At 38.5% G+C, this 41649-nt stretch carries 36 protein-coding genes and 1 pseudogene; 9 read left to right on the top strand and 28 right to left on the bottom strand.

Translation table 11 applies throughout. The annotated features are described in order from the left end of the window. Positions 1–29 precede the first annotated feature (29 nt). Positions 30–893, bottom strand: a complete 864-nt coding sequence (locus tag N0M92_RS26635; RefSeq protein ID WP_096340737.1) for a LysR family transcriptional regulator — start codon at positions 891–893, stop codon at positions 30–32. Positions 894–1040: 147 nt separating this feature from the next. Here N0M92_RS26635 and N0M92_RS26630 point away from each other — a divergent pair, with 147 nt between their 5' ends. Both N0M92_RS26630 and N0M92_RS26625 read left to right on the top strand, forming a co-directional pair. After that, positions 1041–2168, top strand: coding sequence for a 2-methylaconitate cis-trans isomerase PrpF family protein (locus N0M92_RS26630; protein WP_260288643.1), 1128 nt, complete (start codon positions 1041–1043; stop codon positions 2166–2168). 57 nt (positions 2169–2225) lie between these two features. Beyond that, entirely contained in the window at positions 2226–2372 is a 147-nt protein-coding gene (locus N0M92_RS26625) for a hypothetical protein (protein WP_260288642.1), read from the top strand. Positions 2373–3034: 662 nt separating this feature from the next. On the opposite strand, the gene tcuA is transcribed toward N0M92_RS26625, so the two are convergent. After that, positions 3035–4546 carry an FAD-dependent tricarballylate dehydrogenase TcuA gene (gene tcuA / locus N0M92_RS26620; protein WP_260288641.1) on the bottom strand — a complete coding sequence of 504 codons (1512 nt, stop codon included), beginning with the start codon at positions 4544–4546 and terminating at the stop codon, positions 3035–3037. Between the two features lie 267 nt (positions 4547–4813). On the opposite strand from tcuA, the gene N0M92_RS26615 reads away from it, so the two are divergent. From N0M92_RS26615 to N0M92_RS26605, 3 genes are all read left to right on the top strand, one after another. Beyond that, entirely contained in the window at positions 4814–5674 is an 861-nt protein-coding gene (locus N0M92_RS26615) for a LysR family transcriptional regulator (protein WP_260288640.1), read from the top strand. A 42-nt stretch (positions 5675–5716) separates the two neighbouring features. After that, positions 5717–6841: an AbrB family transcriptional regulator gene (locus tag N0M92_RS26610; protein ID WP_260288639.1), complete on the top strand. Its 1125-nt coding sequence runs from the start codon at positions 5717–5719 to the stop codon at positions 6839–6841. Positions 6842–7241: 400 nt separating this feature from the next. Beyond that, positions 7242–8564: a CitMHS family transporter gene (locus N0M92_RS26605; RefSeq protein WP_260288638.1), complete on the top strand. Its 1323-nt coding sequence runs from the start codon at positions 7242–7244 to the stop codon at positions 8562–8564. A gap of 195 nt (positions 8565–8759) precedes the next feature. On the opposite strand, the gene N0M92_RS26600 is transcribed toward N0M92_RS26605, so the two are convergent. The 17 genes from N0M92_RS26600 to N0M92_RS26520 form a co-directional block, all read right to left on the bottom strand. Continuing rightward, positions 8760–9107 carry a hypothetical protein gene (locus tag N0M92_RS26600; protein ID WP_260288637.1) on the bottom strand — a complete coding sequence of 116 codons (348 nt, stop codon included), beginning with the start codon at positions 9105–9107 and terminating at the stop codon, positions 8760–8762. A 314-nt stretch (positions 9108–9421) separates the two neighbouring features. After that, positions 9422–9934: an acyl-CoA thioesterase gene (locus N0M92_RS26595; RefSeq protein WP_260288636.1), complete on the bottom strand. Its 513-nt coding sequence runs from the start codon at positions 9932–9934 to the stop codon at positions 9422–9424. A gap of 158 nt (positions 9935–10092) precedes the next feature. Continuing rightward, positions 10093–12213 carry a (Fe-S)-binding protein gene (locus N0M92_RS26590; RefSeq protein ID WP_260288635.1) on the bottom strand — a complete coding sequence of 707 codons (2121 nt, stop codon included), beginning with the start codon at positions 12211–12213 and terminating at the stop codon, positions 10093–10095. Positions 12214–12271: 58 nt separating this feature from the next. Beyond that, entirely contained in the window at positions 12272–13258 is a 987-nt protein-coding gene (locus tag N0M92_RS26585) for an electron transfer flavoprotein subunit alpha/FixB family protein (protein ID WP_260288634.1), read from the bottom strand. A 13-nt stretch (positions 13259–13271) separates the two neighbouring features. Continuing rightward, positions 13272–14042, bottom strand: coding sequence for an electron transfer flavoprotein subunit beta/FixA family protein (locus tag N0M92_RS26580; protein WP_260288633.1), 771 nt, complete (start codon positions 14040–14042; stop codon positions 13272–13274). Positions 14043–14270: 228 nt separating this feature from the next. Continuing rightward, positions 14271–15026 carry an SDR family NAD(P)-dependent oxidoreductase gene (locus N0M92_RS26575; protein WP_260288632.1) on the bottom strand — a complete coding sequence of 252 codons (756 nt, stop codon included), beginning with the start codon at positions 15024–15026 and terminating at the stop codon, positions 14271–14273. 51 nt (positions 15027–15077) lie between these two features. Next, entirely contained in the window at positions 15078–15857 is a 780-nt protein-coding gene (locus N0M92_RS26570) for an enoyl-CoA hydratase/isomerase family protein (RefSeq protein ID WP_260288631.1), read from the bottom strand. 14 nt (positions 15858–15871) lie between these two features. Beyond that, positions 15872–17020 carry an acyl-CoA dehydrogenase family protein gene (locus N0M92_RS26565; RefSeq protein WP_260288630.1) on the bottom strand — a complete coding sequence of 383 codons (1149 nt, stop codon included), beginning with the start codon at positions 17018–17020 and terminating at the stop codon, positions 15872–15874. Between the two features lie 16 nt (positions 17021–17036). Then, the gene (locus tag N0M92_RS26560; protein ID WP_260288629.1) at positions 17037–17885 is read right to left on the bottom strand and encodes a 3-hydroxyacyl-CoA dehydrogenase; all 849 of its coding nucleotides are present in this window, start codon (positions 17883–17885) and stop codon (positions 17037–17039) included. A gap of 16 nt (positions 17886–17901) precedes the next feature. Beyond that, a complete protein-coding gene (locus N0M92_RS26555; RefSeq protein ID WP_260288628.1) occupies positions 17902–19095 on the bottom strand; it encodes a thiolase family protein in 1194 nt (397 codons plus the stop codon). 60 nt (positions 19096–19155) lie between these two features. After that, positions 19156–19902 carry an SDR family NAD(P)-dependent oxidoreductase gene (locus N0M92_RS26550; protein ID WP_260288627.1) on the bottom strand — a complete coding sequence of 249 codons (747 nt, stop codon included), beginning with the start codon at positions 19900–19902 and terminating at the stop codon, positions 19156–19158. A 34-nt stretch (positions 19903–19936) separates the two neighbouring features. Beyond that, positions 19937–21628, bottom strand: a complete 1692-nt coding sequence (locus tag N0M92_RS26545; protein WP_260288626.1) for an AMP-binding protein — start codon at positions 21626–21628, stop codon at positions 19937–19939. 21 nt (positions 21629–21649) lie between these two features. Beyond that, positions 21650–22447 (bottom strand): 1,4-dihydroxy-2-naphthoyl-CoA synthase, encoded by a 798-nt coding sequence (menB, locus tag N0M92_RS26540; protein WP_260288625.1) that lies wholly within the window; start codon positions 22445–22447, stop codon positions 21650–21652. A 21-nt stretch (positions 22448–22468) separates the two neighbouring features. Continuing rightward, positions 22469–22936 carry a hotdog family protein gene (locus tag N0M92_RS26535; RefSeq protein WP_260288624.1) on the bottom strand — a complete coding sequence of 156 codons (468 nt, stop codon included), beginning with the start codon at positions 22934–22936 and terminating at the stop codon, positions 22469–22471. A 16-nt stretch (positions 22937–22952) separates the two neighbouring features. Continuing rightward, positions 22953–24107 (bottom strand): acyl-CoA dehydrogenase family protein, encoded by a 1155-nt coding sequence (locus N0M92_RS26530; protein ID WP_260288623.1) that lies wholly within the window; start codon positions 24105–24107, stop codon positions 22953–22955. A 434-nt stretch (positions 24108–24541) separates the two neighbouring features. Continuing rightward, positions 24542–25852 carry a sigma-54 interaction domain-containing protein gene (locus N0M92_RS26525; RefSeq protein ID WP_260288622.1) on the bottom strand — a complete coding sequence of 437 codons (1311 nt, stop codon included), beginning with the start codon at positions 25850–25852 and terminating at the stop codon, positions 24542–24544. A gap of 5 nt (positions 25853–25857) precedes the next feature. Next, on the bottom strand, positions 25858–26289 hold the full coding sequence (locus N0M92_RS26520) for a MaoC/PaaZ C-terminal domain-containing protein (RefSeq protein WP_260288621.1): 432 nt from the start codon (positions 26287–26289) through the stop codon (positions 25858–25860). A 730-nt stretch (positions 26290–27019) separates the two neighbouring features. Between N0M92_RS26520 and N0M92_RS26515 the strand changes: the two genes are divergently transcribed. Continuing rightward, positions 27020–27571: a helix-turn-helix domain-containing protein gene (locus tag N0M92_RS26515; RefSeq protein WP_260288620.1), complete on the top strand. Its 552-nt coding sequence runs from the start codon at positions 27020–27022 to the stop codon at positions 27569–27571. Between the two features lie 930 nt (positions 27572–28501). After that, positions 28502–28679 (top strand): annotated as a pseudogene (locus N0M92_RS26510) (aldehyde dehydrogenase family protein); the annotation flags it as partial. 684 nt (positions 28680–29363) lie between these two features. Here the strand turns inward: N0M92_RS26510 and N0M92_RS26505 are convergent. Then, entirely contained in the window at positions 29364–29594 is a 231-nt protein-coding gene (locus N0M92_RS26505; protein ID WP_260288619.1) for a hypothetical protein, read from the bottom strand. Positions 29595–30030: 436 nt separating this feature from the next. Between N0M92_RS26505 and N0M92_RS26500 the strand changes: the two genes are divergently transcribed. Then, positions 30031–30858, top strand: a complete 828-nt coding sequence (locus tag N0M92_RS26500; protein WP_260288618.1) for a hypothetical protein — start codon at positions 30031–30033, stop codon at positions 30856–30858. Between the two features lie 380 nt (positions 30859–31238). Here the strand turns inward: N0M92_RS26500 and N0M92_RS26495 are convergent, their stop codons facing one another. The 8 genes from N0M92_RS26495 to N0M92_RS26460 form a co-directional block, all read right to left on the bottom strand. Then, on the bottom strand, positions 31239–32036 hold the full coding sequence (locus N0M92_RS26495) for a Cof-type HAD-IIB family hydrolase (protein WP_260288617.1): 798 nt from the start codon (positions 32034–32036) through the stop codon (positions 31239–31241). A 31-nt stretch (positions 32037–32067) separates the two neighbouring features. Beyond that, complete coding sequence (locus tag N0M92_RS26490) at positions 32068–32772, bottom strand: L-ribulose-5-phosphate 4-epimerase (protein WP_260288616.1); 705 nt, start codon at positions 32770–32772, stop codon at positions 32068–32070. A 148-nt stretch (positions 32773–32920) separates the two neighbouring features. After that, positions 32921–34462 (bottom strand): FGGY-family carbohydrate kinase, encoded by a 1542-nt coding sequence (locus N0M92_RS26485; protein ID WP_260288615.1) that lies wholly within the window; start codon positions 34460–34462, stop codon positions 32921–32923. A 60-nt stretch (positions 34463–34522) separates the two neighbouring features. After that, complete coding sequence (locus N0M92_RS26480) at positions 34523–35599, bottom strand: alcohol dehydrogenase catalytic domain-containing protein (protein ID WP_260288614.1); 1077 nt, start codon at positions 35597–35599, stop codon at positions 34523–34525. Positions 35600–35680: 81 nt separating this feature from the next. Next, complete coding sequence (locus N0M92_RS26475; RefSeq protein WP_260288613.1) at positions 35681–36667, bottom strand: ABC transporter permease; 987 nt, start codon at positions 36665–36667, stop codon at positions 35681–35683. Further along, positions 36664–38160, bottom strand: coding sequence for a sugar ABC transporter ATP-binding protein (locus N0M92_RS26470; protein WP_260288612.1), 1497 nt, complete (start codon positions 38158–38160; stop codon positions 36664–36666). The genes N0M92_RS26475 and N0M92_RS26470 overlap by 4 nt, the downstream gene beginning before the upstream one ends. Positions 38161–38235: 75 nt before the next feature. Beyond that, the gene (locus N0M92_RS26465) at positions 38236–39180 is read right to left on the bottom strand and encodes an ABC transporter substrate-binding protein (protein ID WP_260288611.1); all 945 of its coding nucleotides are present in this window, start codon (positions 39178–39180) and stop codon (positions 38236–38238) included. 394 nt (positions 39181–39574) lie between these two features. After that, on the bottom strand, positions 39575–40165 hold the full coding sequence (locus N0M92_RS26460) for an ANTAR domain-containing response regulator (protein ID WP_063576736.1): 591 nt from the start codon (positions 40163–40165) through the stop codon (positions 39575–39577). 349 nt (positions 40166–40514) lie between these two features. On the opposite strand from N0M92_RS26460, the gene N0M92_RS26455 reads away from it, so the two are divergent. Beyond that, on the top strand, positions 40515–41649 hold a 1135-nt coding region (locus N0M92_RS26455), incomplete at its 3' end, for an ATP-binding cassette domain-containing protein (protein WP_260288610.1).

The following is a 41649-nucleotide window of genomic DNA, read 5'->3' as shown; positions in this document are numbered from 1 at the left end:
TTGTCAATTAGTTTCATTGTGCTTTTTCGTTAAAGATTGGAATTTTTATTCAAGAAATCAATAAAGTTTTTCACAGTAGATAGTTTTAAAGAATCCTGGTTATACATTAACCATGTATTTCTTAAGACTGGCTTCCCATTTTTGTAAGATAACCCGTATGTATGCAAGTTATCTGAAGGCTGCAGGCATATTTCCGGCAAAATAGAAACACCAAGATCATTTTTGACCATTTCTTTGCACGTCTCCTGCCGATCTGTTTCCATAGTTACAAATGGTGGCTCCGGGAATCTATCATGCCACCAGCCATTTATTAAGTTTTTTAAAGAACTGTCTGTTTTATAATTTATGAATGGAAGTTGTGGCAAATCATCCAAGTCTACCTCTTTTTTAGAGATTAAACAAAGTCTTTCTTTATGCAGTAACGATTTGATTCCATACCATTCATAGTTTCCACGCAGAATACCTAATTGAACACTAGAGGAATCCAGAAGATGCATGATTTCTGTACTCCAGCCTGTATTCACATTAAATTGTACATGAGGATATTGTGTTGAAAACTTTTTCAATATTTCTGGTAGTTTATATTGGGCAAAGTTGCTGGAAACGCCAAGCCTTAACGTTCCTCTTACCTCATTTTTCATATTCAGCATATAATCTTTCGTTTTTTGCAGTTTTTTTACCATTTCTTCCGCATAGCCCGCTAAATGTATCCCTTCGGAAGTAAACTCAATGCCTCCTTTTATTTTGAAAAATAAGTTCGTGCTAAATTCTTTTTCTAAATTTTTAAGCCGGTACGTTAACGCCGGCTGCGATATATATAAACGCTCTGCGGCACGGCTAATGTTTTTTTCTTCATATAGTACCCTTATCGCAATCCAATCTTTTTCGTCCACTTAACCATCTCCTACTTTTTGATTATAAGTTTTTTTATCATTTTTATTAAAAAAATATGTATTTTACTTATGAATGAACTTATCATACTATATTTTCAAAGGAACAGGTAGTGCTGTAAATATTGGTTGAGAAAAGGTGGTTATACAATGAAAGTACCAGTAGTTGTAATGCGTGGCGGAACAAGTAAAGGTGTGTTCCTTAACTTTGAACATATGCCTTCGAATCGCTCACACTGGGAAGGTTTCTTACTTGACGTGATGGGCAGTCCGGATCGGAGACAGATTGATGGTCTTGGAGGAGCGAATTCATTGACAAGTAAAGCAGCAATTATCAAAAAATCGCATTCACCAGAATTCGATGTGGAATATACATTTGCGCAGATCAGCATCGATAATCTAATGGTTGATTTTAAAGGAAATTGTGGCAATATTTCATCTGCTGTAGGACCTTACGCAATTGAGCACGGATTAGTTCCGGCAAAAGAACCTGTTACAACGGTGAGAATTTTTAACACGAATACACAGAAATTGATAATTGCAGAAGTAGAGGTTGAAAATGGACAAGTGAAAAAAGAAGGCAGCTGCTCAATTCCAGGCGTGCCTGGTAAAGGATCACCTATCTATCTCTCTTTTACTCGTGCTGAAGGAGCAGTTACAGGAAAACTTTTCCCTACCGGAAATCCAATTGACATGATTAAAACGAAGGATCGACTGATTCAAGTTTCAATCATTGATGTTGCTAATCCACTTGTTTTTGTAAGAGCACAGGATATTGGTCTAAACGGAAGCGAATTGCCCACTGATTATTCACAGGAAAAATTAAATGAACTTGAAGAAATCCGGTCGATTGCAGCTGAAATGTGTCAATTTTCCGATAAGAAATCAGCAACCGTCCAATCTCCTGCTGTGCCTAAAATGACTCTAATTGCTCCTCCTATGGATTACGTCGATTTAAACGGATTGGAAAGAAAAGCGTCAGAGATGGATTTGATGATCAGAATGATGTCAATGCAAAAGCCCCATCAAGCTCTTGCTATTACAGGAGCCATCTGTACAACTGCAGGAGCTTACTTACAGGAAACGATTTTATCGGATATGGTGGACATCAAACAGGAAATTTTTCGATTAGCCCACCCGGCGGGGATAATGGAAACAAAAGTTGATTTTTTGGCAGGACACATTCGCGCTATTAAAGTGGTACGCACAGCAAGAATCATTTTAGAGGGATACGTGTACACGAAAAATAATTACGAGCTTACCTATCAATTAGCTTGATTTGAATTGATTTGTAAATTACGCAAAAAAAATCATCTATCACTTGGAGGCTTTTCAATGTGGGTCATCACTGTCTTTTTAAAAGGAAATATTAAATTTTTTGAATTTAACACAGAAAAAGAAGCGAAAGAACTATTCAAAAATATGAAAGGCACTAAAATTCTTTCCGAAATAGTTTACTTCAATGACCCTTGTATTGTATAAGTGAGTTTTCAATAGAGCCCAGACTCTAATGTATCTCCAACTAACCGATGCCTACAAAATTCAATTATAAAATAGGATTGAAAGTAGAGGAAAAATTTCCGGTGGGGAGCTCTCACACTTATACAAGTTAGGATATAGATACTGAATTCAGATTTTCATGGTCACTAGGGTAATTAAGCAAAAAGAAAACTAATTATTATCTATCATCCTTGTTATAGGGAAAAATATCCACAAACCAACCCATTATTTATTGACTGGTACCCTTTTTCTCAGGCTCAATTTTAGCATCAATCGGAGTATAGGAAGAACAGCTATATAAATATAATCATACAAAATAGTTGATAACTGGTAACTGTTGATAAGTCAGCACTGACTTCATGCGCGATAGTGCCCAGCTGATCCATTCAGCTGGTGCTAAAATTGAATAGCCTTAATTGAGGAAAAAATCATATTGTCTGGCCATCAGGACGCTTAAAGCTATACTCTAAAACTCATATCCCTATATGATATGAGTTTTAGTCAATGCATAAAGACTCTTAATATTTGAAGTACCAAACAGCCAAGAGCTATTTTAAGCCTTGGCTGTTTTTCATTCTTCTATTTAATGAATCCCTAGGCTTTTTGGACAAATTCTTATCTAATTAACTATGCACGGAAAAGACTCAATGATTATTGACCGCTTCAACCTTTTCTTGAATATAGTGGGCTGCGGATGAACCAGCTAATTTTCCAAAGACTGCGCCAGACATTAACCCGGATCCACCAGGATAGTTTTCATAAAAAATCCCCCCAATCATTTCACCAGCCGCAAAGAGACCTTTTATCGGTTGTTCTTCTTTGTTTAACACATGACCCGTAACATCTACATGCAAACCACCGAACGAGAAGGTGATTCCGCACGTAACAGGGAAAGCATAGAATGGCCCTTGCTCAATTCGAAGTGCCCAGTTGGATTTAGGAGGGGTAATTCCTTTCGTTCCTTTGCCATCTTTCTCTGCGGGTCTATACTCGCCATCTTGTACGGCACTGTTATATTCTTCAATCGTTTTAAGGAATTGTGTTTGATTGACCGGCAGTAAACTAGCCAACTCTCCAAGTGTATCTGCTTTATAAATAGTCGCTTCTTCAAGGTCATATTCTTTACGCAGCATCGGGCGTACCTGTGCATCATAAATTTGATATGCCACATGTCCAGGCTGTTTTAATACCTCACGTCCGTATTTGGCGTAGGTGTAATTTCGCAAATCTGCTCCTTCATCAACAAAACGTTTCCCTTCATTATTAAGCATGACACTGTACGGATAGGAATGCTTTTTAAAAATATCTCCCGGCTTTGTGAAGTCTCCTACTTTTGGCGCGTTATAATCTGTCCCAATCGAATGACATCCAGACCACTGTCCAAATTTTTGAGCCCCGACTGCCATAGCCATGGAAATGCCGTCTCCTGTGTTGAATTCGGTTCCACGAACAATTGCCGCTTCCCATTCTTCACCAATATTTTCACATCTCATTTGCTTATTGGCTTCAAATCCGCCACAAGCCAAAATCACACCGGATGTCTGAACTGTTACCCTTGTATGATCCTTCTCAACAACGACACCGGATATTGTGTTATTCTCTGATACAAGCTCCACAGCACGTGAATCGTACCAAACGTCAATGCCAATTTCTTCTGTCCGCGCAAAGAGCTGTCTCATTAAGCCAACGCCTTTATCTTCCGTTTTGATAGGCAGTCCTCCCCAGAAATTGCGCTTGCCATCTTGTACGAAAGATTGATTTTCATAATTCAATTCAAATTTTATTCCCTGATCACGCATCCACGCAATTGTTTCATAAGATTTAGTAACCAGCTGTTCTGCTAATTCAGGATTACTTTGTCCACCTGTTACTCGCATTAAATCATCTAAATAATCAGATTCAGTGTATTCAGGCATAAATATTAACTCGGCTTCTGCGTCTGTTAATTCTGGTATTACTTTTCTGATTGCGTCTAAATTATTGTAGGCAACACGTATGGCTCCATCTGTGAAGAAAGAGTTTCCTCCACGCTTTTCCATTGGTCCTCGTTCTAATACAAGAACTCTAGCACCGCCCTCTTTTGCTGAGATTGCGGCACATAAAGCTGCGTTTCCTGCCCCTACTACAACTACATCATAATTTTGTGTATTTGCCATTTTTACCCCTCCTGTTAAGTGGTGATAACTCTTCATGTAAATAATAAGTGAAAATAATGAATAAAAATAATATTGTTTTTTTATTCATTGCCATAGAAAAATTTTATGAAAAATGCAGTAAACGCGAACTAGAGTGAGTCTATTGCTTTACATAAAAAGATAGATTTCTTTTATTCATTAGTTGTATTATACTTTTAGAAATTAAATAAATTATAATTATTTATAATTACCCATAAATATTTTTTATGGTTAAAGGAGAAAAATTTTATGGATGAAAAAGATTGGCTTATTTTAATTACTCTTTACGAAGAAAGAAATATAACAAAGGCGGCACAACGACTATTTATTTCTCAGCCAGCTTTATCCTATCGTATAAAACAGCTGGAAAAAGAGTTCAAAACAAATTTAATCTCTAGAGGCAAAAGAGGTGTCGAGTTTACAGTCGAAGGGGAATACCTCGTTCAATATTCGAAAAATATGCGTAAGCAATTAGGAGCTGCAAAAGAACATATTTCAAATTTGGATAAAAAAGTGAAAGGAACTTTGCGATTGGGTGTATCTGGCTTGTTTGCCCGTTATAAACTACCAGTATTGTTAAAAGAATTTCTAACCCTATATCCAGAGGTTGAAATTAGTTTGAAAACTGGATGGAGTTCTCAAATTCATCAAATGCTTCAAAAAGAAGAAGCACACATCGGGATAGTTAGAGGTCCTTACAAATGGCAGGAAAATAAAGTGTTATTTCAAGAAGAAAAGATTTGTATTGCCTCCAGTAAAAAAATTGTATTAAAAGAACTTCCTTTTCTTCCTAGAGTTAATTATCAGACAGACCAATCGTTAAGGAATACTATTGAGAACTGGTGGCAGGAAACATTTGCGGTACCACCAAAGATTTCCATGGAGGTAGATCGGATTGAAACATGTAAAGAACTGGTTCTTAATGGTTTAGGATATGCCATTTTACCAGAAATCTGTACTAAAAATGATGAACCACTGTATACTTTCCCCATTGTATTACGTGATAATAGCTATTTGCTTAGAGAAACTTGGGTTTTTTATCGGGATGTGACTATGGATTTAGCACAAGTAAAAGCATTTATTGATTTTCTTAATGATTCTAAACAATAGAAATAAATCGAAATAAAACTAGTACAAAGGAAGAGAATTCATATGAAAAAGTGGGATTTAAATAATGGAAGCAAGACAATCCAATTTTCAGCTGCACTTCTAACTGCTTTTATTGGAGGCGGCCTTTTCTCTCTTATCAGGTTGCCAATCCCCTGGCTTCTAGGTCCAATGGCAGCCCTATTAATTGCATCACGTTTCAAAAACGTTAAATTAATTTGGCCCGTTTCGATGAGAAATACTGGATTAATTATTGTAGGTTATTCAATTGGCATCTCTTTTACCAAGAGCTCACTGTCTGACATGATTAGTCACCTTCCCTCAATGTTGATCCTTACAACCTTAATTGTCCTTGTGTGTGTATGTTCAGCTTTTGTTATGTCAAAATATTCCGGCATTGACTATCCTACCTCCTTAACGAGTAGTATTCCTGGAGGCTTGTCACAAATTGTTGTGTTTGCAGAAGAAATGAAAGGTATTGATATTACTACAGTAACCTTTTTCCATGTTACAAGAGTGATAATGGTTGTTTTCTTAGTTCCCCTTTTAATTTTCAGTCCTATTTTTGCAGCGAAAAGTACCAATTACTCATCTAAAATGATGGATAACGTTATTCCAGAGTGGAGTGATTTATATCCTCTTATCTTTCTGTTCGCGCTTATTTGTTTCCTCGCAGCAAGAATAGGTAAAATATTCAAATTACCAGCTCCTTACTTTTTAGGACCAGTAATCGCTGTTGCTGCAATAGGCCTTTTTGGTTTGCAGGGACCACCACTTCCTCCTTCACTTCTTGATATATCTCAATTTATGGTTGGCGGTTATATCGGTTTACTATTAAAACCGGAACAACTTGACAACAAAAGAAAAACCTTATTATTGGCTTTGATGAACGGACTTATTTTGATCTGCGCAACAATGTTTTTTAGTTTTCTATTGACCCAGTATTATGATTTATCGACTATTACGGGTTTTTTAAGTTTAGCCCCTGGTGGAATGGATCAAATGGGTATCATTGCACAAGAAGTAAATGCTGATGTATCTACTGTTACCAGCTATCAACTATTTCGGATGGCTTTTATTTATGCCGCAGTGCCTCCATTACTAAGATTGGTATTAAAATTAAGTTTAAGAAAAAAAGACAAGAACAGTAACGTTAAAACTAAATGTTAAATAAAAAAGGAGAGAGCTTTGCTCAAGAACACTGAAAATGTCTAATTTATAAAGAAATGAAGGTTATCATCCACAATATTTAGATGATGACCTTCTTTTTAAATACTAAAAATAGCATTAAATTTTAAAAAATTTCTTTATTGTATCACTTATCCATTGGCTTTCTTTGCTCTCCTCCCTCCAATCCTTTTTAAGGATAAATTATTTTGATACCTATACAAAAAAAATATGTATTTAACTTATTGTTCTCCCTGTATTACCTTTAATAAAGAAAAGCGCATAAGCATAGTGTAAAACTTATTAATCTACCAGTTATTTTTTCTGAAGAGTCACAAAATTAATTCTTAGTCATCCAGAGATCAATTGAAAGCGCATTCAAAATTTAGGAGGGGATTTTATAATGTTTCTTACAATTTTAGGCATCTCCATGGTTACCGTTTTTACCTATTTAATTATGTCCAAACGTTTATCACCCATTGTTGCTTTAACTTTAGTACCGATCGTTTTTGCAGGAGTTGGTGGTTTTGGAAGTAAAATTGGCACTATGATGATGGAAGGCATTAAGCTAGTCGCTCCTTCTGCAGCCCTATTATTATTCGCCATATTGTTTTTTGGTATTATGATAGACACGGGCTTATTTGACCCACTTATCAAAAAGTTATTAGAAGTTGTCAAGGGAGATCCTGTCAAAATTTCGATGGGTACCACAATTCTTGCATTACTCGTGGCCCTAGATGGAGACGGTACAACAACGTATATCATTACTGTTTCAGCTATGTATCCACTTTATAAACGAATCGGTATGAATCCATTGGTTTTAGCCACAGTAGCCATGCTAGCTTTAAGTGTTATGAGTGGTATGACCCCCTGGGGTGGACCTGCTACCCGAGCAATAGCAGTATTGGGACTTGATGCATCCGAATTTTTTGTTCCACTTATTCCTACCATGTTCGGTGGTGCTCTTTGGGTTATTTTCGTAGCATTTATTTTAGGGAAAAAAGAACGTAAACGACTTGGTGTAATACACATAGAAGAGTTCAAAAATGAAATAGCTGCTACGGTTGAAAATGAAGCCACTGAAACATATCCTCATATTGACATTAAACGTCCTCGTTTTTTGTGGGTTAACTTATTAATTGTGGTAGGCATTATGGTTCTTCTTATTATGGGATTGGTACCTTCCCCCATTTTATTTTTGGTCGGTTTCACTATTGCTTTAATGATTAACTACCCCAATCTGGAAATGCAAAAAAGACGTATCTTAGCACATTCTGGAAACGCCTTAATTGTTGTTCTATTAGTTTTTGCGGCAGGAGTATTTGCAGGAATCTTTTCCGGTACAAAAATGGTTGATGCTATTGCTAATGGACTGGTTGCGATAATACCTGCTTCATTAGGACAGTTTTTTCCTGTCATTGTTGGCATTACAAGTATGCCATTCACTTTCGTTTTATCGAATGATGCCTATTATTTTGGAGTTCTCCCTATTCTTGCAGAAGCAGCTTCAGCCTATGGTATTAGCCCGTTGGAAATTGCTCGGGCTTCTATATTGGGACAACCCGCTCATTTAATGAGTCCGCTTGTTGCATCAACCATTCTATTAGTTGGTATGGTTGATAAAGACCTTGGAGAATATCAGAAATTCGCATACAAATGGGCCATCTTGACATCGTTGATCTTAACAGTATTAGCTATAATTAGTGGTGCTATTTCTTTTATGTAAATTATAAAAGTCCTTGTATACTTGTTTGCAAGGACTTTTTTAGCATTTTTCAGCTAGATACTCTTTTGATAAAACTTTGTTGTCAGGTAAAGTACCATAATTGAAACCATGAAATAAGATGGAAAACTGATGTATTTACTGCTCTTATGTGAATTTGTTGGATTAGTATTGTAAATATTTTTAACATTAATGATGTTAATGTAAATCTTCTGTTGATGGTGTATCTGCTTTATCTATAGTGATATCTATTGCATCCACTTCTTCTTTTGTCATTGGTTCAGCAGCCTCAGTTTTAGTTTTCACTTTTTCAACCTCTTTGCCGTGTTTCTCCACTTCTTTATTAGCCTTTTGAATTTCCTTTTCAAGTTCAGTGACTAATTTATCAGCTTCTCCAGCCTTTTCTTCCCCATATTTAAGCGTAGCATTCAAGTTTTTAATTGTATTGTTAGCTGCAGCAAGCTCTTTAACCTTTGCGACATATTCAGCTGTTTTGATGGCCAACAGATCCTTAGTGGCCTGATGATTAGCTGTTTCAGTATTCAATTTTGTTTCCAAATCTGCGAAAGCTTTGGTTGCAAATTTGAGATATTTAAATATAAGCTAAGTTAATCGTTAATGTTGATATTTTGATAATAAAAAAGAATGCCTATATATAGGCATTCTTCATCGTTTTTTATGACCATTTTTCTTCATCAACAATCCATTGATTATTTTTTAACTCATATGATTTAGTATCGTCGTGGAAAACAAGAACGATGGTAAACTTTTCTTTATCTTTATCGAGTATATTTTGAAGCAAAATACTCCACTCAGGCCTATATTGATGAGCCCTACGCATTATAATAGTAAAATCTATATCAATCCCAGGGATGATTCGTTGTTAAATACACCGCCAACTCTTTACTTTTTTGTCTTCTTTTTTTACGAATTCTTGCTCGCTCTGGTGCGGTTTCATGTAATTTTCTCTCTTCTTCTGATTCCGGAATGACTGGTGGAACAGGTATTGGACGTTTGTGTTGATCAAGCGCGACAAATGTTAAGAGGGCAGTCGCTGCCATTTTACGCTCGCCGCTTTTTAGATCTTCGGCAATAATTTTCACAAACACTTCCATGGATGATTTACCCGCCCATGTTACATACGATTCAAAGCAGACCGCATCTGATGGTCGGATCGCATGTAAAAAGTCAACTGAATCAGTTGAAGCCGTTACACAATCTCTTCGGCAATGTCGTAATACGGAAATGGAGGCTACTTGATCCAAATCACTCATTAACCGACCGCCAAATAACGTATTATGACTATTTACATCATTTGGGAATACACGACTTGTTCGTACCACTCGTGATTCCTTACAATATTTTGCTTCCATCCTTATATCCCCCAAAAATTATACCAATCTTTTAGCGTTCCATTTTATTTATGGATGAATACCTTTGGGTTTTAGAAAAACTTCACCTGTTATTGGAGAAGTCTGTCTAAAACGAAGGTCAATTCATACATGAATTATTAAAATGGCATTATTATCTTTCATTTTAAAAATCCTGTAAGTTCCAGATTGCTATCACATGATATTTGCACAAAAATTGATTTTTCCAATATTTCCACAATATCTAGAGTTTGGATATTCTCTTCCATTTCAACTGCTTTTGTTCCATCGCTTAACATGGTTAAGCAATACGGACATCCGCTGCCAATCACGCTTGGGCTGACGGCCAATGCCTGCTCAGTACGTGCCACATTGATGCGTTGACCGGTGTCTTCTTCCATCCACATCATACCGCCTCCTGCTCCGCAGCACATCCCTGTTTCACGGTTGCGTTCCATTTCTATCACTTCCACACCCGGAATAGCTTTTAATATTTCCCTAGGCGGATCATAAACGTTGTTATAGCGCCCTAAATAACAGGAGTCATGGTATACAACCGTTTCATTCACTTCATACTTTGGCGTAATCCTTCCTTCTTGTATCAGTTCAAACAACAGTTCTGTATGATGGTAGACTTCTACGCCTTCTAATCCGAACTCAGGATACTCATTTTTGAACGTGTTGTAGGCATGCGGGTCCATGGTAACAATTTTTTTGACATTATGTTTTTGGAACGTTTCGATGTTTGCATTCGCCAGATCCTGAAATAAAAATTCATTCCCAATGCGACGAGGTGTATCACCCGAATTCTTTTCTTTATTTCCAAGAATCGCGAATTTAACTCCTGCTTTGTTTAACACTTTTGCGAATGACTGCGCAATTTTTTGGCTTCGATTATCGTAAGACCCCATCGAACCGACAAAGAATAAGTATTCAAATTCTTCCCCATTTTTCTCCAGCTCTTTGACGGTCGGCACCTCAATATCATCCCGTCCTTCACGCCAGTTTTCACGCTCTTTGCGGTTGATTCCCCACGGGTTTCCTTGGCGTTCTATGTTTGTTATAGCACGTTGGGCATCTGCATCCATCTTACCTTCCGTTAACACGAGGTAACGGCGTAAATCAATGATTTTGTCTACGTGTTCGTTCATTACCGGACATTGATCTTCACAGTTACGGCATGTTGTACAGGCCCAAATTTCCTCTACCGTGATGACATCGCCGATCAAGCTGACATCATACCCTGCAGCTACTTCTGCTGCTCCCTGTAATGTAGGCCTGTGTGCCTTCGCATTGCTAAAGACAAACTCTGGGAGCCATGCTGATTTTGAGGTGATAGCTGTCCCTTTTTCCGTTAAGTGATCACGCATTTTCACAATGAGATCCATGGGTGACAACATCTTCCCTGTTCCTGTTGCTGGGCACATATTCGTACATCGGCCGCACTCCACACAAGAATATAAATCAAGAAGCTGCTTCTGGTTAAAATCTTCAATTTTGTTGGCACCATAAACTTCTTGCGTTTCGTCTTCGAAATTAATAGACGATAACTGACCAACCTTATGTGTACGCCCTAGAAAAACATTGACAGGTCCAGCAAGCAAATGGGCGTGCTTGGATTGTGGGACATAGACTAAAAAGGATAATAAGAATAGTAAATGAAGCCACCAGAAAACAAAGAACAACACGCCAGCGGCAATTGGACCGAGCCAGCTTGTCGCAGCAGCGATTCCTGATGCAATGGGCTCAAATCCGGTCAGTGGTTTTCCAAGCCAAATTATCTCCATCCCTTTTGCGAACATCTTTGAGACCATTAATCCCCCGATAAAAACAAGAACAAGCCCTGACTTCCAGCCTCGTTTCAAGCGAACAAGCTTCTCAATATAGCGGCGGTGGAACGCCCAAACGACTGCGATGACGATCATAAATACAACCATTTCTTCGAACAATGCAAAGTATGGGTACACCGCACCGAGCGGTAAATGTGCTCCCGGTGCTAACCCTTTCCAAATTAAATCAATGGCTCCAAACTGGACAAGCAAAAATCCGTAAAAAAACATCACATGAATTGTTCCGCTTTTCTTATCCTTCATCAACTTTTTCTGTCCAAACACATTAACCAATACAGCAGTCCATCGTTCTTTCATCGAATGATTGAACTCGGCTTTCTTACCAAGTTTAATATACTCATAACGAGTCTTCACGAGGGAAGCAAACAAATAGAATGCATAAGCCATGATGAGAAGAAAAGCCATTAAGTGGATGACCATGAATATTGGCATCCATACCACTCCTTTGTTCAATCTACAGATAACATATTGGTCAGGTTCCTTCTTATCTTCAGACTGTTTCTTTTACATTCAGAACATTTTTTAGTTCTTCTGTTAAAATGGGGACGATTTCGAATAAATCACCGACAATCCCGTAATCCGCTACTTCGAATATAGGTGCTTCTGGATCTTTATTTATCGCAACAATAACTTTTGAATTTGACATCCCTGCTAAATGCTGAATAGCGCCTGAAATCCCAACCGCAAAGTATAAATCAGGAGTAACGACTTTCCCTGTTTGGCCAATTTGCAAGGAGTAGTCACAATAATCTGCGTCACACGCTCCACGTGAAGCACCTACTGCGCCACCTAATACGTCTGCAAGCTCTTGTAATGGTTTAAATCCTTCTTTGTTCTTTACTCCACGACCACCTGAGACAATAACTTTAGCCTCAGATAAATCAACACCTCCAGATGCTTTTCGAACAACATCCTTAATCACCGTACGAAGATCTTTAATGTCTACAGTAATACTCGTGATCTCTCCTGTTCTTGTTTCATCCTTCTCAAGTGGTGCAATATTGTTGGGACGAATCGTCGCAAAGATCAACCCTTCCTTGACTTTCTTTTTCTCAAATGCCTTACCCGAGTAAATCGGTCGTGTAAACACTACTTCATCTCCATCTTTTTCAACGGCAATGACATCTGAAATTAATCCCGCGTTTAACTTCATCGCGATACGCGGTGATAAGTCTTTTCCTATTGCGGTATGACCGAGAATCAGGCCTTCCGGCTTTTCTGCGTCGATCACTTGAAGAAGCGCTTGTTGATAAGCATCCGTTGTGTAACTCTTAAGGTCCCCATGATTCACGACCACGACACGGTCCGCACCATATTGCAGTAAACTGTTTGCTAAATGGTCAATATTATCGCCGAGGAGGACACCTACCACTTCTCCTCCCCCTGCTGCTTCTTTCCCTACTGCGATTGCTTGAAATGATACATTACGTAATTGCCCGTCACGAACTTCGCCAACTACCAATACTTTTTTTGTCATGATTTTCCCTCCATTAAATAACTTTTGCTTCAGACATTAAAAGTGATACTAACTCTTTGACTTGTTCAGTAGCGTCTCCATCCAGCACTTTTCCAGCTTGTTTGGCTGGCGGAAGGAACACTTGAACAGTGGTTGTCTTTGCTTCCACAATGTCCTCATCCACGTCAAGGTCATCTAAATCGACCACTTCAAGTGGCTTTTTTTTCGCCTTCATAATCCCCGGTAACGATGGATAACGCGGCTCATTCAACCCTTGCTGCGCCGTAACGAGAACAGGTAATGACACTTCGACAGTTTCTTCGTCTCCCTCTACATCGCGGACAATGGTCGCTTTCCCATTAGCAACTCCCAGATTGGTAATCGTTGTCACTTGTGGGATCCCAAGTGATTCTGAAAGACGAGGCCCAATTTGGCCGGATCCGCCGTCCACCGCGACGTTTCCTCCAAGAATGATGTCATATTCCTGCTTTTTTAAATACAAGGCAAGAAGAGAGGCTGTTGTAAATTGATCAATCTCTTCTATATCTTCACTATTAATCAATACCGCTTGATCAGCCCCCATCGCAAGAGCGGTACGAAGCTCTTTTTCCGCTTCTTCTTCCCCAACGGTTACCACCGTTACTTCACCGCCATGTTGGTCGCGAAGTACAATGGCCTCCTCAATGGCATATTCATCATAAGGGTTGATGATGAATTCAGCTCCACCCTCATCAATTCGCCCATTGCTTATCGCAACCCTTTCCTCGGTATCAAACGTGCGCTTCATAATGACAAAAATGTTCATCTATTCTCCTCCTGTTCTCACGGTTCTACTAAATGTATTCTTTTAAGTCAGACTTTGTTAGTATCGAATGATGCTCATATAAATAGAAATTAAAACTATTCTTAAACAAGCTTTTATAAACTAGCTACCTAACAACCTTGATATTCATTACCATAACATCATAAATTTTTAACGCTCTCATAGTTGCTGGTACAGGTCCAATTCCCCGGGTTGGTCAGCAACTTGCCCCTACCCCAACATACTATGTCCGCCATTCACCGACACCACTTGCCCGGTAATCCAATCCGCGGATTCAGATAATAGAAATAAAATCATCCCCGTCACATCATCCACTTTTCCAAGTCTCCTCAAAGGATATTGCTTAATAAGCTTATCCAATGTTGCTTCATTAAAGCCAAATGCACCTTGGTCAATCAGTCCAAGTGATACCGTGTTACATTGCACATTATTTCTACCAACATCCTGTGCCAATGACTTTAGAAAACTAATCGTTCCACTCCTAGCAGCGGCTGAAACAATTAAATTTCGATCACCCGTCCTCGCTGAATCACCTATGATATTGATAAACTTCCCTTGGTTCTTACGAATCATTTCGGGCATAAATGTGTGTGCCAAATTCAATACCCCGTAAAAACAAACATCCACTTCCCTCTTCCATTCTTCCGGTTCATATTTAAAGAACGATTTCATCTGCGTCCAGCCGGCATTGTTTACAATAAAATCAACGACGCTCTCGAGTTCCTGATCAAGCGTTTCCTTCATCCGCCTGACATCTTCCAATCTAGCAATATCCCCTTTAACCAGGCTCACTTTCACACCATACTCGCTGATTTCCTTAGCTGTTTCCTCAGCTGCCTCTTCAGACTCGCGATAGTGCAACGCAATATTCGCCCCTTCACTGGCAGCCGCCAATGCAATTCTTCGGCCAATTCCTTTTGCCGCACCCGTAATCAAAACATTTTTCCCTTTCAAACCGAGATCCATCTAATCATCCCCTCACGTACGGAACAAGTACAAGACACTCTGGTTCCCACATTAACTTCCTGTAAAAGAAGCTTGCCTTTTTTCAAGAAATGCTTGTGTTCCCTCTTTCTTATCATCCGTTCCATATAAAACGGCTTGTGCTAAGCTTTCTAACAGCAATGCCGTATCCATATCGACATCAAATCCCCGATTCACAACGAGCTTCGCCATTTGTACCGCAAGCGGTCCCTTTGCTACAATTCGTTCAGCCTTTTCTCGTACAGCAGCCCACAAATTCACCAAAGGAACGACATCCGAAACTAATCCAATTTCTTTGGCCTCATTAGCAACTATAAATTCTCCTGTTAAAATCATATTCATGGCCCTGCCCTTACCTATGATTCTAGCTAATCTCTGTGTCCCACCAGCCGCAGGAATGACAGATAAGTTTAATTCCGGCAGTCCGATTTTTGCATTTTCTGATGCTATCCGAATATCACACGACATCGCTAGTTCACACCCTCCACCGAGTGCAAACCCATTGATTGCAGCAATGGTTGCTTTTTTACTATTTTCGATTCGACGATACACTTCAGACATACCACCTGCTGTGAGTGCGTCTATGGATTTTCTGGTCATAACTTGGTTAATATCAGCTCCAGCTGCAAAGGACTTCTCCCCTACACCTGTAAAAACAATAACACCTATTTCCTTATCATTCTCTAAATCTTCTAAAGCCGACAGGATCTCATTCACTGTTTGATTATTTAACGCATTTCTTACTTCAGGTCGATTTAGCTTAATGATGCCCATCCGGTCTTCTCTTTCAAGCAATATATTTTGATATATCATATTGTACTCCTCCTTTATTTATAGTTTCGATGCATCTGGGCAGCGATAATATTCTTCTGAATTTCCGATGTTCCTTCGTAAATTCTCGTGATTCGCGCATCACGATAAAAACGTTCGATTGGATATTCGGATATGTAACCAATCCCCCCATGAATTTGGACAGCTTTATCTGCAACACGATTATACGTTTCTGAACCTAGCAATTTGACCATTGCCGCTTCTTTTATGACGTTCATTTGTTGATCGACCATCCACGCGACACGATAGGTCATCGCACGAAGGGCTTCCGTATCCAATGCCATTTCAGCCAAATAATGTTGGATAATTTGTTGCTCGAAAATGGGTTTCCCGAATTGAATTCTCATATGGGCAAAATCTAGCGACATCTCAAGCAATTTATCGCAAGATCCAAGGTTTCGTGCTGCCATTCCTGCGCGTCCATTCGCCAAGATTTTCAGCGCATTGACATAACCTTGTCCCTCTTCACCCAATACGTTCTCAACTGGAACTTCACAATCTTCAAAGAAAACTTCTGATGAATGAGATCCATGAAGACCCATCTTCTTTTCAATTTTTCCTATTTGAAACCCTGGGAAGTCTTTTTCAACAATAAAAGAAGTGATTCCTTTTGCTCCTTTAGTAGGATCTGTGACAGCCATGACCGTAAAGATATCAGCGATCGGAGCATTTGTAATATAATGCTTAGATCCGTTTAAAATATACTTGTCTCCTTTTCGAACCGCCGTCGTTTTGAGATTGGTCGCATGGGAACCCGCACTCGGTTCCGTTAAAGCAAATGCGCCGATCCTTTCGCCTGATGCCATGTCCGGTAAATATTTGCGTTTTTGCGCTTCATTACCCATCTCAACAATTCCAACGCCACCGATTCCCGTATGTCCGCCAATGACTGTTGTATAACCATTATGCGTCCTTCCCAACTCTTCAAGAACGGCACATTTCCCAACCATGCTAAGCCCTAACCCGCCATATGCTTCCGGAACGCTAAGAGCAAATAATCCCATTTTTTTCGATTTTTCCATAATACTCGCTGGAATTTCATTGCTTTCTTCTATTAACAAGGCATGCGGATCTACTTCGTTATCAATAAATTCTCGAATTCCTTGTTTTAGAGACTTAATCTCATCTGATAGTTCAAAATTCATAATATACACGTTCCTCTCAATTATATTTAAAAAATCCCTGGCCGGATTTTCGGCCTAAACGTCCTGACTTTACATATTTCACAAGTAAAGGGGAGGGGCGATATTTCTCTCCTAGACTGTAATAAAGGTACTCCATATTTCGGAGACGGCTATCTAATCCAACGAGATCAGCCATTTCGAGCGGACCCATCGGGTGATTCAAGCCGAGTTTTATTGCTTTATCGATATCTTCCGCCGATGCCACGCCTTCCATTAGCATATTCATCGCTTCATTTCCGATTATGCAATTCATACGACTCGTCACAAATCCAGGAAACTCATTCACTTCAACCGTTTCTTTTCCCATTTTTTCAGCGACTGATTTGATCACTTCTACCGTTGCATCTGACGTATCAATTCCGCGTATAATCTCAATTAATTTCATTCGATGGACTGGATTGAAAAAATGCATCGCCACAAATTGATCCGGTCTTTTCGTTGTTGCGCCGATTTCGGTCGGACTCATCGTCGATGTATTCGTTGCCGAAATGGCCTCAGGTGGAGCAAACTCATTAATTTGCTTAAAAATTTCAATTTTTAACTCCATCACTTCTAAAACTGCTTCAATCACTAAATCTGTATGCTGCACTGCTTCCTTTATCTGAGTTGTATACGTAAGATTCCGATGAACCAGAACTCGTTGTTCACTCGGGATATACCCTTTTTCAACGCTTGTATTTAAAAGGGATTCTATATACTCTCTTGCTTTTTCAATCGCTTGTTCTGAAATATCCTGCAGCGTTACTTCAAATCCAGCCAAAGCAGCGGTATACGCAATTCCGCGTCCCATTGTACCACTACCGATTACAGCTATATGGTTAACCAACTTTACTCATCCCCCTCTATACTTGACAGTTCTCGACAATCGTTGTAATCCCTTGTCCGCCGCCAATACACAATGTCACCAATCCATACTTCTCACCCCTTCGTTCCATCTCATGAAGAAGCTTCGTCGTGAGAATAGCCCCTGTCGCTCCTAACGGATGACCAAGCGCAATCGCACCTCCATTGACGTTAACTTTCGATAAATCAAGATTTAGTTCTTTCATAACCGCCAGTGCTTGTGCGGCAAAAGCTTCATTCAGCTCAATTAAGCCGATGTCGGCCAAGGTTAAACCGGCCTTTTCCAAAGCTATTTGAGTCGCCTTCACGGGGCCAATCCCCATAATTTCAGGTGATACACCCGATACTGCTTGCGAAATAATCTTCGCTTTTGGCTTTACACCATACCTTTTGACTGCATCTTCTGACATGACTATAACAGCGGATGCCCCATCATTTCGCCCGCTACTGTTACCAGCAGTGACCGTTCCATTTTCTTTAAAAACCGCTTTTAAGGTGCTCAGTTTTTCCAAACTCGTTAAACGAGGGTGTTCATCAACCGCAAAGGCTTTCACACTCTTACGGACACGAACTTCATACGGGACAATTTCTTGTTCAAACCGACCAGCAGCTATCGCCTGACTAGCAAGTTCTTGACTTCTTAATGCAAACTCATCTTGCTCTTCTTGAGAAATATCATATTGAACCGCTAAATTTTCGGCGGTTAATCCCATCGTCAAATTTCCATATTCCTCGATTGGTTGCGAACGGGATTGGCTTTCCGTATTGGAATCAATCAATTGAGTATTCCCGGTACCCACTCCATACCGTGCATTCCGAAGATAAAAAGGAGCCGTGCTCATGGATTCCGCTCCACCAGCAACCACAATATCTCCCAGTCCGCACATAATTAGTTGTGCAGCATTATTGATTGCCTGCAATGCGGAACCACATTGCCTATGTACCGTATACCCTGGTATTTCAACAGGAAGCCCAGCTCGCAGCAAAGCTAAACGAGCAATATTCGGAGCATCTGCACTTTGTTTTACATGACCGAAAATCACTTCATTGACGGCATTCTTCTCGATTTCAGTTCGTCCAACAATTTCTTCGATTACTTTTGCAGCAAGATAATCCACTGGAACATCCTTTAACGTTCCGCCCATTTTCCCTACAGCCGTCCGAACAGAATCAAGTATATATACAGATTTCATGTTCTGCCTCCTACAACAAAATTGGATAGAGCAGGGGAAGAGAACTCCCCTGTCAAACTATTAGACCATCGTTAATCCGCCATTGACTGAAAGAGTTTGCCCGGTTACATATCCCGCATCGTCGGAAACAAAGTAGGCAACCGCACCGGCGATATCATCTGGCTGGGCCAAACGTCTAAATGGTATGGCTTTTTCCAAAGCCCCAGCAATTCCTTCATTGTAAGATCCAATTTCCTGAAATAAAGGCGTGTCAGCAGGACCCGGCGCAATGCAATTGACATTAATCTTATGGCGGGCCATTTCTCTCGCTAATGTTTTCGTAAACGCAATTACGCCCCCCTTGGCAGCCGAGTATACAGCCTCACCACTCGAACCGACTCTTGCGGCATCTGAAGCAACATTGACGACCTTCCCATAACCATTCTCAATCATAATCGGCAAAATTTCTTTGCACGTATGAACTTGTCCAAGTAAATTTATATCGATAATTCTCTTCCATGTACTCGGCTCACTTTTTAGAAAAGGTTCTACTTTGTCCCAGCCTGCATTATTGATCAATACATCAATTTTTTTATAAATGCTAACCGATTCCTGTACTGCCGTTTTCACACTTTCCAAATCCGTTACATCACAATAGACTGCAGCTGCTTCATTGCCTGCTTTTTCAATTAAAGACACCGTTTCTTCTGCATTATTAATATTGATATCAGCAACGACAATTTTTATATGCCGAGAAGCCAATGTTTTAGCAATCTCCCTGCCTATTCCGCTTCCTGCCCCTGTAATAAATGCTACACGTTGATTCATCATTAATTCCTCCGTTCTCCCTTTTAAATATCAGTCATTGTTTACTTATCTTTTTATATTCAGCCTCTCGTAAGAGCCTACCTGGTCCTAATAATTTGCTGCTCATCTTCTCGTTCATGATTTCCCGAAGGCGGAACTTCTGAATTTTCCCGCTAAGGTTAACTGGAAACTCCTCCATAATCTCAAGATGTTCTGGCCAATACTGTTTCGCTAACCCTTTTTCTTCCAAAAAACCTCTAAACGAATCCATGGTAAGAGGAGATTTACCCGGTTTCATAATGATACATGCACAAGCTTTTTCCTGAAGACGGGCATCTGGAACCGCAATGATTTGCGCCATGGATACATCAGGATGTTCATACAACACATTTTCTACATAAGTGACTGGTATATTTTCACCGCCGCGAATGATGATATCTTTATTCCGACCGGAAATCCGGATATATCCGTCTTCATCCATGATCGCCCGGTCTCCGGTAATAAACCAACCGTTTTTATGTTCGGCAATCGTATCTTCCAACCGCTTTAAGTACCCAACAAACATAGCAGGTCCCCTAGCAAGTAAATCGCCTTCTTCATTAGGAGCACATATCTCTCCTTCAGAATTGACTACTTTCAGCTCCATTCCTGGAAAAGGGACACCGTCCGTACCCGCCAGCTTTTCTTCTGAATCATCGAGACGCGTCAAGGTCACCAGACCATTTTCGGTTTGTCCCCATCCTGACAATATTTTGAATGACACCTTTTCGGACGCTTCTTTTACGAGCTGTCTTGGAATCGGGGCTCCTAAGGTAACAAACGTACGGAGCGAGCTGATATTGTAATTCTCTATGCCTTCGATTTGAATCGTATCTTGCAGGAATGGTGTTGCCCCTGCCGTAATCGTAATCTTCTCTTTCTCAATCCACTCGATAAATTCGCGTGCATCCCAAACCTCTTGATAAACACCCGTCCCCGCAAAATGAGTCGGCAAACGCACTCCATATCCAATACCTGTTTGATGGGCAAACGTGGAGGCCATGAACAGGACATCATCAGATGTTAATCCCAATCCATCAATCCAGTAATTCGTTGAAACACAGAGGGTATTATGCGTATGCAGAACCCCCTTCGGATTCCCTGTCGTTCCTGACGTAAAGATGATTTCTGTCACGTCGTTCGGGTCATGGCTGATTTCATCCAGTACAGCTGCATCCTTCCACTCTTCCCATGGTTCTTCAAGTAAATCGGTAAACGCTTTCATCCCTTTCGGTACATTTTTCCCGATAACATAAACATGTTCCAATCCAGGCCACTGATGACTCAGCCTCTCAATCATGGCCGGATAATTAAATCCTCGGAAACTATCTGGAACAACAATCATTTTAGATTCCGCCATGCTCACCATATATCCTATTTCCCGATCGCGATAAATCGGGACTAAAGGATTACTGATGGCACCTATTCTAGTCGCCGCATAATGAAGGATAATGAACTCATTCCAGTTAGGCAGTTGAAAGGAAATGACATCTCCCTTTCCCAAACCTATTTCAAGCAAACCCAAAGCGACTCGATCGACTAGCTTGCCGAGTTCCCCATAGGTATAACGGCCCTTCTTATCGACAATGGCTATCTTTTTTGGATTTTTCGCTATGGCATCATTCAAGTAATCTAAAATCGTTCGATTTGGCCATATAGATTGATACTTCTCTATATATCCTTGACTCAAAATCGTATCCAGTATCAATGGTTTCCATCCTCCTAATTACTATCTAAACTTCTTGAAATCTACAGGTCTCTTTTCAAGGAAGGCATTTTTTCCTTCTTCTGATTCCTCTGTGTTGTAAAACATCGCTAGACTACCCATTGATAGCTGTGAAATCCCTTGGATGTTCGCACTGTCTGCATTAAAGGAGTATTTAAGCATTTTAAGCGCAGTCGGGCTCTTTTCGAGAATCTTTTCCGCCCACTCTTCCGCTGCTTGTTGCAGCTGTTCCGCGGGGACTATTTTGTTCACGAGACCCATTTCTTTTGCTTCCTGTGCCGAATATTGTTCGCACAAATACCAGATTTCCCGTGCTTTCTTTTCCCCAACAATTCTAGCCAAATAAGCAGAACCAAACCCCGCATCATAACTCCCTACCTTAGGTCCACTTTGGCCAAATTTCGCTGTTTCAGCAGCAATCGTTAAATCACAAACGACATGAAGGACATGTCCGCCCCCTATCGCAAATCCATTAACAGCTGCAATGACAGGCTTTGGAATATTGCGGATCGTTTGGTGCAGGTTTTCGACCTCAAGACCGATGCCGCCTCCTAAACCTCCGGAATAATCGTATCCGCCTTCATCTCCTTTTTCTTTTTGATCACCCCCTACGCAAAATGCCTTCTCCCCGGCTCCTGTCAAAATGACCGCCCCAATTCTGTTATCATCCCATGCATCACGGAAGGACCAGATTAATTCCTGAATCGACCTTGCCCGAAAAGCATTGTAGACATTCGGCCGGTTAATCGTAATCTTTGCAATCCCATTCGTTTTTTCATATAAAACATCTGTTAGTTCCATTGTGATTATGACCTCCATTTTTTATAGTAGTTTCAGGATAATTTGTCCTTTAATCAATTCAATTCCAAGTTCATTGAAACAACGAACCTTTTCTGTAATCCAATTTCGCTTAACATTGACATCGATAATTTCCACTTCAGCCGTTACCGTGTTACTTACATAAACAGGCTGTAAGAACACCATTTCCTTTTGCATAATGACACATGGTGCGCCTGGCAATACCTTGCTGATTGCTTCTGTTATCAGTCCCTCACTTAAAATTCCAGGCACAAAAGGTTGACTTACATCCTGGATGGAAATCTCATGTTCAATTCGCTCATTTAATTCCTTTGTCAACAAATTCCAACGCTCAGTGTCATCCTCAGCAAAGGTCCTTTTCACTTTGGTGATATGACCGGTAAACAAACTCCATCGTTCCACATCGCCTTCAGTAAATGTCCTCTGCATTCTTGCGATTTGACCGATAAAATAGCAATCTATCATTCCCATAAAAACAGTCCTTTATTTAATAAGAACGGAATTCTTTTCCGATAATATCTTTGGCGATGACCATTTGGTTCGCTTGCGCTGTCCCATCGCCTATTTCTAAGCCAATCACATCACGTAAACGTTGCTCAAGCGGCATTTCCTTCGTATAGGCATAGTGACCGTTCAATAATAAACATTCATGAATCGCTTCCACACTATATTTAGGGCCTAACCACTTAACCGAAGCCGATTCCTTGGAATGCCTCAAGCCTTGATCTCGGAGCCAAAGTCCTCGATAAGCCTGCCACTTCACAAGCTCAAGCTGTGTATAGTGAGTAACGATCGGGAATTGTACCCCTTGATAGGTTGCTAACGGCTTCCCGAAAGAGTGTCTATTTTTCACATGTTCTATCGTTTCATCAATACTTTGGAAGGCTGCACCGACACATTGTAAGCCGATTAACAAGCGGCTAAGATCAAATCCGTTCATCACTTGGGCAAACCCTTTATTCTCCATGCCAATCAAATTCTCTTCGGGGACTTCTACATCATTTAAGTAAATGGAACCTCGACTAATCGGAATATTCCCCATATCTTCATAACCTTTGCATTCGACTCCAGAGAGATTTGCCGGAACAATAAATGCACTAATTCCACGATTCCCTAGTTCTGTGTCAGTTTTTGCAAATATGATAAAGGCATCACCAACAGTGGCCACACTGATTCCCGATTTCTCACCATTTAGAACAAACACATTTCCTTTATGTACAGCCGTTGTCTTAATCCCACCGGCATCTGTTCCGGCTGAAGGCTCTGTAATGGCAATGCCCACGATTGCATCTCCGCTAGCTATCTTTGGCAGCCATTCCTGTTTTAGCTCTTCACGTGCATGATTATTAATAATTTCTCCAATTAATCCATTCAACATGACAGAATAAGTAAGGTTGAAATCACCTCGTCCAATTTCTTCGGCAGCTATTCCAGTTGTCACGCAATCTGCACCGGTTCCACCATACTCTTCCGGAATTCGCAGCCCATTGACACCTAACTCACCAAGCTTCTTCCATAAATGTCTTGGCGTAATCCCCTCTCTATCCCATTTTGTATAATTGGGAAGCAGCTCCTCCTTCGCAAATTCTTTTAGCATCTTGCGAAAATAATCCTGTTCTTCTGTAAATGAAAAGTTTAACAATGTAATTCCTCCCTTTGCCTATTTAGTATTGCAAGTTCCGTGCCAACTTGTTTCCCTGGAGAAACAGCATTCCTTCCTCATTTCCAGTTCGCAAAAGTGATATCGTTCGCAAATTTGCTAAGTACATTTGCGAAAAGAAACCAGCAAGCTCAATATAGAAGATAACGTGACATTCTATCAGTATTGGATTTTCACATCCCTCCACCCTTAGTAAGTTAAACCATTCAGACATTTACAGACTGTTAAAGCAAACTAAGTATGGTCATAACTACAATGACGAATATAAAAAGACTGTCTCATAAGACTCAAATCAATCACCAAAATGAAAAGACCCGTCACGAAATCCTTTGATTTTGCTGGATTTTCATGCCGGGTCCTTCAGGAGAAAGACTAAAAAATATGTTTTTTATACCTTTTACATCCTCTTAAACGTATTATTTTAGATTGTACTTTGCAATTTTACGGTAAAGGCTAGCAAGATGAATTTTTAGCTTTTGTGCAGCCAATGTTCGGTCACCATTCGCTTCTTGTAATGCACGTTGAATTACGTTGATTTCCGTACACTTCACTTCCTCCTCTAAACTTTGAATGGGAGTCAGAGTTCTTTTTATTACATCTGAAGACACATTAGGTGAAATACGTAAATCGTCTAACGTGAGAGTATCTCCCAAGACCAAATTCATTCCGCGTTCAATATAGGCTTTTAATTCACGTACATTCCCCGGCCACTCATAACTTATTAACCTCTCTTGTAGCTTAGAATCAATATACTTTACGTGAGCACCAAATTTCTCATTAAAATATTCAATGAAAAACTGAGCTAATGGAATAATATCTTCTTTCCTTTGCCGAAGTGAAGGAATCTTCAAATCAAAGACATATAATCGGTAAAATAAATCCTGCCTGAACTTCCCTTCCTGAACAAGCGTTCTCAAATCCCGGTTCGTTGCAGCGATAATCCGAATATCGACATTTTTACTCCCTGTTCCACCGAGTCGTTCCACTTCTCTTTCCTGTAAAACACGAAGAAGTTTTCCTTGGGCTTGGTATGGGAGTTCTGATATTTCATCCAGAAAAAGAGTACCATGCTGGGCCATCTCGATTTTCCCTGGTTTGCCTTCCTTTTTCGCACCACTAAACGCTCCTGCCTCATATCCGAAAACTTCCGATTCAAATAATTCATCCGGGATGGCAGCACAATTTACCGCCACAAAAGGGTTATTTTTTCTCGTGCTTAATCCGTGTATCGCTTGAGCAAACAATTCCTTCCCTGTTCCGCTTTCTCCCGTCAACAAAACAGTAGAATTACTTGTTGCGATACGGGCTGCCAACTCTTTAATCTCCTCAATCGCCGAACTTTCACCGATAATTTCCTCAAAGCTGTATCGATTTTGACCTGTTGACCTTTTCTTCGTTTTTAAGGTATCCAGAGAATTCATAAACGAAATCATTTCATACTGATTAACATCCTCTTGACGTACAATCACCCGATAAATCTTATGTTCATTCATTTTCAATACTCTAATTAAGCATGAATATCCAAAAACGACTCCAAATAATACCTTTGCATGCTTACCGTAATGTGTTCTTTGGATAACTTTCTTCGCATAAACTCCTAACCAATCTTTTTTATTAATCAAAAAATTCCGACAAAAATCCGAACTAATATCGATCAATATTCCGCCTGCATCAACTTCAATAAAACCCCAGTCTTCGGTTTGGTCTTTCAGATTAAGTTTCTTCATTTTAATCACCTATCCATTTTCTCATTGGATAAAACAAAAATGACAACTTGTCCTTTGATCACTTCATTACCAGCCTGATTGTAAGCAGTAACCTTTTGGGTAACCCAGTTTCTCTTTAAATTTAAATCAATAATCTCCAACTCGACTGTAATAACGTCTCCTACATACACGGGATGATAAAAAACCAATTCCTTTTGCAGCAAAATACAAGCACTTCCAGGAAGTTTTTCACTAATGACTTGAGTAATTAACCCTTCTGTCATCAGGCCCGGAACAATTGGTTGACTATAATAACTTTTCCATATGTCTTCATTCAGTCCGTATACAGGGCTATGGTCTCTAGTTAATTCCTTGCAAGATCTTACGTCCTGTTCAGTAAATGTACGTTGCAAACGCGCAATTTGTCCTATAAACAACTCCGTAATTGTATAACTCATGGTTCAGACCACCTTAGTATGAATATTCTGATTCTTATATATATTAAAGGTACAAATGCAAGAATACACTCCCATACAGGAAATAGACATACCGGGTTGTCTTCGGCAAAATCTATTCGATTTCATTTTATTTCGAACTGTCCAATTCATCTTTCAGGCCCGCTTATATTCAAGGGCCTGTTTTCCCAAGAACTATTTCTGTACCTGATCAATTAATTCATCAATACCATCTTTTAGACAATGACTCCGTACTTAAAGTCTTGTTCCAATGCAATCATGATGGAAACAAATACATTTTTAGCTATCATACCTTGTTAAAGCCTTACATGCCCAGCAATTAAATATGTATTCATTATTTGGTCACTCCTATTTTAATTAATGTAAACTTACACAAAAGGCCATGAAGCAAGGTGATTTGCTGTCACCGGATTGACAACATAAGCACGAAATATATTGATTGAATTTTGTGATAATTATCGGCTGATTTTTTGACTTCATTATGTAAATAGTAGATTGGATGCATATAAAGTTAGCAAAGCGTATTTATAAGTAGGATATTCACTTTAAATAACATACCAATCGCAGTGTAAATAGATTATCTTATAATAGTGGTGCTTATGCTAAGCTAGATAAAAGTAATTTTGAATGACCTTTCATTTTGTATTTTATAACACCTTTAATATATCATATAACATACAATGCATACCTATCAAGACGCGGAGGGCTATATATGGAAAAAAAATCTTTATCAATTCAAATTGGTCAACGTTTACGTTTTTATCGCCAACAACGTCAATTATCCTTGGACGACCTTGCTAGTCTGACTGGTGTTAGTAAACCTATGCTCGGGCAAATTGAACGGGGCAGCTCCAATCCAACTGTGGCTATACTGTGGAAAATAGCTGCTGGACTACAAATTCCATTCGGTTCATTTCTTGTAAGAAATCCTTCTATTAAAATTCTTCGAGAAGAGGAACAACCAAAGTTTCAAGAATATAACGACCTTTTTGAAGCTCATAATACATTTGCCTCACCAGGTGTGCCGTTTGAAACATATCGTATTCGCTTGCTACCAGGCTGTACACATTTGTCCTCTCCTATAGAGGGACTAAAATCTATAACAGTCCATTCCGGCACTTTAACTATAGAGATAAGCGGGGAAAGTTGCACCTTACAGAAAGGAGATGCCATCTCATTCTCTCCGGCCACTAATCAGGTATATCAAAATCTGGGTGATGAAGTGTGTGAATGTAATCAAGTAATCTTTTATACCATCCACTGAAAATTTTTTCTAGCAGCTTAAACGTACATTGAAATAAATTATGAGGATTTTGGTGTAAACATATTGTGAGGAAAATAAAAATGATTAGATTCCTAACGGAGGCTTCTTTTATGCTGAGAGACCAAATAGCAATGAATAAGATTAACTGATTTCATACAGACTTCTCCCCTTGGATAGTTTGTCCTTTTTTGATCATATGATCGACACCTTGAAAGTGATGTTTTTGACTTCATGCGGATATAGGGGTAGTGCCGCGTTACAATTTCTATAATTGTAAAAGAAATTTAATAAATACGCCCCTGTCAACGGTAAATGGCTGATTGTAACGTAGTGGAAGGAATTTATGGAGTTGATAGGCTCACCATACCCAAAACCCTCTTTGGCACTCCAAAACAACTATTTGTTTTGGACGCCTCCGGATAGGGATGGAATGGAAAGGCATAGCGGTTCGGTTATATGTTTAATTTTTGGTTTTTCAGATAGGCTTTACACGTCCTGAATTTTTTCTTCCAGTAACCCTTTGTCATATCAGCAATCGCTACGCCGGTACTTGATTGCGCGCTAATCATGGGGAAGGTTTCTTATCAACAGGCTTAAATAAAAACACACCCTATGTAGGTGAATACTGATATGATCCCCTACAGGTAGACAACTAAAAAGAGAGATTAAATCACAACATTTAAGTCATCTGCTTTTGGAAGAGCCAATGTAGTTGGAAATTTAATAAGTTAATCCATTTTTCAAAAATCCTTCATAAAGTAAATATTAACTTTATATTTCTAATTTTTCATGCTTAGATTCGTTCTACAGCGGAATTAACTTTTGTTTTATGGATAATGGTTCATTCGTCTTTAATTAAATCTGGACGATTTCATATCTTTTATCTATTCCCTTTATGAACTTGTTCAGCAAAAGGACCATTATCTACACATGCTCTCTTTTATTAATGAGATGGATGCTGGTCTCGTACGTATTAATGCTGAATCTGCGGGAGTTGAACTGCAAGCCCCATTCGGGGGAATGAAACAATCTAGCTCCCACTCTCGTGCGCGGAGAAGCTGCAATTGAGTTTTTCACCTCTATTAAAACCGTTTTTGTAAAGGCATAAATGATTGTTTAGAAGAATATATACCAGATATGTTCTAGCTATTAATGATGTTCTCAAGAACTAAACCTAATTAAAAAACGAACCCTCAAAAACTTATAGTGGAAAATAGAACAAAGCTTGCTAAATCAAGGATGTATAAAAACCTGCATAAATAAAAAAATAAGGCTTATAATAGCTGTCATAAACTTATCCCTTTTACATCCATTCTCTCCCTAAATTATCAAATAAATAGGATGAAAGGGTGTGAATTCAGAAAAAGAATATAACTCTTATCACTCTTCTTAGGAAGTGGCATCAGCGGGAATGAGTTATCCAACTTAAGGCTACGAGACTTGGACTTCGAGGAAAAACAAATATATGTTTTACGTAAGGGTGGAAAAAAGGATGTAGTGGCAGTCTCTCCTCCAAGGGTAGTCAATAGATTGCCCTTTTCGTAGTTTACAATTTTATTAATTAACATAAGATAAATTATAGGAACGGTTTTTCCAAGACTCCGTAGACAGAAAAAAATTCTAGGTATATCTTAGAGGCTTTTTTTATTAGTATCTCATTGCCACTAGTATTCTTAATTTTTGAGACAAAAGAATTTTACACTAATTGATATTTTTAATTATAGTACATCTTCTGTTGATGGTGTATCTGCTTTATCTATAGTGATATCTATTGCATCCACTTCTCCTTTTGTCATTGGTTCAGCAGCCTCAGTTTTAGTTTTTGGTTTTTCACCTCTTTGTCATGTTTCTCCACTTCTTTATTAGCCTTTTGAATTTCTTTTTCAAGTTCAGCGACTAATTTATCAGCTTGTCCATCCTTTTCTTCCGCATATTTAAGTGAAGTATTCAAGTTTTTAATTGTATTGTTAGCTGCAGCAAGCTCTTTAACCTTTGCGTTATATTCAGCTGTTTTGATGTCCAACTGACCCCTAGTGGTCTGAGATTAGGAATTTGACAAGTGTAATTAAAGTGCGGATGTATGACTCTAAATAAGTGTTTAAAACCTCTCTTTGATCCACCCTACCTTTATAGTTAGATAAATCGCTAAAAAATGCGGAAATACTAATTAGTGTTTCCGCAATTTCTACTATAGTTTGGATTTCATTTTTTCTTAGTATGTTATAAAAAAGAACATTCTATGCTTAAAGTGATTATTATTAAAAACATCAAGTCGGTATGTTAGTTTCTGAAAATACCTGTTCGAAAAAACAGGAAACTACTAACTTTAAAAGAGACAAACAAACAAAAAAATAAAAATGATTCAACTTATTTCCCCCTGGTTAGTTTACAATTGTTGAAATTTAGCAAATGAGTTATTCTTAAATCATCTAACAAGGCAGAATATTAAAGGAGAAAAAATGGGTTATCTCGGAAAGTATTTGAAAATGCCACCAACAATTGAAAAACTCAATAAATTGGAGAAGGACATTGAAAAAGAAGGATACTCCTTAGGTGACTTATCCTTTTTTTTAGAGTTTGACTTCTCCCCTTATGAAAATACTCCCTATGATGTCATTACATTTGCTAGTACGGGCTGTGACGGCATACATTTCGGATTTCTAACTGACTTCGGAACAGTATCTGATTTAGAGAATGCTTTTGTTGTATGTATTAGTCCAATGGATTTTGATTCACATATAAAGATTGTAGCAAGGAATATTAGGGAGTTTGTTAACTTGGTTTGTACTATGAAAGATGCCTTAACCATTTCTAACTTCAATATCCTAGAAGAAGAGGGACAATATATTCGTCTGCTCAAAGAACTAAAACAAGTAGAACCTGAAGATGAGGAATTTGAAGAAAACGCAAACTATGTAGTGGAAAAGATAATAGCGACATTGGGAAGCGAACTAATAGAGGATGTCTATCATTATGTGGAAAGAAAAGTAAGGACAGAAAGAGAGCAACAAACCATTTTACCTACTCTTGATGGGTTAGGCATAATACCTGTAGAAAGCGTTACGAGCAACCATATCCTATACAAACTTGAAAAAGATATGAAGATTAACTTGGAAGAAGTGAAATCTTTTTTTAATTCGGCAACTATAGAAAGTAAACTAGCTTTCATCAGAGATGCTCAATTTACTTATTTAATTTCAGATGAGATAGAGTTAAAAGAATTGATCATTAATGAAATGATTAAATTAGGTTTAAATGATGAAGTCGGTAGATTATACGTGTTTTAGGTCCTCTTTTTTTCATGCCTAATTAACACCATAAACCTTAACAGAACCAAAAGAAAAAACAGAAGGTATTCTCTTCTGTTTTTCTTAACTTATAGGCGATTATGTTTGGAACTTAAATCAAAAGATTAATTTTGAAAATTTACGTCCATTATTAGAAACTAAAATAAAAAGAAAGTAATAAAAATCCGATTCTTTAAATACACGAGAATCGGATTTTTTTATGTAAAATATTTCCTTGACGTACAATTTTCTTTTTTAGGTCGTGTCAGGCCTAAGATAGAATAAAGGCAAACTAGCTGAAAATCCACTAGTAGTGCCTTTTTGCGCGCAAAACTTCTGATTGTCCCCTATAAGAACCGTTCCCATGGTCTCTCATGGTCTTATACCTTCACATTGTTTATATATCGATCTAACGCATAGGCAACGCCATCGTCGTTATTTGACTTAGTAACAAAATTCGCTGCATCCTTTACTTCTTGAGGGGAATTGTCCATGGCTATTGCTAGACCAGCAACTTCAAACATGGCTATATCATTAAAACTATTCCCCACAACGAGCACCTCATGAGAAGAAATCTGCAGCATATCCATAAGCTTATAGAGTGCCTTTCCTTTAGATGCGTTAATATTCATTACATCTAAATAGATAGCATCGGAGCGGGTAATATATAATTTCTCTTTATACTTTTGCTCTAAATGTATGTAAGCTTCTTCGATTTTTTGTGGAGTATTTGCATAAATGATTTTAAATAAGTCTCTATTACCCACAAATTTGTCTATGAGTCTTGCATTTATTTTTTCAAGTTCCCAATGTACCTTTACCATACTTTCGTTAAAGGTGTGAACTTCGCCCTCAAGATATAGACTTATAGGAAATTGATTTTCTTGTCCGTATTCTATTATTTCTTCTGCTAAATTGATAGGTAAACCTGAAGAGTAATATACCTCGCTTGTTAAAGGACTTTTAATTAAGGCACCATTTGCTGCAATGATGGGTAAATCAATATTTAAATCTTTCACATAAGGATAGATTGATTCATAAGGCCTTCCACTTGCCAATACAACGCTGGTCCCCTCTCTTTTCAGCCTATGAATGACTTCTTTATTAGCATTCGACACATGGTGCTCATTGTTCAGTAAGGTCCCATCCATATCAAGTACTACCAATTTATACTGCATCATATCAACCCTTACTCTAGTTTCCCTATTTTTAGTTCTTCACATTTTGAATTTGACCATAATACGCATTTTTCCCATGTTTTCTTAAAAAGTGTTTATCTAGTAGATGATCATCAATTGAATTAATTTGAGGCGACAAACTTTGGGTATAATAAGCTAATTTCGCGATTTCCTCCATGATGACTGCATTTTCAACAGCTTTTAAAGGGTCTTTTCCCCAATTAAAAGGTCCGTGACTATTTACAATAACACCTGGAATAAAACTAGGGTTTAAATCTTTGAATGTATCAATAATGACCTTGCCTGTGTTCTTTTCATAGAGATTAGCAATTTCAAACGGTGTTAATTTTCTAGTACAAGGGATTTCCCCATAAAAATAATCTGCATGGGTTGTTCCAAAAGAAGGAATGGCTCTTCCTGCTTGTGCCCATTTCGTACACCAAGGAGAATGAGTATGTACGACTCCGCCGATTTTAGGAAATGCTTTATATAACTCTAAATGGGTCGCTGTATCTGATGAAGGATTTAAGTCGCCTTCAACCATATTTCCATCTAAATCAACGACAGGAAGATCCCCTGCTTTTAACTGTTCATAGGGAACACCGCTTGGTTTAATAACAACAAGCCCTCGCTCACGATCGATTCCACTCACGTTTCCCCACGAATATATAACTAAATTTCTCTTTGGAAGCTCTAGATTTGCTTCTAAAACCTTCTTCTTTAGTTCATCTAACAAGTTAATCACTCCTTATAAAAAGAAAGGCTGTATTCTTATTGATTGTTATTTTTCGTGCATCGTTACTATTAAGGCTTTATCGTTAGTTGCCTCTGATTTGGACTCGATTTCTCTTAGAATCTCCAAATCTGTCCGATTGCCTTATATTCTATTGATGACCGATATGGGTTACACTCTTCATAATATCTTTTGTACTTACATATAGTTTTTTATATTCTTCATAGTACTGATCATATATTTTAGTATTTTCAGGGTTCGGCTGGATTGGTTCTTCAAATTCCAACCAATCTTTTAGAACATGGGAATCTGGGATGATCCCAGTTGCAATCCCCGCCAACACGGCATCTCCTAAAGGTGCTTCTACATCGTTTTTAATAATACGAACGGGATATCCAGTAACATCTGCATAAATTTGCGGCCAGTTCATAGATTTTGAACCTCCACCTACAATAATGAGTTCTTTATCTAGTTTTGCATCTGTTCCTAATACCATTTCCATATTATGACGCAGCGAATACGCAACACCTTCCATGAATGCCTTATATAAATGCCCCTTAGTGTGAACAATGCTTAGGCCAAGAATTAGACCACGTGCACTACTATCCCAAATCGGACTTCGTTCCCCCATGAAATAGGGAAGAACTAATACCCCATTAGAACCTGCTGGAATCTCTTTTGCTTGTAAATCCAATAATGTATAAGCGTTAATCCCCAACCTATCTTCCGCGGCTAATTCCTCTGTACCAATCACATCTCGAAACCATCTTAAGATAGCGCCCGCAGTCGCAGCTCCTCCGAAGGTATAGATGATCTCACTGGAATCTACACAGTGCGGCATACTTACTAGATTAGGAGATAAATTAGGCATTTCTGTGATAAATCCCCAACACATGGATGTCCCTAACATGGCGACATGGTTCCCTTCAGCAAGAGCGCCCGCCCCCATTGTTGCAACAGGAGCATCGACACCGCCGCAAATGACGGGGGTACCTGCCTTCAAGCCTGTCTTCATGGCCGCTTCTTCGGTAATTCCGCCCACAATTTCGGTACATTCTACGAGTCTTTTAGGGAAAAATCGCAATGGAATCCCTAATTGTTCAGCCATTTCTTTCGACCAAGTTCGTTCCTTTAAGTTAAAAACCCCACCGATGTTTCCTGCTGAAGAATAATCAACCGCCACTTTTCCCGTTAATTTGTAGACGATATAAGGGGCCGGTGGTAAAAAGTATTCAATTTCATCCCATACTTTTGGTAAATGATTTTTCATCCAAAGAATTTTCGTAAAGCCGAAATAGGAATTGACGGAGTTCCCCGTTACCTCAAATAATTCATTAAGGTTGATATTTTCTTCTACCCACTTTACTTCTTCTTCTGCTCGGCGATCCATCCAAATCAAGCAAGGAGCTAATGGTTTCATCTCTTTATCAACAGGGATTCCGGATCCTCCATACAAACTGCTGATCGCAACGCCTTTAATATCCTTAGGATCAACATTTGATTTTTCGACCACTGCTTTAATTGTTACATTTGTCGCCTCTTCCCAAGGCTCAGGCCACTGCTGAGCCCAGGATGGCTTTGGTGTTTCTACGTCATAGCCTTTATAGTGATGTGCTAACACCTTCCCAGTTGGGTCAATTAATACTGCCTTTGTCCCCTGGGTTCCTATATCCACACCAATTAAGTAATCCATCTTATCACCCTTCATCGAGATCTAGTTGATTCGTTACGTGTCGGACTATTATTCTATTAATTAAGGCTTCAACAATACTTTAATCGCTTCTGGATGATGAGCCATTTCCATGGCTTCTGCAAAGTCCTCGACTTTAAAACTATGGGTGACGATTCCTTCAGAAGTAAGTAAATTCCGATCAAATAAATCAATGGCAACGGGGTATGTGTATGGGCCTAAGTGGGAGCCTCTAATATCGAGTTCCTTTCTGTCACCAATCACACTCCAATCCGTTGTTACCTCACTGCCGAAAACACTAAATTCTATAAATCGGCCAAGTCTTCTAATCATTTCTAAACCTTGTGTGGCACCAGTTGGATGTCCTGTTGCTTCAATATAAACATCACAACCATAACCTTCTGTTAAATCCTTGACGATTTTGATCGCATCTTCTTTTAATGGGTTAATCACCATATGTGCGCCAAGCTGTTTCGCTACGGATAATCTTTTCTCATTTGTATCTAAAACGATTAATTTCTTAGGTGTCTTTAAAGCAATGAGCTGGACCATACATAATCCTAACGTTCCTGCACCAGCTAGAACGACCACATCTTCAAATTCAATCGTTGCTCGTTGAACGGTATGAACGGCACATGCCATTGGTTCGACTAAGGCAGCTTCTTCCTCTGTGACACTGTCACCAATTTTATAGATTCTGGCTGTATTGCTAAATTTCATATATTCTGCCCAAGCGCCTTCAGCCATGCCTTTTTGGAATCCATAAATATTATGAACCTCACACATCCAGTACTTTCCTGTTTGGCAGAACCTACATTTGCCACATGGGTTAATCTGGTCAGTTGTGATCCGATCCCCAACCTGCAAGTCATATTTTTCAGCAGCACCTTCTCCTAATTCAGCCACAATCCCATAGAATTCATGGCCAGGAATAACCGGTGCTTTCATCCAAGGATCTTCTCCGCCCCAATACATTTGTGATCCATGGTATGCCTTTAAATCACTTCCACATATTCCACAGGCTTCCACTTTAATCACGACCTCATCTTTACCTGCTTTGGGTACAGCCACTTCCTCCACACGGTAATCTTCTGGACCATATGCTACAACAGCTTTCATCGTTTCTGGTAATACTGACATTAACAACATCTCCCCGTATGTTTAAAATTTTTATTAATTGATTCCTATAAATTAACGTTGATTCCCATTTACAATTGACTGTTAATCTTTCTGACGAAAACTACTATAATAGATGGCTCCAACGATAATGGCTCCTTTAAGAACTCTTTGAACGTATGGTGAAACGTCCATTAAGTTAAGTCCATTACTTAACACACCCAATAACAAGGCCCCAAGTATGGTTCCAAATATATGCCCACGACCACCAGCAATACTTGTTCCACCTAATACGACTGCAGCGATGGCGTCTAATTCATAGCCTTCTCCGGCCATTGGCTGTCCTGAAGCAAGTCTTGAGGTCATAATTAGGCCACTGATGGAAGCCGTAATCCCACTGATTAAATAAACAAAGGTTTTAATTCTTTTTACTTTCACACCAGATAATCTAACTGCTTCTTCATTACCGCCAATAGCATAAATATATCTGCCAATTGGTAAATGATTTAAGATGATATAAGCAACAATAAATACTAGAATCATTATCACAGCAGGCATTGGAATCACGCCAAACAGATAACCTCTTCCGATAAAAGTAAATGACTTAGATACTCCAGATAATGGGTATCCTCCTGTATATAAGAGAGCTAATCCCCTTGCTACCTCCATCATCGCTAATGTGACGATAATAGCTGGAATTCTGGCACGGGAAATAAATAAACCATTAATATAACCAAGCAGGGCACCTAAAATAATCCCAATTAATACGGCTGCGATGGCTGGCATTCCATTGTTGATCATCAAACCAACCATGATCGTACCTGTAAACGCCATCACAGAACCTACCGACAAATCGATACCGCCTGTTAAGATGACAAAGGTCATACCAACAGCTAAAATACCATTAATCGAAACTTGTCTAATAATGTTCGAGACGTTTTCAGACGATAAAAACTCTCCACTCGCAAAACTAAAAAATGTACATAATACAAAAAATCCAATTAAGGTTAACATCTCTGGGTACTTAAACATTTCTTTTACGTTAAATGCTTTTCGTTGGTAATTTAATTTTTGGATATTTAATTCACTCATTGATCAACACCACCCGTTGCATAGTACATTACTTTTTCAGACGTAGCTTCTGTTCCATCGATTTCTGCCTTTATTTCCCCTTTGTGCATCACGAGAATTCGATCACTCATTCCTAAAATCTCGGGTAATTCTGAAGAGATCATAATAATCGAGAGTCCTTGATCTGCTAAGTTTCTCATTAATTTATAAATTTCTTCCTTAGCCCCAATATCAATTCCACGCGTAGGTTCATCAAAGATTAATATTTTACAATCTGTATTTAACCATTTGGCTAAGACGACCTTTTGTTGATTACCACCACTTAAATTTTTCACCATTTGCCTGCCACTTGGTGTTTTGATTAATAAGTCTTTAATCGATTGATCAATAATGGCATCTTCTTTTTTCATACTAATAAATCCGAAAGAATTCCTTATTTCTTTTAAAATGGGTAAACTAATATTATTTTTAATCGTCATATTGAGCACGAGACCTTGGGTCTTCCTACTTTCAGGAATGAGGGCGATACCACGTGCTAATGCATCTGTCGGGTTTTTAATATCTACCTTTTGCTGATTGATATAGACTTCTCTGTCTTTTACAGGATCAGCACCTATTAGGGCTCTTACGGTTTCGGTTCTACCAGATCCAACAAGACCAGCAATCCCAATAATTTCACCCTTTTTCAAGGAAAACTGAATATCGGTAATATGTTTATTACTTAATCGTTTCACTTCTAAGAGCATTTCCTTGCGATCACGGGATGGTTTTTCAGGAAAGGCATTGACAATTTCGCGGCCAACCATCATTTTCACAATATCTTGCTTTGTAACGTCCTTTACTGTCCTTGTACCGACCCATTCCCCATCTCGTAAGCAGGTCATTCGGTCACACATGTGTAAGATTTCATCCAAATGATGTGAAATATATATAATGGTTACACCATCAGCTTTCAATTTCTCAATTAACTCAAATAATTTATCAATTTCTTTTCCAGTTAAGCTCGCTGTTGGTTCGTCAAAAATTAATACCTTCGTATCAATGGCAATTGCTTTAGCAATTTCAATAAATTGTTGGTTAGCAACACTTAAATGAGCTACAGGTTTGTTCAGGTCAATATCTGCATTTAATCTTTGCAATACTTCTTCTGCTTCTTTTCTCATCTTTTTTCTGTCTAATAATCCATTTGCCTGCTTGATCTCACGACCTAAGAAAATATTATCAACACCACTCAAATATGGGATTAAACTGAACTCTTGATGAATAATACTTACTCCTAATAGTTGTGCTTGCTTAGGATCGTTGAATGTTACTTCTCTGCCGTCTAAACGAATTTTACCGGTAGTAGGGGTATAAACTCCTGAAAGGATTTTCATTAATGTTGACTTTCCCGCTCCATTTTCCCCAACCAAGGCATGAACCTCACCACGTTCAATATCGATACTGACGCCTTTAAGTGCCTTAACTCCAGGAAACTCTTTCGTTATATTCTCAATTTCTAATACCTTATCCACTGCAATCACCATCCCTCTATTCCTTGACTTAGCAGGGCGCCTTTCACATAAGTTTTAAGCGCCCGCTTGGGAGAATTACCAGCTAAAATCTTTTGCGTTTTCTTTTGTTTGTAATTCCACATCAATCGGAACTTCTGTAGGTACTACTTCAGCTCCCCAAAGTTTTGCTAACGCCATACCAAGAGCGATTCTTACTTGATCCCTTGGAAATTGTGCGGTAGTTGCTTTAAATACGCCGCCTTTTACAATGGCTTCAATTGCTTCTGGGTGACCATCAACACTATAAATCGATACATCTTTGCCAGATGCTTCGATCGCACCTAATGAACCTAGAGCACCTTCATCATTCACACTGAATAGTGCTTTTAAATCTGGATTCGCTTGTAACATATTTTCTGTCACTTTCATGGCTTCAGCTCTGTCTTGTTTCCCGTTTTGAGTGTTAACAATTTCAATTCCAGGATTCTCAGCAATGGCTGCTTTAAATCCTTTTACACGCTCAAGGATTGGTACAACTGGAATACCATCTAAGATAGCCACTTTACCTTTGCCTCCTAAATCCTCTGCCATTTTTTTACCTGCTAAATAACCTGCATCATAGTTTTTAGAACCAACAAATGAGTCAAGTGGACCTTCAGCTTGTGCGTCAACTGCCACTACGATCACACCCGCTTTTTTTGCGGCCTCAACAGCTGCTTCTGCACCTTTACTATCAGTAGGATTGATTAAGAGAATGTCAATTTTCTTTTGAATCATATCGTCAATATCATTAATTTGTTTGGATACATCGTGTTGAGCATCCGCAATCACTACTTCTGCACCAATATCTTTTGCAGCATCTTCAAACGCTTCTTTCATGGAAATAAAGTAAGGGTTGTTCATTTCTTGGAAAGACATACCGATTTTTATCGTTTTTGCTTTTTTGTCTCCGTCAGCATTGCTTTTGCTAGAGCATCCAGCCGCAAATATCATGATGGATGCTAGTAAAAGTACCAATAAATTTTTTGACAGCTTTTTCATTTTTCATATTCCCCCTAGATTTTTTAAATTAAAAAAAAGTAGTCATTTTAAGAAAGATAAACAAGTAAAGGCGATTTATAAAAATCGTATCACCCCTTTCAAAATAGTAAATGAGCCATCTGTACACGCTTCCATTTTTCAAAGAATACAAAAAGGTGCCTTATATACGCAAGTCATTATGTTTTCAAAAAAACATAATAAATTACGCAAATAAGGCACCCGTAGCCATCATAAATTTTATACCAGCCGTAAGTATAAAATTTAAAAATATTAAGTTTTACTACTAGTGATTCTATACCTACCGTAAGTATAGAAGTTAAGGTTGAATTGTTGTATTTTTCTAACTATATCACATTAGATTCACATATTACAAGAGTCAAGTATAAATTTTAAACTATTCAAAATGAAGTAAAGTATCTGCTTCAATGAGTTCTTTCGCTACGACGACTAATTTTTTATTTTTATCTCTGCTCAATTTTTGCAGTCGTTTCATCGCTTCCGCTTCTTTTAAGTTCATTCTGTCCATTAATATTCCTTTTGCTTTTTCAATATGTTTACGCGCTTCTAACGCATTCTTTGTACTGTTTAGCTCATCCTGTAATTTCTTGAATTCTTCCAGCTTAGATAAACTAATATTGATCGCTATTTTTAAATCTCCAATATCGATTGGCTTTAGTAAATAATAAAGTACGCCTTCCTCTGCGGCTCTATTGATTAGTTTTTCATCATGATAACCACTAATAATAATACATGGGATAAATAACGTTTCATTTATCTTTTTAATCGCATCGATACCATCAAGATTTGGCATATTAATATCCATTAAAATGAGATCTGGCTTTTTCTCTATCGCCAATTCCACTGCTTTTAACCCGTCTGTAGCTACCCCTACCACTTGATGGCCCAGCTTTTCAACGTATGACTTAATCCCCATTAGAACTAAATATTCATCTTCAGCAAGCAAAATTCGCAATGATTTTGTCACTGTTCCTCACCCCATTTGATATTTGTACATACACCGAAATGAAAGCGCTATCTATTATTGCTGCACGACCTGGAGTTTCTACTCCCTATGTACTGTTTTATAGTAACATCATTTTTGAAAAAATCCATATGCCTTCGTCGAATTTATACAGAAATTACCCACATTTCGAAAGCAAACTAGAAATTACCCCATTCAGAAAAGGTAAGGTGATCTTCCTGAGTATGTTGCTGTTCAGTACATGATTTATTATCATATAGAGAATACCAAACAAATTAGGGATATGAAAATCTAGAAATTTTAAAAAAAATGTTATTCTTGAGGAAAGTCATAAATAGGTGGCGGTGGGATTTTGTCGAAGTTTATTTTTGAGTGTAAGAACATAACAAATAGCAGTCCTGACGGATATATAAATAATATTAATATAGCTTTAGGCTATTCAGAAATCCATGCATTAATTGTCAAAAACAGCTCTGAACAAAAAGTTTTCATCGAATCCCTAATGAATCTACTAGATTCTTCAAATGCTCAGGGAGAATTATGGTTTAAGAATCAATCTCTTAAAAATAGGAAACTTTCTAGATATAAGATTGCCATATTACATCAAAAACCGTTATTGATTAGCAACTTTTCGGTAGCGGAAAATCTTAATTTAACCAATATACCGACACGGAGATTTCTTCCGTTTATCGATTGGGGCAAAATTAAGAGTAAGTCAAAAAGGAATTTAGAAAAACTAGATTTCCAATTAGATTATCGTACCAAGGTACGAAATTTATCTGATGAAGACAAAAGACTTGTCTATATGACGAGCGTATTTTTACAAAACCCAGAAGTCATGATCATGCACGAACCTATGGAAGGGCTCTCAGCTAAAAATGCTACGAAATTATATAATATTATTAAACAATTTAAAGAAGAAGGCAAAAGCATTATCTATCTCACGAAACAATGGGAAGATGCATTAAAGCTCGCGGACCGAATATCTATTCTTTCAAAGGGAACCATTACGGATGAAATGTCATCTGACATAGCAAAAAGCGACCCACAAAGGTTGTTAAGGAAGATTGAGGATTACAATTTTAAAGAAAACGATAGCTATAATAATAATGATAATGATATAAAAAGTGTGCTTGATGCCGTTTTCCAAGCTGCAGAATTTCTAACATCGGAATATGAGCTCAAAGATGTATTATTACTGCTGGCAAAGGAAGTTACTCGTGTAATGAAAGCTGATGTTTGTTCCATTAAGTTAATTGACGAGTTTACATGGAGTATCATTGATGATTTTGAATTCAAAAATAATAAGGATGTAAAAGCTCAATTAACAAAAGAAGCGATTTTAAGAATTGCTAAAGGGAATGACATCTATTATGCCAATCAAAATGATAGAGAATTCAACTCATTGTTTGAAAAGAGTCATCATGTAAAAACAATTATTTGTGTACCTGTTTCGATTCGATCTCAAGTAACAGGTATCATTCAAT

Source organism: Peribacillus aracenensis, from assembly GCF_025175645.1.
In the GTDB taxonomy this organism is placed as follows: domain Bacteria; phylum Bacillota; class Bacilli; order Bacillales; family DSM-1321; genus Peribacillus; species Peribacillus aracenensis.
Note: the sequence above shows the minus strand (reverse complement) of the source record. Positions and strands in the feature narration are given on the sequence as shown.

What these genes read in the sequence shown, in the direction of transcription:
- N0M92_RS26630 (WP_260288643.1), top strand. Translation starts at nt 1,041, where the DNA reads ATGAAAGTACCAGTAGTTGTAATGCGTGGCGGAACAAGTAAAGGTGTG.
- N0M92_RS26625 (WP_260288642.1), top strand. Translation starts at nt 2,226, where the DNA reads ATGTGGGTCATCACTGTCTTTTTAAAAGGAAATATTAAATTTTTTGAA.
- tcuA (WP_260288641.1), bottom strand. Translation starts at nt 4,546, where the DNA reads ATGGCAAATACACAAAATTATGATGTAGTTGTAGTAGGGGCAGGAAAC.
- N0M92_RS26615 (WP_260288640.1), top strand. Translation starts at nt 4,814, where the DNA reads ATGGATGAAAAAGATTGGCTTATTTTAATTACTCTTTACGAAGAAAGA.
- N0M92_RS26610 (WP_260288639.1), top strand. Translation starts at nt 5,717, where the DNA reads ATGAAAAAGTGGGATTTAAATAATGGAAGCAAGACAATCCAATTTTCA.
- N0M92_RS26605 (WP_260288638.1), top strand. Translation starts at nt 7,242, where the DNA reads ATGTTTCTTACAATTTTAGGCATCTCCATGGTTACCGTTTTTACCTAT.
- N0M92_RS26595 (WP_260288636.1), bottom strand. Translation starts at nt 9,934, where the DNA reads ATGGAAGCAAAATATTGTAAGGAATCACGAGTGGTACGAACAAGTCGT.
- N0M92_RS26590 (WP_260288635.1), bottom strand. Translation starts at nt 12,213, where the DNA reads ATGCCAATATTCATGGTCATCCACTTAATGGCTTTTCTTCTCATCATG.
- N0M92_RS26585 (WP_260288634.1), bottom strand. Translation starts at nt 13,258, where the DNA reads ATGACAAAAAAAGTATTGGTAGTTGGCGAAGTTCGTGACGGGCAATTA.
- N0M92_RS26580 (WP_260288633.1), bottom strand. Translation starts at nt 14,042, where the DNA reads ATGAACATTTTTGTCATTATGAAGCGCACGTTTGATACCGAGGAAAGG.
- N0M92_RS26575 (WP_260288632.1), bottom strand. Translation starts at nt 15,026, where the DNA reads ATGGATCTCGGTTTGAAAGGGAAAAATGTTTTGATTACGGGTGCGGCA.
- N0M92_RS26570 (WP_260288631.1), bottom strand. Translation starts at nt 15,857, where the DNA reads ATGATATATCAAAATATATTGCTTGAAAGAGAAGACCGGATGGGCATC.
- N0M92_RS26565 (WP_260288630.1), bottom strand. Translation starts at nt 17,020, where the DNA reads ATGAATTTTGAACTATCAGATGAGATTAAGTCTCTAAAACAAGGAATT.
- N0M92_RS26555 (WP_260288628.1), bottom strand. Translation starts at nt 19,095, where the DNA reads ATGAAATCTGTATATATACTTGATTCTGTTCGGACGGCTGTAGGGAAA.
- N0M92_RS26550 (WP_260288627.1), bottom strand. Translation starts at nt 19,902, where the DNA reads ATGAATCAACGTGTAGCATTTATTACAGGGGCAGGAAGCGGAATAGGC.
- menB (WP_260288625.1), bottom strand. Translation starts at nt 22,447, where the DNA reads ATGGAACTAACAGATGTTTTATATGAAAAAACGAATGGGATTGCAAAG.
- N0M92_RS26535 (WP_260288624.1), bottom strand. Translation starts at nt 22,936, where the DNA reads ATGGGAATGATAGATTGCTATTTTATCGGTCAAATCGCAAGAATGCAG.
- N0M92_RS26525 (WP_260288622.1), bottom strand. Translation starts at nt 25,852, where the DNA reads ATGAAGAAACTTAATCTGAAAGACCAAACCGAAGACTGGGGTTTTATT.
- N0M92_RS26520 (WP_260288621.1), bottom strand. Translation starts at nt 26,289, where the DNA reads ATGAGTTATACAATTACGGAGTTGTTTATAGGACAAATTGCGCGTTTG.
- N0M92_RS26515 (WP_260288620.1), top strand. Translation starts at nt 27,020, where the DNA reads ATGGAAAAAAAATCTTTATCAATTCAAATTGGTCAACGTTTACGTTTT.
- N0M92_RS26500 (WP_260288618.1), top strand. Translation starts at nt 30,031, where the DNA reads ATGGGTTATCTCGGAAAGTATTTGAAAATGCCACCAACAATTGAAAAA.
- N0M92_RS26495 (WP_260288617.1), bottom strand. Translation starts at nt 32,036, where the DNA reads ATGCAGTATAAATTGGTAGTACTTGATATGGATGGGACCTTACTGAAC.
- N0M92_RS26485 (WP_260288615.1), bottom strand. Translation starts at nt 34,462, where the DNA reads ATGGATTACTTAATTGGTGTGGATATAGGAACCCAGGGGACAAAGGCA.
- N0M92_RS26480 (WP_260288614.1), bottom strand. Translation starts at nt 35,599, where the DNA reads ATGTCAGTATTACCAGAAACGATGAAAGCTGTTGTAGCATATGGTCCA.
- N0M92_RS26475 (WP_260288613.1), bottom strand. Translation starts at nt 36,667, where the DNA reads ATGAGTGAATTAAATATCCAAAAATTAAATTACCAACGAAAAGCATTT.
- N0M92_RS26465 (WP_260288611.1), bottom strand. Translation starts at nt 39,180, where the DNA reads ATGAAAAAGCTGTCAAAAAATTTATTGGTACTTTTACTAGCATCCATC.